Origin of the sequence: Polyangium sp. y55x31, from assembly GCF_029946505.1 — a bacterium.
Taxonomy (GTDB): domain Bacteria; phylum Myxococcota_A; class Polyangia; order Polyangiales; family Polyangiaceae; genus Polyangium.
In genome coordinates this window covers 1-57671 of sequence record NZ_JARZHG010000050.1, presented here as the reverse complement: position 1 = coordinate 57671, position 57671 = coordinate 1, and the positions used below count along the sequence as shown (strand labels likewise).

39 protein-coding genes and 1 pseudogene (1 of these 40 running past the window's edge) are annotated in these 57671 nt (G+C 69.4%); 23 read left to right on the top strand and 17 right to left on the bottom strand.

Annotated features, from left to right (window positions below; all coding sequences use genetic code 11):
* Positions 1-552: the 5' portion of a hypothetical protein gene (locus QHF84_RS45185; protein WP_281319826.1), read on the bottom strand. The gene continues 255 nt to the left of window position 1, outside the view; only the first 552 of its 807 coding nucleotides appear in the window; its start codon is at positions 550-552; its stop codon lies beyond the left edge, outside the window.
* A gap of 115 nt (positions 553-667) precedes the next feature.
* Between QHF84_RS45185 and QHF84_RS45180 the strand changes: the two genes are divergently transcribed.
* Positions 668-2446: a VCBS repeat-containing protein gene (locus QHF84_RS45180; protein WP_281319825.1), complete on the top strand. Its 1779-nt coding sequence runs from the start codon at positions 668-670 to the stop codon at positions 2444-2446.
* A gap of 89 nt (positions 2447-2535) precedes the next feature.
* Positions 2536-3405, top strand: coding sequence for an SDR family oxidoreductase (locus QHF84_RS45175; RefSeq protein ID WP_281319824.1), 870 nt, complete (start codon positions 2536-2538; stop codon positions 3403-3405).
* Between the two features lie 10 nt (positions 3406-3415).
* On the opposite strand, the pseudogene QHF84_RS45170 reads toward QHF84_RS45175, so the two are convergent.
* Positions 3416-3721, bottom strand: a pseudogene (locus tag QHF84_RS45170) (ArsC family (seleno)protein); the annotation flags it as partial.
* Positions 3722-3922: 201 nt separating this feature from the next.
* Between QHF84_RS45170 and QHF84_RS45165 the strand changes: the two are divergent.
* The 3 genes from QHF84_RS45165 to QHF84_RS45155 are packed head-to-tail and all read left to right on the top strand — an operon-like array spanning position 3923 to position 7035.
* On the top strand, positions 3923-5227 hold the full coding sequence (locus QHF84_RS45165) for an APC family permease (RefSeq protein WP_281319823.1): 1305 nt from the start codon (positions 3923-3925) through the stop codon (positions 5225-5227).
* Positions 5228-5269: 42 nt separating this feature from the next.
* Entirely contained in the window at positions 5270-6301 is a 1032-nt protein-coding gene (locus QHF84_RS45160) for a C-type lectin domain-containing protein (protein ID WP_281319822.1), read from the top strand.
* A complete protein-coding gene (locus tag QHF84_RS45155) occupies positions 6298-7035 on the top strand; it encodes an alpha/beta hydrolase (RefSeq protein WP_281319821.1) in 738 nt (245 codons plus the stop codon). The genes QHF84_RS45160 and QHF84_RS45155 overlap by 4 nt, the downstream gene beginning before the upstream one ends.
* Here the strand turns inward: QHF84_RS45155 and QHF84_RS45150 are convergent.
* Entirely contained in the window at positions 7032-8345 is a 1314-nt protein-coding gene (locus QHF84_RS45150; protein WP_281319820.1) for a glycosyltransferase family 4 protein, read from the bottom strand. The two genes, QHF84_RS45155 and QHF84_RS45150, sit on opposite strands and share 4 nt — an antisense overlap.
* 136 nt (positions 8346-8481) lie before the next feature.
* On the opposite strand from QHF84_RS45150, the gene rseP reads away from it, so the two are divergent.
* Both rseP and QHF84_RS45140 read left to right on the top strand, forming a co-directional pair.
* The gene (gene rseP, locus QHF84_RS45145; RefSeq protein ID WP_281319819.1) at positions 8482-10155 is read left to right on the top strand and encodes an RIP metalloprotease RseP; all 1674 of its coding nucleotides are present in this window, start codon (positions 8482-8484) and stop codon (positions 10153-10155) included.
* A complete protein-coding gene (locus tag QHF84_RS45140; protein ID WP_281319818.1) occupies positions 10148-11497 on the top strand; it encodes a transcription antitermination factor NusB in 1350 nt (449 codons plus the stop codon). The genes rseP and QHF84_RS45140 overlap by 8 nt, the downstream gene beginning before the upstream one ends.
* Before the next feature lie 66 nt (positions 11498-11563).
* On the opposite strand, the gene QHF84_RS45135 is transcribed toward QHF84_RS45140, so the two are convergent.
* The 4 genes from QHF84_RS45135 to QHF84_RS45120 all read right to left on the bottom strand — a co-directional run bounded on the left by QHF84_RS45135 (position 11564) and on the right by QHF84_RS45120 (position 16724).
* Positions 11564-12973 carry an FAD-dependent oxidoreductase gene (locus tag QHF84_RS45135; RefSeq protein WP_281319817.1) on the bottom strand — a complete coding sequence of 470 codons (1410 nt, stop codon included), beginning with the start codon at positions 12971-12973 and terminating at the stop codon, positions 11564-11566.
* 87 nt (positions 12974-13060) lie between these two features.
* The gene (locus QHF84_RS45130) at positions 13061-13615 is read right to left on the bottom strand and encodes an ion channel (RefSeq protein ID WP_281319816.1); all 555 of its coding nucleotides are present in this window, start codon (positions 13613-13615) and stop codon (positions 13061-13063) included.
* A 4-nt stretch (positions 13616-13619) separates the two neighbouring features.
* The gene (locus QHF84_RS45125) at positions 13620-15794 is read right to left on the bottom strand and encodes a flotillin domain-containing protein (RefSeq protein WP_281319815.1); all 2175 of its coding nucleotides are present in this window, start codon (positions 15792-15794) and stop codon (positions 13620-13622) included.
* Between the two features lie 99 nt (positions 15795-15893).
* Positions 15894-16724: an OB-fold-containig protein gene (locus tag QHF84_RS45120; protein WP_281319814.1), complete on the bottom strand. Its 831-nt coding sequence runs from the start codon at positions 16722-16724 to the stop codon at positions 15894-15896.
* A gap of 188 nt (positions 16725-16912) precedes the next feature.
* On the opposite strand from QHF84_RS45120, the gene QHF84_RS45115 reads away from it, so the two are divergent.
* On the top strand, positions 16913-17869 hold the full coding sequence (locus tag QHF84_RS45115; RefSeq protein ID WP_281319813.1) for an amidohydrolase family protein: 957 nt from the start codon (positions 16913-16915) through the stop codon (positions 17867-17869).
* Here the strand turns inward: QHF84_RS45115 and QHF84_RS45110 are convergent.
* The 3 genes from QHF84_RS45110 to QHF84_RS45100 all read right to left on the bottom strand — a co-directional run bounded on the left by QHF84_RS45110 (position 17861) and on the right by QHF84_RS45100 (position 22165).
* On the bottom strand, positions 17861-18628 hold the full coding sequence (locus QHF84_RS45110; RefSeq protein ID WP_281319812.1) for a DUF1295 domain-containing protein: 768 nt from the start codon (positions 18626-18628) through the stop codon (positions 17861-17863). The genes QHF84_RS45115 and QHF84_RS45110 overlap by 9 nt on opposite strands.
* A 3-nt stretch (positions 18629-18631) precedes the next feature.
* Positions 18632-19615 carry an NAD-dependent epimerase/dehydratase family protein gene (locus tag QHF84_RS45105; protein WP_281319811.1) on the bottom strand — a complete coding sequence of 328 codons (984 nt, stop codon included), beginning with the start codon at positions 19613-19615 and terminating at the stop codon, positions 18632-18634.
* Positions 19616-19687: 72 nt separating this feature from the next.
* Entirely contained in the window at positions 19688-22165 is a 2478-nt protein-coding gene (locus QHF84_RS45100; protein ID WP_281319810.1) for a tetratricopeptide repeat protein, read from the bottom strand.
* A gap of 444 nt (positions 22166-22609) precedes the next feature.
* On the opposite strand from QHF84_RS45100, the gene QHF84_RS45095 reads away from it, so the two are divergent.
* Positions 22610-23407 (top strand): enoyl-CoA hydratase-related protein, encoded by a 798-nt coding sequence (locus tag QHF84_RS45095; RefSeq protein WP_281319809.1) that lies wholly within the window; start codon positions 22610-22612, stop codon positions 23405-23407.
* On the opposite strand, the gene QHF84_RS45090 is transcribed toward QHF84_RS45095, so the two are convergent.
* The gene (locus QHF84_RS45090; protein ID WP_348652937.1) at positions 23404-24300 is read right to left on the bottom strand and encodes a 3-hydroxyacyl-CoA dehydrogenase NAD-binding domain-containing protein; all 897 of its coding nucleotides are present in this window, start codon (positions 24298-24300) and stop codon (positions 23404-23406) included. The two genes, QHF84_RS45095 and QHF84_RS45090, sit on opposite strands and share 4 nt — an antisense overlap.
* A gap of 331 nt (positions 24301-24631) precedes the next feature.
* On the opposite strand from QHF84_RS45090, the gene QHF84_RS45085 reads away from it, so the two are divergent.
* Genes QHF84_RS45085 through QHF84_RS45075 form a run of 3 tightly spaced genes read left to right on the top strand, consistent with a single transcriptional unit; the run spans position 24632 to position 37420 of the window.
* On the top strand, positions 24632-35851 hold the full coding sequence (locus tag QHF84_RS45085; RefSeq protein WP_281319807.1) for a tetratricopeptide repeat protein: 11220 nt from the start codon (positions 24632-24634) through the stop codon (positions 35849-35851).
* A gap of 4 nt (positions 35852-35855) precedes the next feature.
* Positions 35856-36491: a DUF374 domain-containing protein gene (locus QHF84_RS45080; protein ID WP_281319806.1), complete on the top strand. Its 636-nt coding sequence runs from the start codon at positions 35856-35858 to the stop codon at positions 36489-36491.
* 20 nt (positions 36492-36511) lie between these two features.
* On the top strand, positions 36512-37420 hold the full coding sequence (locus tag QHF84_RS45075) for an aminotransferase class IV (RefSeq protein ID WP_281319805.1): 909 nt from the start codon (positions 36512-36514) through the stop codon (positions 37418-37420).
* Between the two features lie 18 nt (positions 37421-37438).
* Here the strand turns inward: QHF84_RS45075 and QHF84_RS45070 are convergent, their stop codons facing one another.
* The 4 genes from QHF84_RS45070 to QHF84_RS45055 are packed head-to-tail and all read right to left on the bottom strand — an operon-like array spanning position 37439 to position 40960.
* Positions 37439-39532 (bottom strand): hypothetical protein, encoded by a 2094-nt coding sequence (locus tag QHF84_RS45070; RefSeq protein WP_281319804.1) that lies wholly within the window; start codon positions 39530-39532, stop codon positions 37439-37441.
* A 36-nt stretch (positions 39533-39568) separates the two neighbouring features.
* Positions 39569-39949, bottom strand: a complete 381-nt coding sequence (locus tag QHF84_RS45065) for a RidA family protein (protein ID WP_281319803.1) — start codon at positions 39947-39949, stop codon at positions 39569-39571.
* A 16-nt stretch (positions 39950-39965) separates the two neighbouring features.
* Entirely contained in the window at positions 39966-40637 is a 672-nt protein-coding gene (gene recR / locus QHF84_RS45060) for a recombination mediator RecR (protein WP_281319802.1), read from the bottom strand.
* A complete protein-coding gene (locus tag QHF84_RS45055) occupies positions 40637-40960 on the bottom strand; it encodes a YbaB/EbfC family nucleoid-associated protein (RefSeq protein WP_281319801.1) in 324 nt (107 codons plus the stop codon). Before QHF84_RS45055 ends, recR begins: the two co-directional genes overlap by 1 nt.
* 155 nt (positions 40961-41115) lie before the next feature.
* Between QHF84_RS45055 and dnaX the strand changes: the two genes are divergently transcribed.
* Both dnaX and QHF84_RS45045 read left to right on the top strand, forming a co-directional pair.
* Entirely contained in the window at positions 41116-43188 is a 2073-nt protein-coding gene (gene dnaX, locus QHF84_RS45050; protein WP_281319800.1) for a DNA polymerase III subunit gamma/tau, read from the top strand.
* A gap of 8 nt (positions 43189-43196) precedes the next feature.
* The gene (locus QHF84_RS45045) at positions 43197-44531 is read left to right on the top strand and encodes a sialidase family protein (protein ID WP_281319799.1); all 1335 of its coding nucleotides are present in this window, start codon (positions 43197-43199) and stop codon (positions 44529-44531) included.
* On the opposite strand, the gene bioA is transcribed toward QHF84_RS45045, so the two are convergent.
* Both bioA and QHF84_RS45035 read right to left on the bottom strand, forming a co-directional pair.
* Positions 44528-45865 carry an adenosylmethionine--8-amino-7-oxononanoate transaminase gene (gene bioA, locus QHF84_RS45040; protein ID WP_281319798.1) on the bottom strand — a complete coding sequence of 446 codons (1338 nt, stop codon included), beginning with the start codon at positions 45863-45865 and terminating at the stop codon, positions 44528-44530. The genes QHF84_RS45045 and bioA overlap by 4 nt on opposite strands.
* Positions 45862-47436 (bottom strand): ATP-binding protein, encoded by a 1575-nt coding sequence (locus QHF84_RS45035; protein WP_281319797.1) that lies wholly within the window; start codon positions 47434-47436, stop codon positions 45862-45864. Before QHF84_RS45035 ends, bioA begins: the two co-directional genes overlap by 4 nt.
* Positions 47437-47811: 375 nt before the next feature.
* Here QHF84_RS45035 and QHF84_RS45030 point away from each other — a divergent pair, with 375 nt between their 5' ends.
* From QHF84_RS45030 to QHF84_RS44990, 9 genes are all read left to right on the top strand, one after another.
* Positions 47812-50700, top strand: a complete 2889-nt coding sequence (locus tag QHF84_RS45030) for a vWA domain-containing protein (protein WP_281319796.1) — start codon at positions 47812-47814, stop codon at positions 50698-50700.
* Entirely contained in the window at positions 50682-51866 is a 1185-nt protein-coding gene (locus QHF84_RS45025; RefSeq protein WP_281319795.1) for a pre-peptidase C-terminal domain-containing protein, read from the top strand. The genes QHF84_RS45030 and QHF84_RS45025 overlap by 19 nt, the downstream gene beginning before the upstream one ends.
* Before the next feature lie 36 nt (positions 51867-51902).
* Positions 51903-52292 carry a (2Fe-2S) ferredoxin domain-containing protein gene (locus QHF84_RS45020; RefSeq protein WP_281319794.1) on the top strand — a complete coding sequence of 130 codons (390 nt, stop codon included), beginning with the start codon at positions 51903-51905 and terminating at the stop codon, positions 52290-52292.
* On the top strand, positions 52289-52732 hold the full coding sequence (locus tag QHF84_RS45015) for a hypothetical protein (RefSeq protein ID WP_281319793.1): 444 nt from the start codon (positions 52289-52291) through the stop codon (positions 52730-52732). Before QHF84_RS45020 ends, QHF84_RS45015 begins: the two co-directional genes overlap by 4 nt.
* A gap of 30 nt (positions 52733-52762) precedes the next feature.
* A complete protein-coding gene (locus QHF84_RS45010; protein WP_281319792.1) occupies positions 52763-53323 on the top strand; it encodes an isochorismatase family protein in 561 nt (186 codons plus the stop codon).
* 134 nt (positions 53324-53457) lie between these two features.
* A complete protein-coding gene (locus QHF84_RS45005) occupies positions 53458-54861 on the top strand; it encodes a sigma-54 dependent transcriptional regulator (protein ID WP_281319791.1) in 1404 nt (467 codons plus the stop codon).
* A gap of 181 nt (positions 54862-55042) precedes the next feature.
* Positions 55043-56017 carry a type II secretion system protein GspC gene (gene gspC, locus QHF84_RS45000; protein WP_281319790.1) on the top strand — a complete coding sequence of 325 codons (975 nt, stop codon included), beginning with the start codon at positions 55043-55045 and terminating at the stop codon, positions 56015-56017.
* A gap of 50 nt (positions 56018-56067) precedes the next feature.
* The gene (locus tag QHF84_RS44995) at positions 56068-56370 is read left to right on the top strand and encodes a hypothetical protein (RefSeq protein WP_281319789.1); all 303 of its coding nucleotides are present in this window, start codon (positions 56068-56070) and stop codon (positions 56368-56370) included.
* A gap of 39 nt (positions 56371-56409) precedes the next feature.
* On the top strand, positions 56410-57671 hold a 1262-nt coding region (locus tag QHF84_RS44990; RefSeq protein ID WP_281319788.1), incomplete at its 3' end, for a secretin N-terminal domain-containing protein.

The window sequence follows — 57671 nt, the reverse complement described above, 5'->3', positions numbered from 1 at the left end:
ATAACCCGGTTCGAGCCAGACGGGGCGGCCGTACTCGAAGGTGCCGCCCACGCCGAGGACGAACGACCCCGGCGCCCGGCCCTTCCAGCGGAACGGCGCGACGAGGCCCGCGCCGGAGAGGCCGATCTCCACCTGCGCATTCTCGTCGAATCCGATCGGGCCGCCGTTCAGGTGAATCTCGAAGCCGAGCCGCTCGTGCGGGAAACGCACGACGTCGAGGTCGATGACGCCGACGAGGACCTGGTAACGCGCAAGCGTCCCGAGCCCCAGCATTTTCAGGCCGCGGACGTACATCACTCCCGCGTCGAGCCGCGCCATCTCCACCGTCGAGCGCTCGCGCGGCGCAGATTGGCTCACGGCCGGCGCGGAAGGCGCCGCCGCGGGCTCGGGCGGCGGCGGGAGCTCGGGCAGAGGATCGGCCGGAGGCGCGGACGCGGCTTCGTCGGGCGACGCCGCGCCGAGCACGAGCGGCGCGAGGATGCAGAGAAGAGCGCGGATGGCGCGGCTCTCGTGAGTTCGTGAAGCTCGGTTTTCCGTGGCAGACACGCGCATGGCTCACCGGGGTCGCACGAGGCGACCTTACCACGATCGGACGAAGTTTGATATCCTCGCACCCGCCGCCGCTGGGGGCGGACGCGGCGCCTTTCTTTTGCGCGACGAGGACGACATGACCCACATGCGCTCATTCCATCGCTCGATGTCCCGGCGGGGCAAACCCCTCCTCTTCTTGCTCCTCGCCTCGGGCCTCTCCCTCACGGCGGCCTCCTGCGGGAGCGAGGGCGGTCCCGGGGGCCGGACCGGGGGCTCCACGACCGGCGGGACGCGCAACACGACGTGCGAGAAGGGCGAAAGCAAGGGCGAAGTGATGGCGCCCGAATACAAAATGACGCTCCCCGGCGAGACGAGCTGGTTCGCCTCGCCCATCGTGCGCGACCTCGACGGCGACGGAAAACGCGAGCTCATCGCGGCCTATTACTCGGTCTTCGTCCACGACGCGGAGGGCAACGTGCTCGCGAAGGCCGAGGGCGGCGAGGGGCGCGTGTACGCCCCGCACATCGTGGCCGATCTCGAAGGCGATGGGCTCGTGGACATCGTGTACGGCAGCGATCACGAGGTCTGGGCGTACGAGTGGAAGGACAAGGCGCTCGTGCCGAAGGCCGGTTTCCCCGCGAGCACGACGACGGCAAACAACGCGCCCGAGGTGCGCGGCATGGCCGCCGGTGATCTCGACGGCGACGGGGTGCTCGAGATCGTCGTGACGACGACGCAAACCGCGAGCACCGAGGATGGCGGGGCGCAGGTCTTCGTGTTCCGCGCCGATGGATCGCTGCATCAGCCGGCGGGGCTCGGGTTTCCGGCGTGGCCTCGTTACAATAACCTCACGGGCGCCGGGAACGACGCGGATCGGAATGGGATGGGGCACTCCGGGTATGGCTGTTATGGGCTCAACGTGGCGGTCGGGAACATCGACGACGACCCGGAGCTCGAGGTGCTCGCGACCTACGACAACCACCACATCCAGGCCTTCGACCACGACGGCGTGGCCCTCGACGCCGCGCCGTTCTTCACGAACCGCGCGAACGAATTCGAGGGGCAGCGCCTGACGTGGGGTCAGTTCATTCGCTGGGCCGATCCGAAGATCGAGGCGGACCATTACAACCTGCACACGGGCGAGTGGCCGCACCCCTCGTTCGCCGAGTGGCTCCAGTGGACGGCCTCGCCGCCGAACGTGGTCGACCTCGACGGGGACGGGAAAAACGAGGTGCTGGGACTGCCGAACGTGGAGAAGAACGAGCCGTACGAGACGGTAGGCTATGCGATCATGGTGCTCGAAGGCGCGCACGGCGACGGGAGCCGCTCGGCGATGCGCAAGCCGGGCTGGGAGACCTTGCCGCGCGGGGAAAAACCCATCCAGGTGGAGGGTTATTATCCGCCCGGCGGCATTCCCGCGGCGACGACCGTGAACATCCAGGGCGACGACAAACCCGAGATCGTGGCGCCGTTCAACGACGGGTTCGTGTATGCGTTCGGCGCGGACGCGAAGCAGATCTGGCGATTCAACTACACGCACGGAAAATCGATCATGTTCGCGACCGAGGTGACCGTCGCGGACCTGAACCAGGACGGCTCGCCCGAGCTCCTTTTTGCCACGTACGGCGATCCGAACGTGCTCGACTCGGGGTATCTCGTGATCCTCGGCGCGGACGGGACGTTGCTGCACGACGTGCCGCTCCACAACACGGGCGAGCAAAATGGAAATGGAAACGGCGCGCCCGCGGCGCCCGCCGTCGGCGACCTCGACGGCGACGGGCAGGTCGAGATCTTCGTGCAGACCTTCGAGCACGGGCTCGATGTGTTCACGGTGCCCGGATCGGCCGAGAATTGCCTGCTCTGGTCGACCGCGCGCGGCGGCCCGCTCCGCATGGGTCAGCCAAACGGAGATTGAGGTTCGATTTTTGCTGCCTGACGGGTCGCCCCTTCCCACGGGGCGGAGCCGTGCTTATCTAGCGCTCTTCCCGTTGGGAGGAGAACCCGATGAGCCAGAACGTCTTCGTCACCGGTACGAACAGCGGCTTCGGCCGCCTCATCACGCTCACGCTCGCGAAGAAAGGCCATACGGTCTTCGCGACGATGCGCGACATCGCGGGCCGCAATGCAGCGGCCGCCGAGGAGCTCACGAAGGCCGGCGAGGGCCGCGTGCACGTCCTCGAGATGGCCGCGACCGACGACACGTCGGTGAACAAGGCCGTGGCCGCGGCGCTCGAAAAGGCCGGGCACCTCGACGTCGTGGTGAACAACGCCGGATACGCGGCGCTCGGCCTCGAAGAGACGCTGACGAGCGAGGAGCTCCTCCGGCAATACGACGTGAACGTGGTCGGCCCGCACCGCGTCCTGCGCGCGGCGCTGCCGTCGATGCGCGCGCGCGGCAAGGGCTTCGTCGTGCAGGTCTCGAGCGCCCTCGGGCGCGTGGTCTTCCCGGTGATGGGCGCCTACGGGTCGAGCAAGTTCGCGCTCGAAGCGCTGAGCGAGGCGTATCGTTATGAGCTCAAAGCGACGGGCGTCGAGCTCACGATCGTGCAGCCGGGCGCGTTCCCCACGGAATTCGGTCAGAAGCTCGCCATCGGCGCCGAGCAGGAGCGCGCGAAGGGCTACGGGCCGTTCGCGAACGCGCTGGAGATGATGGGCAAGAGCTTCGAGCAGATGTTCTCGGGCGACAACGTGCCGAGCCCGCAGCTCGTGGCGGACGCGGTCGTCACGCTCGTCGAGTCGCCCGCGGGCAGCCGCCCCGCGCGCGTGGTCGTCGATCCGGTCTCGGGTCAGGCTGCCGAAGGGCTGAACAAGGCACACGCCGAGGTCCAGAAGCACCTGCTCGCCGGCATGGGTATGGGCAACCTGGCGGATTGAGCCTCCTCGCTCACCCCTTCCGGAGCCCGAGGACCTCGGCGTAAACCTCGGGATCGAATCCCACCACGAGCGTTTGTCCTACCCGCATCGTCGGGGCCCGCAAGCCGCCCGTCGGCCCGAGCAGGGCCCCGAGCACCTCTTCATCGGGCGGGCGCGCGCGCATGTCGAGCGTGACGCGCTTCTTCCCTTTCACCGCGACGACCCGCTCGGCCTGCCGGGCGAGCGCGAGCGCGCCCTCCTCGGCGAGCTTGAGCTTGCCCGCGTCGGCCATTTCCCCGATCACCACATTTTCTTGCGCGAGAAACTCCCGCGCTCGGGTGCACGAGGTTCACCCCTTGCGGTGATAATACCAGTCGGCTCGCTCGTTCATGCCGGATTCCTCCTTTGCCCGCACGATGCAGGGTTTTACCGGGAACGTCAAGCCGATCGGCGATCGAAGGTGTTGCTTCGCGCGGCCCGCGCATCCTAGACTGTTGGCCCGCTTCGGTCGTCTCCTCTCTGCCATGGGGTCCGCATCATGAGCGTCTCCGCCCTCGGCGACTCGACCCAGGCCCAGGCGCCCACCCTGCGGCGCAGGCTCACGTTGTTCGACGTCCTCTGCATCGGGGTGAACGCCACGGTGGGATCGGGCGTGTTCGCGCTGCCCGATGACATGCACCGGGTGATGGGCGGGTTTTCCCCGCTCTCCTTCGCGCTCTGCGCGCTGCTCTTGATGCCGGTGGCGCTCTGCTTCGCCGAGCTCTCGGGCAGGCACGTCGACACGGGCGGGACGTATCTCTATGCGCGCAATGCGTTCGGCGAACGGGCCGGCTTCCTCGTCGGCTGGTTTTGCTGGGCGAACACGTTCGTGAGCTGGGCGGCGAACGCGAGCTTATTCGTCGAGCTCGTGGGGATCCGCGCGCCGCTCGTGGGGTCCGCGGTCGCCGCGGCGGTCGTGGTCGCGCTCGGGGTGGTGAATTATTTCGGGGTAAAACCGGGCGCGTGGGTCGTGAACGCGATGACGCTCGGCAAGATCGGCGCAATCCTGTGTTTCCTCGTGGTGGCGATCTCGCTGTTCGATCCGTCGCGGCTCGGGGGCAAACTTCCGCTCGGCGCGCTCGGCGTGGGGCAAGGCGTGTATCTCGCGCTGTTTCCGCTGCAGGGTTTCGAGGTCGCGCCGATCGCGGCGGGCGAGACGCAAAATCCCCAGCGCAACGTGCCGGTCGGGACACTCGGAGCGCTGTCGATCTCGGCGCTGCTCTTCATCATGGTGCAGGCGGTGCTGGTCGGGATGTACCCGAAGATCGGCGAGGAGTCGGGGCAGCCGCTCGTCGATGCGGCGCGGTTCATCGGGCCGACGATCGGCGCGATCGTGGTCGCGGGCAGCCTGCTCTCGGTCGGCGGATTCACGGCGGGCAGCGCGCTCGGGTCGCCGCGGTATGCGCAGGCGATCGCGGCGCACGGGCTCATGCCCACGGCGCTCGCGCGGATCCACGGGCGCTGGGGGACGCCGCACGTGGCGATCTTCTGGACGACGGCCATCACGGCGGCGCTCGCGTTTTTCTTCGATTATCGGCGCCTCGTGGGGATGTCGAACATCACGATCGTGATCCAGTATCTGTTCACGTGCCTCGCGGTGCCGGTGTTGCGGAAAAAAGAGGGCGAATCGAAGGGGTTTCGGGTGCCGGGCGGCAAGATCATTCCGATCGTGGGCGCTGTGGGATCCGTGGCGCTGCTCGCCGGCGCGGAGAAGCCGGAGTTCCTGTTCGCCGGGGTGACACTGCTGCTCGGGATTCTGGTGGCCGTGGGCACGAAGCGATTCGCGCGCGCCGAGGGCGCGTGAATGCCTTGACAGGCAGGCCCGGGGACTGATGCGATCCGGAGCATGCGGAGATCTGGTTCGTGCTGGTCCGTCGTTTTGCTGGCCCTCGCCGCCTGTGGTCCAGGCCCGACGATCGTATCGAATCCCGATGAAGCGCTGACGCCGCGCGGCGCGGCGTCGGCTTCCGCTTCGGCGACGCCCTCGGCGTCCGCGTCCGCATCCGCCCCCGAAAAAACGAGGCTCGAAGTGGCGGATGGTACGCCGCTGCCGCTTCCGCCGTTTTCGTGTGGCAAGGGGAAGGAGATCGTGATCGCGACGGGCACGTATTGCGTGTTTACCGAACCGCGTTCCTGGCCGGAGGCCGAGCGGCATTGCGAGGAGCACGGCAGCCACCTCGCGTCGATCACGTCCGAGGCCGAAGCGCAGGCGATTCGCGCGGCGATCGTGTCGCCCGTGACGGGTGAGAACGTATGGCTCGGGCTCGTGGAGCCGACGGAGGGGCGATGGCTCGGCCCCGACGCGAAGCCCGTGCGATTCTTCGCGTGGAACGGCGGCGAGCCGAACAACGACGGAGGCTCGGAGAACTGCGGCGCGTGGCTCGTCGGGAGCGGGCGGTGGAACGACGTCGATTGCTTCGTGCCGCGCATGGCGCTCTGCGAGAGCCGATCGCCCGCCGGGACGAAAGGCGCGCTCAAGTGCGCGGAGAGCGCGCGGCTCGTCGTCGGCAAACGCGAGTATTGTTTGCAAGATGCCGCGACGTGGCAGAATGCGCAGGCGCGATGCGTGCAATCCGGCGGAGACCTCGCGATGATGGATTCCTCGGAGGAGAACGACGCACTTTTTGCTGCGATCGGCGCGAAGATCGACGTCGGGTCGATGTGGATCGGGCTCTCGGACGCGGCGAAAGAAGCCGATTTCCGGTGGGCCTCGGGCGAGCCGGTCGGCGCGCCCCCATGGCGGAGCGGAGAGCCGAACAACCTCGGCGACGAGGATTGCGCGGAGTGGCTCCCGGCCGACGGGCGCGCGAACGATCTCCCTTGTCAGGAAAAACGCGCGAGCTTGTGCGAGAAACCCAGGGTGGAAGCGGCGCGATGACGGCGACGTTCGTCCTGGTCCACGGGCCCTTCCTCGGCGGATGGGGGTTTCGGCGCGTCGCTTCCACGCTCGAACGCGCAGGGCATACGGTCTTCACGCCGACGCTGACGGGCATCGGCGAGCGCTCGCATCTGCTCGGCCCCGAGGTCGGGCTGTCGACGCACATCGAGGACATCACGAACGTGCTCGTGTACGAGGATCTCCGTGACGTGATCCTCGTGGGGCAGAGCTACGGCGGGATGGTGATCACGGGCGTCGCGGACCGGGTGCCGGAGCGAATTGCGCGGCTCGTGTATGTCAATGGGCACGTGCCGACGAACGGGCGCAATGCGATGGGCGCATTCGGCGGAGGGACGGCCGGCAAGCTCGATGATATGTCGGACAAGGAGGGACCCCGGCTCTTGCCGCCGTTTCCGTTCGAGGCGATGGGCATCTACGACCCCGCGGACCGTGCCTGGGTCGGGCCGAGGCTATCGCCGCATCCGATGAAATGCCTCGAAGAGCCGATCGTGCTCGCGAATGGCGAGCCCCGGATGCCCCGGGCCTACGTGCTCGGTACGGCGCGCGAGGATCTGATCGCGTTCTTCAAGGCGGATCCGATCGCCCACTTCGTGGAAAAAGCGCGCGCGGAGGGCTTCGAGTTTCACGAGATCGCGACGGGGCTTTTCCCCATGATCAGCCACCCGAAGGAGCTGGCCGCGGTGCTCGAAAGGATCGCCTCGTCCGCTCGTTAGGCGGCCGAAGGTGCCCTCGTTTGTCCTTGCGAACCCACGATGTCGCGGAGCAGCTCGGCCAGGCGGCCGGCGATGGCGCGGCGGTGGAAAGGTTCGAGGCCCACGGGCTGCGCGGGAAGGAGCGGCTCGCCGCGCTGGAACGAGCGCGCAATACGTTCGAGCGCCTCGGCAATGGCGGCAGGCTCGCGCGGGTGCACGACGAGGCCGAGGCGATGTCGCTCGACGAGGCGCGAGAGCGCGCCCTCGGGCGCGAGCGCGAGGCAAGGCCGGCCGACCGCCATGATGTCGAAGATCTTCCCAGGGTAAATGGCAGCATTGCCCGGGATGTCGTCGACGATGACGAGCGCGAGGTGGCTCTCCGCGAGGAGCGAGAGCGCCTCGTCGTGCGGGCGAAACCCGAGGTGGCGGACCATCGGGAGCGAATTCTGCTCGAAGACGACGCGCTCGGTATCGACGACGCGGCCGACGAATCGAATGTCGAAGAGGTCCGCGAGCGTCGGCGCGCGCTCCGCGAGGAGGCGCAAGCCCGCGAAGAGGCCACGCGGCGAGGTATGCCAGAAGGTCGTGCCCGCATAGGTCGCGACGAGCTTGCGGCCGGGCGCGTAGGTCCGCGGCGGAGGCGCGTCGAGGATGTGCGCGAAATCGTCGGGATCGTAGCCGTTCGTCAGCGTGACGACGCGGCTCGGGTCGAGGTCGCGATAACGCGCGAGCAGGTTCTGGCGGAAGTCCTCGGTGACCGTGAGGATACGCGCGGCGCGACGGACGAGCGCCGGCTCGATCGTGTCGATCGCACGCGCGAGGAGCGGGCCGCCGTGCATTTCGTAGGTGGCCGCGGTACGCCATTCGTCGCGATAATCGAGGACGAACGGGACGCGCGCGAGCGGGCCGAGCAAAAAGGGCGAAAACGGCGGGCCGCTGACGAGGACGACGTCGACGTTCGCCGAGAGGCGGCGAATCGCGGCGGCGGCCGCGGGGAGCCACAAGATTTGCGGGTCCGGGACGAGCGCGGCGGAGGCGAGGCGCGCGAGGACGCGGCGCGCCCCCGAGAAGCGGCCTTTCGAGGCGGCGCCGCGCCAGACGGCGGCCTTTTTTTCGTAGCTCGGTTCGAGGGTCCGGACGCGGACGACCTTCACTTCGGCCGGGACATCGCGGAGCAAGCTCTCGTCCCGGATGGGGACGGACGGGTTTTCCGCCGTGAGCACGGTGGTCTCGACGCCGCACGAAGGAAGGTACTTGGCGAACTTGGTGACGCGCTGGACGGCGACGCCGCCGACGGGCGGAAAAGCGTACGAGACGATGAGCAGGCGCAAGACGAATCCCCCGGGCCAACGATTGCACGGCGGTGTCGGCCGGGCAAATGGGGGCCCGGTGTGAGCGGAAAGAGCGTCCCGGGCGCGGTTTTGTCCTTGGCGCCCCGGCGGGATCTCGCGTAGAGATACGCCAGCCGTGGATCTGCTCTACTTCGCGCTTCTCTGCTCCGTGCTGATCTTCGTGCACGAGCTCGGCCACTTCGTGTGGGCGAAGATCTTCGGCGTGAAGGTGCTCACGTTCTCGATGGGTTTCGGGCCGAAGGTGCTCCGGTTTCGAGGACGAGAGACGGAGTATTGCGTGGGGCTCTTGCCCCTCGGCGGCTTCGTGAAGATGCTCGAGGAGAACCGGCAGGAGCCGGTGCTGCCCGAGGATCGCAAGCGTACGTTCGAGGCGCAGGCGCTCTGGAAACGGGTGATCATCGTCATCGCGGGCCCGGCGATGAACATCCTGTTCCCGGTCCTCCTGTATTTCTCCGTTTTCGTCGGGGAGACGCGATTCTCGCCGCCCACGGTCGGCTTCGTTTTGCCCGGACACCCCGCGGAGGGAAAACTCGTGCCGGGTGATCGCGTGCTCGAGGTGGACGGCGAGCGAATCTCGACGTTCGCCGAGCTCGCGCGGATCATCGGCGGGAGCCCCGGCAAAGAGCTGCGGCTCAAGGTGTTCCGCAACAACGAGCACGTCGAGGTCGTGGTGGTGCCGGAGGAGAAGGTCGTCCGGAAGCCGCTCGACATCGTGGAGAAGGTCGGCGAAATCGGCATCAAGCCGAGCCGGCCCGCGGCCGTCGTGGGCATCTCGCGGCCGGATTCGCCTGCGTATCGCGCGGGGCTCCGGACGTTCGACCTCGTGACCGAGGTTCGAGGCCGGCCGGTGAAGACGTTCGCCGATCTCGAAGCGGCGCTGTCGGAGAACCACGGCGAGACAGTGCCGGTGACGTATTTGCGGCCCGTGAAGGTGCCGCGCGCATTCGGCGGGCTCGCGGACATGGCCGTGTACGAGTCGGGCGTGGCGGCGCTGACGCCGGAGGCGAACGGGCACGGCGATCTGGAGGAGCGGACGGGGCTCGAATCCGCGGACCTCTACGTATTCGACGTGGCCGAGGGTTCGGCCGAATGGAACGCCGACATGCGGCCGGGGGATCGCATCGTGGAGGTGGACCAGGCAGCGGTGACGGCCTGGGCGACGTTCCTCGAACGGCTGCTCGTGGCGCCGGATCGGCCGCACATGGTGACGTGGCTCCGCGGCGGCGTGAAGAAGAGCGGGACGATTCTCCTGCGGCGCGAGGATTGGATCGACGAATACGGGCAGCACCGGCCGCGGTATTTCGTGCGTGCGTCGAACTGGTCGCCGGTGGTGCCGGAGGCGTACGTGGAGCACGCGTCGCTCTTGCCGTTCGCGCTGCGGAGCGCGCTCGACGAGACGTACGACGTGATCCGGTTCATCGTGGTGGGGATCGTGCGGATCGTCGAGGGCAAGGTGAGCATCTCGACGCTCGGCGGGCCCATTACGGTGTACGACGTGGTCGGCGAGGAGGGCTCGAAGGGCGTCTCCTACTTCGTGTGGGCGATGGCCGTGATTTCCATCAACCTCGGGCTCGTGAACCTGCTGCCGATCCCGGTGCTCGACGGCGGTCATCTCCTGTTTTTCCTGTTCGAGGCGGTATCGCGCCGGCCTCTGCCGCTCCGGGTGCGGGAGATCGCGAGCCTCGTGGGCCTGCTCGTGCTCTTTGCATTGATGGGGGTGGCGTTCAAGAATGACGTGGAGCGGCGGTGGGACGTGATCCAAGGACAGTTGAGGGAGCTCGTTGATTAGCGAGGCGAGGATCATCGCGGCCCGGGTGCTCGCGCGGGTGTGGAGCACGGAGGCGTTCGCGGCGGCGGCGCTCGACGCCGAGCTCGGGCGGCATTCCGGAATGGATCCACGCGACGCGGGGCTCGCGACCGAGCTCGTGTACGGGGTTTTGCGGACGGAAGCGGCGCTCGTCGCGAGGCTTTCGGCATTGACGCCAAAAGGCAAGCTCGACCTGCCGTCGCCGATCGCGCGGGCGCACGTGCTCATGGCGGCATATACGATCTGCTTTCTGGATCGGGTGCCGGCGTTCGCCGCGGTGAACGAGGCGGTGGGGGCGATCCGCTCGGAAGGGGACGTGCGGACGGGGTCGTTCGCGAATGCGATTTTGCGGAAGCTGTCGGCGGAGGTCGAGGCGAAGGGGCGGCCGTCGCTGGTGGAGGCGGCGAGCGCGTCGGCGCCCGGGTGGCTCCGGGGATCGCTGCGGCGATCGCTCGGGCGGAGCGCGGCGGAGGCATATCTCGCCGCGGGGCCGGTACCGCCGCCGCTCGGTTTGTCGCTCGCGCTGTCGGAGGATCGGGCGGCGTGGATCGCGCGATTGCGTGAGGTTTGTCCGGAAGGTACATTCGAGGAGGGGCACGCCTCGCCGCGGGCGATCCTGGTACGCGGCGCCGGGGACGTGCGGCGATTGCCGGGCGCGGGGAAGGCGTGGATCGTGCAGGAGGAAGGGGCGCAGGTGGTGGCGCTCGCGCTCGGGGCGCGGCGGGGCGAGCGGGTGCTCGACGCCTGCGCGGGTCGCGGAAACAAGACGTGGCTGCTCGCGGACGAGGTGGGGCCCGAGGGCGCCGTGGACGCGGCGGATCTGTACGCGGCGAAGCTCGAACGATTGAAGGAAGGTCCTGCGGGGCGAGGTGCGCGGGCGGCGTACGCGGTCGACTGGGCGGCGCGGACGGGGGCGTTCGCAGAGGTGCCCGAGGATTACGATCGGGTGCTGGTGGACGCGCCATGCTCGGGCGTGGGGACGCTGCGGAGGCGGCCGGAGATCACGCTCAGGCGGACGGCGGAGGACGTGAAACGTTTGTCGGAGCTGCAGACTGCGATCGTGCGGAACGCGGCGACGCGGGTGAAGGACGGGGGTCGGCTGGTTTTCGCGGTGTGCAGCGTGCTGCGGGAGGAGGCCGAAGAGGTGGTCGAGCGGCTCGTGGGGGAGCCGTCGGGAGCGGGGGTTCGGCTGGAAAAACTGCCGATCGAGGCAGAGCTTTCGCGGGAGATCTTGGGCGAGGGGGCGACGAGCTTCCGGCTCCTGCCGCACGTGCAGGGGACGGATGGGTATTTCGTGGCGGGGTTTTTGGTGCGGAAGGGCTGATTCAGGGGCAGGCCGCGCATTCGAGGCACATCGCGCTGGCCATGCCGGCGTGGGGACGAGAGCCCCCTACCCGCCCACCTGCTGGACCAGCCCCCCCACCACCTCACGCACCCCCGCCCGCACCGGCCGCGTCGCCCTCTCGATCACCCGTCCCGCCACGTCCGGCGCGAGCAGCGACGATACCGGATCCAGCAAGTGCTGCACCCGGACGAACTTCTGGAACACCAGCTCGTCATCCGGGACGGTATTCATGAGCTCGTCCATGTACTTCCCCACCACCCGGCTCACCGCTCCGGGGCGCTCGCCCTTCGTCGCCGACCAGCGGAAATCTTCGGCGAGCGCCATTCCCCACACCGATCGCAGAACCCGCGCGAGGCGCCGCTGGAATCGGCGCGACAAACCCACGAGGCTCGGCCCGCCGATACGCTCGCGTTGCTCCGTCAGGCAGGCGCCGAGCTCGACCGCGCCGAGCACCGCCATCGACATGCCCTGGCCGTACATCGGGTTGAACGAGGCGACCGCGTCGCCGACCGCCACGAAGCGATCCGGAAAGCGGCTCAGCTCCTCGAAATGGCGGTGCCGGTTCTCCGTCTTCGCCGAGCCATAAATCGGCGAGATCGGCTCGGCTTTCTGCACGAAATCCCAGACCTCCGGGAAACGCAGGGCGCGGATCCAGGCGTGGAATCCCTCCTCGTCGAGCGGCGTGCGTTCGCCCGCGATGCCCATCAGCGTGACGAACCACTTGTCGTCCTCGCACGACATGTACCCTCCGCCCCGCGGCAGGTCCGGCGGGGTCGGGAGGTCCACCACGAGGTTGTACCGCGAGAGGCTCCGGGGACCACGATACCAGCGCGTCGAATACGAGAGCGCCGCGTCGACGATTTCTTCGCGCGGCGTCGGATAGCCGAGCTCCGCGAGCCACTCGTCCACCCGGGCCTCGCGGCCGCACGCCGCGACCACGAAGTCGGCCCGCAAGACGTCCTCTCCACGGCTGTCGCGGTACTTCACGCCCGAGACCCCGTGGCCCTCGCCGACGAGGCCCTTCACCTGGATGCCATTGCGAAATTCGACCTGGCCGTCACGCTCGAGCCGACACCGCATCGTGTACTCCCGGAACGGACGGCTCGCGAAGCTCACCTCGACGCCGCTCGTCGAGGTCGGCAGGCGGAATATCGGAAAATTGACGAGCGATGTGCCGGCATAATCGCCCCACGGCGCCCCGGCCGCGGTGAGCTCCTCACGAAGCCCCGGGAAGAGCCCCTCCAATGCCTGCTCACCGCCCGCGAGCAAGACGTGGACATGTCGAGCCTGGGGGACTCCGGCCCGGTGCTCGGCGCCGCCCTGCGGTTTGTCCCGCTCGAGCACGGTGACACGATCGAAATGCTCGGTGAGCACACGCGCGGTGGAGAGGCCGGCGATCCCACCACCAATGACGACGGCATGGCGGCCGGTTCCGTGCGTTGCAGCAAGACTCATGGCGTCCTCCTCGACGAATCGGACCGGGCCGAGCGACGGCCCGCGGTCCAGGGGCGGCCGATCATGATAGCCGAAACGAAAATCCTGTCAGCCCCGCACGTTCCGGTCGGGCGACGGACGGACGCCCTGGAGTTCGGCGAGGATCGCATCGAGCCGCGCGAGAATGGCCTTTTGCAGGGCGATCGACTCCGCTGTGGCGGCGAAAACGTGCGCGTCGGCCCCATTGGAGGCCGGAGCGCCAAATTTTTGCTGCTCCGTGGCGGGCGGGGCGAACGCGTTCGCCGCGACGCTCGGGCCAAACGTCATGAGGAACGCAGCCAAAGCCTTGCCCGATTCGGTCTCCGCGAACTTGTTGTCGTACCCTACGGAAAGGCAGGTCGAGACGAACACCACGGCGTCCCAGAACGTGCGGCACCGCGGATTCTTGTCCTTCTCGGCGAGCCAAAAAAGGTAGGCGCCGCCAAGCACGGAGACGAGGAGCGTGTCCAGCGGATCCCGCTGGACGAGCTCGCGAAAACCTTGCTTCAAGGTGCCATACCCGAGCGCGCCGCCCTGCGCACCCGGGGTCGCGACGAGGCCACGCGCGATCTGCGCAAGTGCAGAGAGCGCGGCAGCGTCAGGGTCTTGGCGAGGCGTGGTCATCGAATCACTCCGCAGGAAGCGGGGCCGCGGGCGGGATCGTCGGGGGGTCGACCTCGTGGACCTGGATGCCGGCGCCGGAGGGCGCGGCGCGGCCGACGCCGAGGTCGTCGAGCTTCTTCGCGAGCTCCGGGTCCTTGTCGATCACGGCGCGGAGCTCGGCCGGGAGCGTGCCGAGGAAGGCGCGGGCCTTGTCCGCGAGGCCGCGCTCGTCGACCTGCGAAAATGCGAGCATTTCGCGGAGGAGCGGATACGCGGCGCCGGCTTCGAGGATGGTTTTGAGGACGGGCGAGGCGACGTTGCCGAAGGGCGCGCTCGGGGCGCCCTCGCCGTTCGTCGCGGCCGCGCCGCCCGTGCCCTGGAGCTGCAGAACCTTGATCTCGCTGATGGCGCGGGCCGGGGTCATGAGCTCGCGCGTGACGGCGGGCAGGACGTCGAGCGCCTTCAGGGCGACGTCGCGGAGGAGGAACTTCGTGGCGACGGCGTTCTCGGCCTCGACGAGCTTGCGCTTGGCGTCGGCCTCGGCCTCGCCCTTTTTGCGCGTGGCCTCGGCGAGGGCGATCAAGGCCTGCGCTTCCTGCGAGGCGGCCTGGGCCTTGGCTTCGGCCGAGATGCGGACGCGGTCGGCGTCGGCCTCGGCGCCCTTGCGCATGACGTTCGCGTTCGCCTGCGCGTCGAGCTCACGCGCCTGCGCGAGGCCCTGGGCGCGGGCGATTTCGCCTTCGGCGGCGGCGCGTTTGGCCGCGGCTTCACCCTCGGCGTGCGCCTTGAGCGCGGCGGCCTGCGTCTCGGCTTCGAGCTTGAGCTTGAAGGCCTCGCGCTCGGCGGCGATACGCGAGCGTTGCGCGTCCTCCTCGCTCTTGATCACGGCGATCGCCTTTTCGCGGTTCGCCTTCGCGGTCTCCTCGACCGTGATGATCCCCTGCATCGCTTGCTGCTGCTCGGCCTCGGCCTGGGCCTTCAGGGCGGCGGCGCGCGCGGCCTGCTCCTCGCTCTGCGTGACCGCGATTTGCTTCGCGATGCGCGCGGTCTCGACGGCCTGCTGCTTGACGATCTCGGCGCTCTCGACGGCCTTCTGCTTGTCGATCGAGGCCGTCTCGAGGGCCTTTTGCCGATCGACCTCGGCGGCCTGGACGACCTTCTCTTTCTCGATCATCGAGGCCTCGATCTCGCGCTGCTTGGCGATCTCGGCAGCCTGCTGTGCCTTTTCGGCGGCGATCTGCGCCTCGCGCTGGCCCCGCTGGCGCGCGGCCTCGGCGACGGCGATCGCTTGCTCCTGCTGGATACGCGCGGTCTCGGTCGCTTTGCGTTTTTCGAGCGCGGCGAGCTCCTGGGCCTGCTCCTGGACGTAGACGGCCTTCGCGGTCTCGGCCTTCTGCGTGGCGGCGTACTCGGCGACGCGGCGGGCCTGGTCGGCCTCGGCCTGCTTCTGATCCTGCTCGATCGTGAGGGCGCGTTTTTTCGCCTCGGCGTTCGTGAGCTGGATGGCGAGCTCTTTTTCGCGCTGGATCTTGGTGGTCTGCTCGGCGTTCGACTGGACGCTGTCCGTGATGGCGCGCAAGCCCTCGGCGTCGAAGACGTCCTGCGGGTCGAGCTCTTTCACGGGGACCATCGCGAGCGCGGTGATCGAGACGTTCTCCAGCGTGAGGCCGTTCTTCTTGAGCTCGTCGGAGAGCGTGCTCTGGATGTGCTCTGCGAACTGCTTTCGCTGCCCGTGCAGCTCCATGAAGGTCTGGTTTGCCGAGACGGACCGGAGGGCGTCGGTGAGTTTGCCCTCGATGAGATCGCCGATGGCCTGCTCGTCGAAGTTTCGCTCGCCGAACGATCGCGCGGCGGCGAGGACGTCCTCGGCGATGGGCTCGACCTTGATGTAGAGCTCGGTCGTGACGTTGGCCTTGATCTTGTCCTTCGTGACGAGGGCGTTCTTGCCGGAGCGCTCGACGGAGAGCTTGATCGAGTGCAGCGAGACGCGCAGGAGCTGGTGGAGGATCGGATAGACGGTGATACCGCCGCCGATCACGACCTTGTTGCCGCCGGCGCCGGTGCGGACGAGGGCCTCGTCCGCGCCGCAGCGTCGATAAAACTTCGCCAGGGTGACGAAGAAGGCGACCAGGAGGACCAGGAAGCCGACCGTTCCCAAGGCGAATAACTGAAACTCGGGTTTCTGGAAGAGCTGAGGCATGGCTCGGATGCTCCGTATCGAAAAAGCTCCGCCGCGAGGGCGACGGTCGATGAGACCGCCTCGCAGGGGGCCGTGGCAAGGGAGAACGCGCTCGCCCGCTCAGGGCGCGCGGCGAACGTTGGATTCGTTATTCTTTTCCGAGGCCTCCGCTTCGGCCTCTGCTTCGGTCTCGGCCCGCGTATCACCCGCGATGCGGAGCGCGGGCGCGGGCGGCGCGTCGTCGTCGTCGAGCGGCGCGACGAAGATGCGACCGTCCCTGCTGTCGTAATCGACGATGACCACCTCGCGACCGGCGCCGATGACGGGTTCACCCTCACGAATACGGCAGATGACGTGCACGAAATGCCCCGCCCGGTCCTTGGCACGAATTTCGCCGAATTCGCTGGTCACGCGGCTACTGATCACGACACCCGAGCAGCCCACGAGGTTCCTGCGGCTCGTGGCCTCCTCGCCGGCGGGCGCGACGACCTTGCCGAGGAGGCGCGAGGCGGTGCGCGTGACGAGGTAGGCGACGAGGAGCGAAGCGGGCAGGCTGAGCGCGAGGGTCGAGGTCGCGAGGGCGCCAGCGCGGCCGAAATAGAGGGTGTTGAGCGCGAGGCCGGTGATGCCGAACGTGACGGCGAAGGTCTGCCAGAGGACCGAAAACGGGACGCGGCCGGCGCCGAGGTCGACGAGGATCTTGCCGCCGAGGCTCGCGTCGTCGTCGCCGTCGGCGTCGTGATCGTGGTCGTGATCGGCGTCCGCGTCGACGTCATGATCGGCGTCCGCGTCGACGTCGGCGTCGTGATCGGCGTCCGCGTCGTGATCGGAGCCGCCGACGAGCAGGCCGAGGACGCCCGTCATTTGCAGGAGCGCGAAGAGGATCGCGACCGTGAATACGATCGCGTAGGGGAGGTTCGCCCAGACGAAGAGGGATTGGAGGAAGTCCAAGGGGCGCACCGGAGCGGTGCCCGGATCGTGTGGCCGCGCGAGGACGGGGTCAAGACGAAGGGGAGCCGATTCGACCGATTCGCGCGATGGCTCGCCGGAGGTCGAGGTTGTCCACGCTGCATGACGCGCCCTCGGCGGGCAAGGCGAGGTCTGTCGCGCGGCGCCCGTTTGAGGCATGCTGCGTCGCCATGCACGACTGTCCCCTGCCCTGCCTCGCCGATCACGCGCCGCCGCCCCGGGAGGCTTTTGGCGGATGGCTTTCGGCCGATCGGGCGCCGCTGCCCGCCGCGAACGACGAGGAAGGCGAGCGCCTGTCGTCGTCGTTGCCCGAGGTGATCGACGCGCACGTGCACCTGTTCCCGGAGCCGGTGTTCGAGGCGCTGTGGCGCTGGTTCGATCAGTATGGGTGGCCGATCCGGTACAAGCTCAAAGCGCGGGAGGTGGTGCAATTTCTGCTGTCGCGCGGGGTGTCGCGGATCGTGGCATTGCATTATGCGCACAAGCCGGGGATGGCGCGGGCGTTGAACCAATTCGTGGCGGGGCTTTGCCGGGAGGAGCCGCGGGTCGTCGGGCTCGCGACGGTGCTGCCCGGGGAGCCGGGGGCGAAGGAGATATTGGCGGAGGCATTCGCGATGGGGCTCGCGGGGGTGAAGCTACATTGCCACGTGCAATGCTTCTCGCCGGACGAGGAGGCGCTGCACGACGTGTACGAGGCGTGCGTCCGGGCAAACCGTCCGCTCGTGGTGCACGCGGGCAGGGAGCCGAAGAGCCCGGCCTACAAGTGTGATACGTACGAGATCTGCTCGGCCGACCGGGTGGAGCGGGTGCTCGCCGAATATCCAGGCTTATCGCTCTGCGTGCCGCACCTCGGGGCCGATGAATTCGACGCGTATGAGCGGCTGCTCGAACGGTACGATAACCTCTGGCTCGATACGACGATGACGATGGCCGAATACTTCACGGGAGATCCGCCCGTGCGGCTCTTGCATTGCCGGCCGGAGCGGGTGCTTTACGGGTCGGATTTTCCGAACGTGCCGTACGCGTGGGATCGGGAGATCAAGCGGCTCGCGGCGCTGGGATTGCGGGAAGAGCAGCTCGCGGCGCTCGTCGGCGGGAATGCGAAGAAGCTGTACGGTTCAAAATAGTCCCGGCACGAGCGCCTTCCGCTCCGGCGGGTAATCCGGGAATTTTTCGCGATACCAGCGGTGGTGGGAGCGGGCGCGCGGCAAGAGGTTCGCGATCGTCCAGAGCGCGAACGCGAGGCCCGGCAGCGACCAGGTGCAGATCGCAAAGCCGATCCATTCGATGATCTCGCCGAAATAATTGGGGCAGCTCACCCAGCGGTAAAAACCGCCGCGCGGGATCTTGTAGCCGGTTTCGCCAGGCTTGCGCAGGTGGAGGAGGATCCAGTCGGCCTGCTGGTTGATGGCGAATCCCGCGAGGAAGATGGCCGCGCCGAGGAAGAAGCGGAGATCGGAGAGCCAGGCGGCTCCATACCGATCCGCGCCGGCGAAACCGAAGAGCCAGCGGCCATTGAGGTAGCCGTTGATCGAGGTGAACGTGAACGCCGCCGCGGCAATGGCGATCGGCATTCGCTTGGGGCCGCTCTTGATGCGGAACGGGAAGATGAAGGCGCGGTGGACGTAATGGAGCTGCCAGAGGACGAGGAAGACGAGCGAGGCCGGGTCGGTCGGGCAGCCGCCGAGATACCAGCACCCGAAAAAGACGAGGACCGACGGCGACTCCATGAGGAGCCAGCCGAGGCGATTGTCGATCGTGGGGCCCCAGGATTTCGTTTCGTGGCGGCCGTACGGGGCGGTGATGAAAAAGAGTGCCGGGAAGGTCAGGGCCGCGACGACGAGGAATCCCCAGAGGAGGAATCGATAGAACGTGGGCTCGTCCATGAATCAGCGGGGCAGCATGCCGACCTCGCGGAACCACGCATAGGTGGCCTCCAAGGTCTCTTTCGTGGAACGCGGCGTGAATCCGAGCTCGGTCTCGGCCTTTTTGTGGCTCGTGTAGCGATGAATGCGGAGCGCGTGCAAGGAGACGCTGTTGAAGAGCGGATCGACGCGGAGGAGCTTCGCAATGCCCCCCGCAGCCGGCGCGACGGCGCGCGCGAGCCACATGGGCGTGGTGAGGCGCGGCGGGCGGCGGCCCGTGACCTCGCCCGCGACGGCCGCGAGTTCGGCAAAGCTGAGCCAATGGCCCGAGAGGAGGTAGTTTTCCCCACGGCGACCGCGGGTGTCGGCCGCAAGGGCCGCTGCCACGATGTCACGAACGTCGACCCAGGAGAACCCGCCCTCGACGAGCCCAGGCATGCGGCCGCGGGCAAGCGAAAGGAGGACGCGGCCCATACGCGAGGGCATGTAATCGTGCGGGCCGAGGACGGCCGCAGGATGCAAGACGACAGCGTCGAGGCCCTTTTCGACGGCCGAGAGGACGACGCGATGTCCCGCGGCCTTGGAGCGGTCGTACGGAGGCTGGCGTTGGTCCGTGATGAGCGGGCGCTTCTCGTCGAGGACTTCGGACGCAGGTTCGGTGGCGAACGCGTGAATCGAGCTGAAATGCACGAGCCTGCGGACGCCGTGGCGCAGGCAGGCGTTCGTGATGTTGCGGACGCCGTCGACGTTGATGGTCTCGACCTCGGGGTCGACCGATTCGAGCGATATCTTGGCGGCGCAGTGATAGACGAGCTCGGCGCCCTGGACGGCGCGGTCGACGGTGTCGGAGTCGCGGACGTCGCCGGTGATTCGCTCGCAATCGATGCCGTCGAGCGAGCGCGGCGGCGCATGTCGATAAAGTACACGCACGCGATCGCCGCGCTCGACGAGCGCGCGCGTGAGGTTCGCGCCCACGTGCCCCGTGGCCCCGGTAACGACGACGTTCATGGATGATCGGTCCTCCGTGCGCCCGGCACTATACCGGGCGCGGAGGACACGACATCCGTTTTTTGGAGAATCCTAGAGAATCCCAGGGAACTCGGTGTTGACGTCGTCGATGAGGTCCTGGCGGCTGATGCGCAGCCAGGCGTCGCGCGCGGCGTAGAGGTGGTTCTTGAAGATGTCCGGATCCGCGGCGACCTGGGCCAGGCGGTAATGCGTCCAGCCGATCGAGTAATCGTCCTTCAGCGCCGTGAAGAGGCCGAGGGCGTTCTCGTAATGCGACCGGGCCGCGTCGTGCTCGAACTGCGTGAGCGCGATGTCGCCGAGGCTCTGGATGCAGTTCGCCTCGCCCATCCTCTCGCCGACGTCACGGAGAAGCGGGAGCGCCGCGAGGTAGTAGGCCTGCGCGTCCTCGATCTCGGTGCACGCGAGCGCGACGTCGCCGAGCGTCGAGAGGCACGTGCCCTCGCCCAGTTTGTCGCCGAGCTCCTTCAGGATGGGCAGCGCCTTCTGGTAATGCCCCTCGGCGACGGAGTGCTCGCCGAGCGCGAACGCGATGTCGCCGAGGTTCTGCAGGCACTGCGCCATCGAGAGGCGATCGCCGAGCTCCTCGAGGAGCGGGCCGACCTCCTGGTAGAGCGCGCGCGCCTCGTCGTACTGCGTGCCCTGGAAGGCGATGTCGGCGATGCCCTTCATGCAGTGGGCGCTCGCCTCCTTGTCGCCGAGCTCGGTGTAGATCGGCAGCGCCTCCTTGAAGCGAGTGCGCGCCTCCTCGTAGTCGTCGCGCAAAGCCGCGATCTCGGCGAGGTTGCGCAGGCAGTTGGCCTCGCCGAGTTTGTCGCCGATGTGCCGGTAGTACGGCGCCGCGTCGGTGTAACGGAGCTTGGCCTCGTCGTACTCGTGGCGCTCGCTCGCGATGTCGCCGAGGCGCATGAGGCAAGCCGCGATGCTGAGGCCCGCGCGCGCCTGGTGGAAGAGCGGGAGCGCGTCGAGGTAACGCGCGCGCGCCTCGTCGACGTCGCCACGCGCGAGCGCGATGTCGCCGAGCGCCTGCGTGCAGTCGGCCTCGCCGAGCTTGTCGCCGCCCTCGCGCGCCGCGTCGCGCGCGCGCTCGACGACGCGCGGCGTTCCATGACCCGAGGAGCCGATGAAGGTCGCGAGCGCGACGGAGGCGTCGATGCACGCGATGCGATGCGGGCCGTCGAAGCCACGCAGGATCATCGTCTCGATGTTGTCGCTGTCCGCCGCGAGGCGCACCGCGCTCTCGTCGCCGGCAGGCCATCCGACGTTCGGGCCGTTCGAGAGCGCGAGGCCGGTGTAGCGCTGCGTCGCCTTCGCAGACTCCTCGAAGCCAGGGCGCTGCGAGGCGATGGCCTCACGCACGGCGCGACGCACCCGGTAACGCCCCGATGCATCCTGCGCGAGGCCGAGGGCCGCGAGCGCGACACCCGCGTCGGCCGTGCCCGAGGAGGCGAAGGCCGCGAGGTCGTCGGAGCGGACGCCGTTCGGCAGAGCCGCGAGGAGCGGGACGAGGCGGCGCGCTTCGTCCGAGAGGCGGCCGCTCGCAAGCGCGAGCGCGACGGCGATCTCGATGGCGCTCGCCGACTCGGGGCCGTCCTCGCGCATGAGGAGCTCGTTCTGCTTCTGGTGCCAGGCGCGGACCGCGAGGTCGAGCGGACCGTCGCCCGCCGCGCGCGCGAGCAAGGCGAGCGCGAGGGGATTGCCGCTCGCCAAGGGGAGCGCGAAGGAGAGGCCCGGGTCGGAGCGGCGCGCGTCGCCGGCGATCGCGAGGAACGCTTCCCGCGCAGACGCCTCGTCGAGGGGTTTGACGGCGGCGACGTGGAAGCCCTCGGGCCGCGCAGACGAACTCCGCGCCGTGGCGATGACCGCGACGCCGGGGATGGCCGTGAGCCTCTGGAGGAGGTCGCGCACGTTGGCGGGATCCTTCGCGAGGGGCACGTCGAGATCGTCGAGGACGATCAGGGCCGGCGCGCGGCGGAGCGTGTCCGCGATACGGTTGAGGAGCGGCGCCTCGGGCGTGGCGCCGAGCGCGCGGCTGACCTCGACGACGGCCGCTTCGGTGTCGGCCGTCGTGTCGAGGTGCGCGACGTACCTGCGGCCGCCGAAGCGCGCGGCGGAGGCAGGCGCGTGGAGGAGCGCGAGCGCGAGCGTCGTCTTGCCGAGGCCTGCGTCGCCGACGAGGAGCACGGGCCCGGGCGCGTCACGATGGATGTGCGCTGCGAGCTCGGCGAGGAGCGCGTCCCGACCCACGCAGGGTCCTGCGTCGGGCACCGGCGCTCCCGCGACCCGTTTGTCCTCGGCGAGCAGGTGCTCGTTCCGAGCGACGGCGACCGGGCGCGCGCCGGAGATCTTGTCGAACAGAACCTTGAGATCGGCGTTGTCCACGAGGAGCGCGATCTTGGCGGCCCGATCGGCGCCGCGCGCGATGCGCCGGGCGATGGTGCCGAAGTTCTGTGCGACGAACGCTTCGACGTCTGCGTCTTGAGGCAGGACTTCCGCGAGCAGCCGGTTCAGACCGGCCTTGGTAAGGACCATACCCGGCAGTTTCACCCCGACTCGCACGCGGGGACAAGATCGGTTGCGTTCCGGTCGAGCCCCAAAGCACGTTTGGAGGCCGGCGCGCCGAGGGACCACGCATCACGTCCCGATCGGTTTGCTCCTCGCGGTTCCGCCCGTTCGACCCCCTCTCTGCGTCAAGTAGTCCCGGGCACAACGAACTGCGCATGGCGGGGACACCGCCTCGATGACGTGGCCATGCGAACGTGTCCGACCGGCCCGGTCGATCGTCGTTTCCGTGCACGAGTCGCGCACTTGCGCTCGACAAGGAGCGCGCGGGTGTCACACTCCCCCTCGTCGCGCGCGTGCCGGTCCGCCCCCCCCAACCGGTGCGCTGCGCGACTTTTTTTTGCCCTCACGGCACACCGCGTCGACGCCTCGTCCCGGCTTCCCATCGGGGCCGCGCCCTGGTAACGCGGCGCCATGACGGATACCGACCTCGTCCTCGTGGAGCGTACCGGCCCGATCGCGACGCTCACGATCAACCGGCCCAGCAAGCTGAACGCGCTGAACGCGCACCTCGTGGCGGAGCTCGCGCGCGCGTTCGAGGCGCTCGCGACCGCAGGCGAAGGGGAAGACGCGGTGCGCGCGGCGATCCTGACGGGCGCGGGCAACAAGGCGTTCGTGGCAGGCGCGGACATCGGGGAGATGGCGGAGATGACGCCGGTCGGCGCAAAGCGGTTCGCCGACGCGGGGCAGCGGCTGTGTCATCGGATCGAGTCGCTGCCGTTCCCGGTGATCGCCGCGGTGAACGGATTCGCGCTCGGCGGGGGCTGCGAGCTCGCGCTGGCCTGCGACTTCATCTACGCGTCCGACAACGCGAAGCTCGGGCTGCCGGAGGTGACGCTCGGCGTGATGCCGGGGTTCGGCGGGACGCAGCGGCTGCTTCGGCGGGTGGGCGCGGCGCGTGCGCGTGAGCTCGTGTTCACGGGCGACATGGTGAGCGCGGAGCAGGCGCTCGTGATGGGGCTCGTGAACGCGGTGCATCCGGCGGCGGAGCTCTTGCCGAAGGCGCGGGAAACGGCGCAGAAGATCGCGTCGCGCGGGCCGCTCGCGGTCGCGGCGGCCAAGCGCGTGATGCTGCACGGTGAGGGGATCGACCTCGCGTCGGCGTGCGAGCACGAGGCGCAGGCGTTCGCGGGGCTCTTCGGGTCGGAGGATCTGCGCGAGGGGATGAAGGCGTTCCTCGCGAAGACGAAGCCGACGTTCCTCGGGCGTTAGCGGCCCAGGCTGTTCTTCGTCTTCTGGCCCTTCTCGTCGTACACGTAGAAACCGCGGCCGCTCTTCTTGCCGAGCCAGCCGGCCGCGACGAGGTTCCGCAGGAGCGCGGCGGGGCGGTACTTGTCCTCGCCGAGGTCCTTGTGGAGCACCTCCGCGATCGCGAGGACCGTGTCGAGGCCGATGAGGTCCGCAAGCTCGAGCGGGCCCATCGGGTGGTTCAAGCCGAGCTTCGCGCCCGTGTCGATGTCCTCGGGGCTGCCCACGCCTTCCTGCAAGGTGAAGCAAGCCTCGTTGAGGAAGGGGATCAACATGCGGTTGACCAGAAAGCCCGGTCGATCCTCGGAGGTGATCACGGTCTTGCCGAGACGAACCGAGAGCTCGTGGACGAGCGCGTAGGTCTCGGGCGAGGTCTGCACGCCACGCACGATCTCCACGAGCTTCATGAGCGGAACGGGGTTCATGAAGTGCATGCCGATGACACGCTCGGGCCGCGAGGTCGCGGCGGCGAGGCGCGTGATCGAGATCGACGAGGTGTTCGAGGCGAGGATCGCGCCCGGCGCGAGCGCCGCGTCGGCCTTGCGGAAGAGGCCGATCTTGAGGTCGACGTTCTCCGTCGCGGCCTCGACGGCAAGCTCGACGGAAGAGAAGGCGTCCATGCTGCCGGCGGGGACGATGCGATCGAGCAATGCGCGATGATCGTCCGCCGACATCTTCCCTTTTTCTACGAGCTTTCCGAGGATACTGCCGATCAGCGACTTGCCCTTGTCCGCGATCTCCAGGGACGCGTCGCAGAGGACGACCTCGATCCCGGCCGCGGCGGCGACCTGCGCGATGCCGCGGCCCATCTGGCCAGCGCCGATGACACCAATCCGTTTCACGGAGGAAGCGTTCATGGGCCCGCTTGATAGCCCAAGGTGCGGCCGCGTGGAACGGCCGAGGGCACGCGGGGGCAGGACGGGGGCTTTCCCGCGGGTTTGCCGCATCGCGAGCGGACGGCCGGGCCGGGATGGAAACGGCGCCTTGAAACGCCGGTCGAATGCAGCGTAGAGTCGGCTCGCGTCAAATAAATCCGAGGATCCTTCTCTCGACGACGCATGGCGGGAGAAGGACGAGCTGTCTGGTCCAAGGAGCCCAGCGCTGCACGAATGCAGCGTATGGGTGACCGGATGATCGTGTCGTTGAGCTTCGCCGACCGGGGTAACGATGAGCGTTGAGAAAATTCGCGTGGCCCTTGGGGTCCTGCAGTCCGATCCCGAGAACGAGGCGGCCTGGAACGATCTCGCGGAGGCAGTGACGGCCCCCGACACGTCGACGAACGACGTGGAGCGTCTCCTGGGGCTCGCGCGGGCCAAGCAAGAGGAGCGAAAAGAATGGGGCGCGGTCGCCAAGCTCCTCGAGCTGGAGATCTCGTTTGCCTCGGGGACGCCCGTCGAGCCGCCGATGCAGGCGGAGCTCGCGCGCATCTACAACGAGGAGCTCGTCGACGCCGACAAGGCGCGAGCCGCCTACCAGCGCCTGCTCGAACTCAGGCCGGAGGACGAGGCCGCCGCCGAGGCGCTCGAGAGCGACGCGACGAAGCGCGAGCGGTGGAGCGAGATCGTCGACCGCTACGTGGCCGAGTCCGAGAACGCCGACGGCCCCGCGTTCAAGAGTTCGCTGCTCGCGAGCGCGGCGGACATGGCGCTCCGGTACGGGCACGGCGAGGCGCGTGATCGGATCGACGAGCTCATCGGTCTCGCACTCGCGCTCGACCCGAAGAACAGCCGCGCGACGCGGCTGCTCGAGCGCGCGAGCGCAAAGGTCTCCGACTGGGACGGCGTGACGCGGGCGCTCTCGTTCACGCTGCGCGAGGGCGCGACGAAGGAGGACCGCATCGCGGCGGGGCTCCGGCTCGGACGCGTCGCGGCAGAGAAGCTCGGCGACAAGACCCGCGCCCGCGATGCCTACGCGCAGGTGCTCGACATGCAGCCCGGTCAGCCCGACGCGCTCGCGTTCCTCGCCGACCATTTCACCTCGAACGAGCAATGGGACGAGCTCGTCGCGCTCTACGAGGATCAGCTCAAGGGCGGCGGCGTGAAGCCGGGCGAGGAGCTCGGCGTGCTCGTCCAGATCGGCATGGTGCACTGGCGGATGCGCGGGCAGCCGCAGGCGGCGGAGGCGTACTTCGACCGCGTGCGTCGCGCCGATCCGACGCACGCCGGCATGCTCGCGTTTTTCCGGGAACACCTGCTCGCCAAGGGCGACAAGGCGCGGCTCTACGCGATCCTCACCGACGCCCAGCGCGCGCTGCCCGACGGGGCCGACAAACGCGCGATCGCCTCGGAGCTCGCCAAGCTCGCCGAGTCGACCGAGAACGCGCACAAGGCGATCGATCAGTACAAGAACATCCTGCGCACCGACCCGGACAACCGCGACGCGCGCGACGCCCTGAAGCGTCTCTACATGCAGACGGAGGGCTACAACGCCCTCGTCGAGCTCTACCGGCAGGAGCTCGAGCGCACGCCGCAAACGGACGTGCAGGGTCGCATCCAGGTGCTGCGCGACATCGCCTCGGTGTACCGCGACCGCGCGAAGAACGACGCGGCGCTCGTCACGGCGCTCACGCAGATCGTGCAGCTCGACGAACGGGATATCGACGCAGTGCGCGAGCTGACGCGCGTCTACGAGACGCTGGGTCGCTGGCGTGACCTGCTCGCTTACCAGCAGAAGCTCGCCGAGCTCACGACGAGCGACGCGGAGAAGGCAAACCTCTACCGCGCGGTGGCGCGTCGCTGGGTCGATCAATTCTCGAACGTCCAGAACGCGGTGGCGGCCTACGAGTCGCTGCTCGCGGTGGCGCCGGGCGATGAAGAGGCCGAGTCGCGGCTGAAGGAGCTCTACCTGAAGCGGCGCTCGTGGGCGCAGCTCTACGCGCTCTACGAGGCGCAGCTCCCGAGGACGGAGGACGCGGCGCGCATCGAGCTGCTCGGCGAGATGGCGAAGCTCGCGGCCGAGCGCCTCGATCGCGGCGCGGACGCGATCGCGCACTACAAGCAGATCCTGGAGCTCGACGCGTCGGCCCCGGGCGTGCTCGACGCGCTGGAGAAGCAAGCCGAGCGCGACAAGGATTTCGCGACGGTGGCCGAGGTGCTCGAGCGTCGCGTGGACGCGGCGACGGACGACGCCGGAAGGCTCAACGCGCTGCAGAAGCTCGGCGCGGTGTACGCGGAGCGACTCAAGGATCCGGTGGCGGCGGCGCGTACGTGGCGTCGCGTGCTCGTGCTCTCGCCGGGGCACGCGCGCGCGCTCCGCGTGCTGCGCGAGTCGTACGTGGCGTCGGGCGACTGGGACGGGCTCGAAGAGCTCTACGCGTCGCAGAACGACTGGGAGGGTCTCGTCGAGTTCCTCTCGGGCGCGGCGGACAAGGCGACGGAGCCGAACGTCAAGCTCGACATCTCGTTCCGCGCGGCGCGGATCTACGAGGAGCAGCTCGGCGCGCCGGAGCGGGCCGTGCGTTCGTACGAGCGCGTCCTCAGCGTGTCGCCCTCCGACGCGCGCGCGGCGGCCGCGCTCGTGCCGATCTACGAGAAGGAAGAGAAGTGGGCGCGTCTGCCCGCGCTCTACGAGATCCTGCTCGGCGCCACGCAAGACGTGGAGGAGCAGGTCTCGATGCTGCGCAAGCTCGCCGCGGTGACGGGCGGGCCGCTCGCGGACAAGCAGAAGGCGCTCGGCTACGCGCGGCGCGCCTACGAGCTCGACGCGAGCGAGGACGGGCTCTCGCTGCTCGAAGCGTGGTCGCGCGCGGCGAGCTCGTGGGGTCCGTTCGTCGAGGCCGTCGAGGCGCGGCTCAAGCGCGACGCGGATCTCGACGGCGCGACGCGGCGCGCGCTGAAGCTCAGGCTCGCGGAGGTGTACGCGCGCGAGCTCGGCAAGGTGGACGAGGCCGCGGCGACGTACCGCGAGCTCGTCGAGGCGGATCCGACCGACGAGGAGACGATCCGCGAGCTCGACGCGCTCCTCCGCGCGAACGAGAAGAAGGACGACCTGCGCTGGCTCTTCCAGCTCCGCGCCGATCAGGTCGAGGGCGAGGCCCGCGCCGAGATCCTCGAAGAGTGGGCGACGCTCGAAGAGGAGGTCTTCGGCGACAACGCGCAGGCGATCCAGCTCCTGCACAAGGTCGTCGAGGTGACGCCGGCGCGTGGGGAAGCGCTCCGTGCTCTCTCGCGCCTGCTCATCGCGGCAGGCGAGGCAGCCGCGGGCGCCGAGGTCGTGGCGCGTCACCGCGACGTGTCCGAGGGCGATCAGCGCGGTCGGTGCGAGGTCGAGCTCGCGACGCTCTACCTCGAGAAACTCGAGCGGCCCGTGGACGCGTTCGACGCGGCGGTGCGCGCGCTGGAGATCCTCCCGCACGATACGGATGCGGTGGGGATCCTCGCGCGCCTGCTCGACAAACCCGAGACGCGCGCGCAGGCGGCGCAGGTGCTGTCGATCGAGTACGCCGAGACGGGCGACGCGCGCCGCGAGGCGCACGCGATCAAGGTGCTGCTCGAGTCGGAGACCGACACGGCCACGCGGCTCGCGCTCTTCCTCCGGCTCGCGGACGTCAACGAGCAGAAGCTCCGCGCGGTGGGCACGGCGCTCGACGTGGTGCTCGGCGCGCTGAACGAGTTCTCGAGCGAGCTCACGGTCTGGGACCGCGCCTCCGAGCTTGCTGCGCGCGCCGGTCGCCCGACGGACCTCGCGGAAGCGTACCGGACGCACCTCGTCGCGGCGCGCAACGTCGAGGGCGGGAAGAAGCTGCCCGACGACGTGGAGATCGAGCTCTGCGAGCGCGCGGCGATGTTGCACGACGAGCAGCTCGGCGATCCGGAGGGCGCGATGCCCTACCTCGATCGCGTGCTCGCGGTGGACCCGACGAACGAGCGCGCGTTCTCGCGCCTGAAGCAGATCCTGACCAACGCGGAGCGGTGGGGCGAGCTCGAAGCGCTCTACGACAAGGCCGCGCAGGGCACGCCGGATCAATCGACGCGGATCTCGCTGCTCAACGACGTCGCCGTGATCGCCGAGGAGATCATGGGCGATGCGGCGAAGGCGATCCGCTACTACGAGCGCATCCTCACGCTCGACGCGTTCTACGAGCCGGCGCTCGACGCGCTGCAGCGGCTCTACGAGCGCGAGGGTCGGTGGAAGGACCTCGCGGCGTTGCTCGAGCGTCGGCTAGAGACCGCGACCGACGAGGAGTCGGCCGACATCAAGCTGAGCCTCGGGCGGATCTACCTCGACCGTCTGCACGAGCCGGCGCTGTCGCTCGAACACCTCGAGCGCGTGCTGGAGCACCGGCAGGGTGATTCGGAGGCGCGTCAGCTCGTCGAGCGCTTGCTCGAAGTGGGCAGCCTGCGTCTGCGCGCCGCGCGCGTGCTGGAGGTCGTGTACGAGGCGCGCGACGAGGTGCGTCAGCTCGTGCGGGTGCTCGAAATCCGGCGCGAAGGCGCGCAGGAGGAGCACGAGCGTCGCGAGCTTCTGCGCCGCGTGAGCACGCTGCGCGACGAGCGTCTGCGCGACGACGCGGGCGCGTTCGCCACGTTGAGCGAGCTCGTGCCGCTCGAGCCCGACGACGCGATCGTGCGCGAGCGCTTCGTCGACATCGGTCGCAGGCTCGCCGAGCACGAGAAGATGGCGACCGTCCTCACGGCGGCCGCCGACGCGTGCAGCACGCCGCCGACGCAAGGCGAGATCCTCATGGTCGTCGCCGAGATCTACTCGGACATGCTGGGCGACCAGGATCGAGCCGAGAAGGTCTACCAGCGCGTGCTCTCGATCGACGAGACCGATCCGAACCTCGTGATCCCGGCGGCGCAGGCGCTCGCCGGCATCTACACGAGCAAGGGCAAGCACGAGGCGCTCGCCGAGGTGCTCGGCATCGAGGTGCGCCTCGAAGAGGATCTCGAGAAGCGTCGCACCCTCTACCGCCGCATCGGCGAGGTGTACGAGTCGGTCCTCGAAGCGCCCGACAAGGCGATCGGGGCCTGGCGCGCGCGTCTGTCCGACGATCCGGAGGACCTCGAAGCGCTCTCCGCGCTCGAGCGCCTCTACGAACGCACGGGCGAGTGGCGCGAGCTCGTCTCCATCCTGGAGGCGCGGCAGACGCTCTCGAACGACGCGACCGAGCGCAAGCGGACGATGGTGCGCGCGGCCGAGACGCTCGCGAGCAAGCTCGGCGACGTGGCCGGCGCGATCAGCGGCTGGCGCAACGTCTCCGACGAGTTCGGCCCCGAGCCGGCCACGCTCTCGGCGCTCGAAGCGCTCTACGAGAAGGCCGAGCGGTGGTCGGATCTCGCCGACACGCTCGACGTGCACCTGTCGCTCGCGACGGAGCTCGAAGAGCGGCTCGATCTGTTCGCGCGGCTCGGCGACGTGCGGCGCCTGCACCAGAGTGATCTGCCAGGCGCGCTCGACGCGTACCGCCAGGCGCTCGTCCTCGATCCGGCGAACGCGCGCTGCAGGAGCGCGCTCGAAGCCCTGCTCGAGGATCCCGAGGCGCGGCGCGACGCGGCCGAGACGCTGCATCCGCTCTACGAGGCCGACGGCGACAGCGAGAAGCTGCTCCGCGTCCTCGAGATCGAGGTGGAGACGGCGGACAACACGGGCGAGCGTCTCTCGAACCTGCAGAGCGCGCTGCGCACGGCGGAGGGTCCGCTCGGCGACACGGGCCGGGCCTTCGGCTATGCGGTGCGCGGCGTGCGCGAGGCCGCGGGTGAGCCCGAGGTCGCGCAGTGGATCGAGACCGTCGAGCGCCTCGCGAAGGCGACGGGCCGGTGGGCGGAGCTGTCGGAGCTCTACCGCTCGGTCGTGGACTCGATCCTCGACGGCGACGTGCAGCAGGACGTGCGGCTGCGCGTCGGCGAGCTCGCCCGGACGAAGCTCGACGACAAGGCGCTCGCGGTCGAGTGGTACAAGAACGCGCTCGAAGCGCGCAGCGACGATCGCCGCGCGATGATCGCTCTCGAAGAGCTCTACGGCGAGGCGAACGACGCGCCGAACCTCCTCGAAATCCTCCGCCAGCGCGTGGAGAACGCCGAGGACGACGTCGAGAAGAAGCGCCTCCTCTTCCGCCAGGCGGAGCTGCAGCGCGACGCGCTGAAGGATCCGACGGGCGCGATCGAGACGTACGAAGCGCTGCTCGACGTCGAGCTCAACCCGAAGGCGATCGACGCGCTCGAGACGCTCTACAAGGAGTCGAAGCGCTGGGAGGACCTCATCAAGCTCTACGAGCGTCAGCTCGACGGAGGGGTGGGGGCGCCGGCGGAGCTCCGCGTGAAGATCGCGAAGGTCGCGCACGAGCGGCTCGAGGACGTGTCCCGCGCGTTCGACGAGCTCGCCGAGGCGCTCGTGATCGACGCGGCGCACGTGGGCGCGGTGGGCGAGCTCGAAGCGCTGCTCGAAGCGTCGGAGACCCCGGCGCACCGGGCACGCGCGGGCGAGATGCTGGAGCCGGTCTACCTCCGCCGCGCCGACTGGGCGCGCGTGAAGATGGCCCTCGACGCGCGGCTCGCCGCGAGCGAGGACCCGTCGGAGCGGCGCGAGCTGCTCACGCGCCTGGCGACGCTGCACGAGGAGCAGCTCGAGGACTACAAGGCCGCCCTCGAGACGGTGGCGAAGCTCCTGCACGAGGACCTCGGCGACGAGGGCGTGTGGCACGAGCTCGAGCGCCTCGCGAAGGTGGCGAGCGCGGAGCGGAGGCTCGCCGAGATCTACTCGGCCGAGCTCACCGAGATCACGGTCGACGACGCGCAGAGCGCCAAGCTCTGCCGCCGGACGGGCGAGATCTACGCGGACCTGAACGACGTCGCGAGCGCGCTCAAGTGGTACCGGCGCGCGCACGAGTTCGAGCCGGAGTCGCGCGAGCTGTTCTCGGCGATCGACGGCCTGCTCGTGAAGGAGCGCCGCCACGAGGAGCGCGTCGAGCTCTACCGCTCGTCGCTCGACTACCGCTACGACAAGGATCGGCTCGACGCGCTGCACACGATCGCGCGCCTCGAACGGATCGAGCTCAAGCAGCCCGAGAAGTCGATCGAGACGTACCGTGCGGCCCTCGACGTCGACGACGCCGACGCGCGCGCGCTCGACGCGCTGACCGAGCTCTACGCGGAGCTCGGGCGTGATCAGGACCTCGCCGATCTCTACCTGCGGCGCGCCGAGGCCGCGGCGAACGGCGAGGCCGGCGCTCCGTACCGCCTCGCGCTCGCGCGATTGCTCCGCGACAAGATCAAGGACACGTCGGCCGCGATCGATCAGCTCGAAGCGATCGTCTCCGACGTGCCTTGGCACCAGGAGGCGATCAAGGAGCTCGAAGCCCTCACGCGCGACGACGAGCACAAGGCGCGCGTGGTGGAGATCCTCCGCCCGCTTTACGAGCGCAGCGACGACTGGCGCTTGCTCGTGAAGCTGAACGAGGAGCGCTACCACCTGGCGGGCGAGGTGCACGAGAAGGTCGCCGTGCTGCGCGAGACCGCGCAGCTCTGGGAGACGCGCGGCAACGACAAGAGCCTCGCCTTCCGCTCGATGCGCGCGGCCTTCGCCCTCGACCCCGAGGACGGAGAGACGCGGGCAGAGCTCGAGCGCCTCGCGACCATGCTCGGCGCCTGGGAGCGGCTCTGCGAGAGCTACGAGCAGGGCATCGAGAAGACGAGCGACGACGTGGTGAAGCGCGAGCTCCTGCTCGCGGTGGCCAAGGTCTACGACGAGAAGGTCGACGATCCGCGGCGCGCCCTCGGCGCCTACCGGAGGCTCAGCGAGCTCGATCCGAGCGAGCGTGATCCGCTCGAGGCGATCGACATGCTGTCGATGCTGCTCTCCGACTGGCAGACCTTGATCGCAGTCCTCGAAAAGAAGAGCGAGCTCGCTTCCGACGACGAGAACGCCGCCATCTGGCGCCGCATCGCCGAGACGAAGTTGCAGATGCTCGACGACGAGGAGGGCGCCATCAAGGCGTACGAGCGCGCCCTCGAGCTCGATCCGGAGAGCACGGTCACGGTCGACGCGCTCATCCCGCTGTACGAGCCGCGTGATGCGGCCCAGCGCCTCGTCGAGCTCTACGCGCGCCGCGTGGAGCTCGCGGGCTCGGGCGAGGCCGACCTCCGGTACGACCTCAACGTGCGCGCGGCCGAGCGTTACGAGAAGTCGCTCGACAACCGCCGGGAGGCGATCAACTCGCTCAACTCGGCGCTCGACGCGCGGCCCTCGGACGCGGCGGTCCTCGCCTCGCTCGAACGGCTCTACCGCGCCGAGAAGATGTGGGACGAGCTGCTCGACAACCTGAAGCTCCAGGCGAGCACGGCGGACACGCGTGAAGCGCGCGTCAAGCTGCGGACCGCGATCGGCGACCTCTACGCCGCCGAGCTCGCGAGCCCGCAGGACGCGCTCGAACACTACCGCCTGGTGCTCAACGACGACGCCACGAACGATCACGCGATCAAGGCGATCCGCGCGATCGGCGAGGGTCGCGAGGAGCTTCGCCTCGACGCGGCCGACGCCCTCGAGCCCGTCCTCCGCGCGGCCTCGCGCTGGGAGGAGCTCGTCGGCGTCCTCGAGATGCGCCTCAAGGCGCAGACCGAGGGCAGCGACCGCGCCCGCACGCTCCGCGCGATCGCGATCGTCGAGGACGAGAAGCTCGGCAAGCCCCTGGCCGCCGAGAGCGCGCTGCTCCGCGCGCTCGAAGACACGCCGGACGATCCCGAGCTCCACGCCGAGATCGAGCGGCTCGCCGAGCGCTCCGAGGGCTTCGGCCGGTACTGCGACGCCCTCTCGCAGCGCGCGGCGGCGACGTTCGACGCCGTCATCGCGAAGGACCTGTGGCTGCGCGTCGGTCGTATCGCCGAGGAGAAGCTCAAGGACGATCGGCGCAGCGTCGAGGCGTACGCGAAGGCGGTCGAGCAAGCCGGCGACGAGCCCGCGCTGCTCGAAGCCCTCGATCGTCTCTACTCGCGCCTCGGGGACAACAAGGCGCTCGCCGACGTCCTCGAACGCCGCGTCGCCGCGATCTCCGACGAGCGCGAGCAGGCGAACTTCCACCACCGGCTCGCCACGATCCAGATCGAGGCGTTCGGCGAGAAGTCGCAGGGCCTCGCGACGCTCAAGCAAGCCCTCGAGCGCGCGCCCGATCACAAGCCTTCGCGCGAGGCGCTGGAGAAGCTCACCGACGAGCGGTCGCTCTTCGAGGAAGCCGCCGAGGCCCTCGAGAACGTCTACAAGTCGCAGGGCGATCACGCGGCGCTCGCGAAGCTCTACGAGAAGCGCATCGGGTTCGTCGCGACGCCCACCGAGCGCGTGCGGCTCCGTCTCGATCTCGCCAAGGTCCTCGAAGATCGCTCCGGCGATGCGAAGGCGGCCCAGGGCGCGCTCGAGGCCGCGCTCAAGGACGACCCGGCCGACGTCGACGTGCTCGCCGAGCTCGAACGCCTCGCCCCGATCACGGGCGGGTGGGCGAGCGCCGCGGACGCGCTGGAGAAGGCCGTGTCCGAGAAGAGCGACCTCTCGACGGACGCGGCGCGCGACCTGTGGATGCGCATCGCCGAGTGGCGCAAGGACAAGCTCGCCGATAGCGCCGCTGCCGAACGCGCGCTCGAACAGGCGCTCAAGCACGACCCGACGAGCGAGACGATCCTGCGCAACATCGAGGGCCTGCAGCGCGCGGCGGGTCGCGAGCGTGACCTCGTGGGCACGTTGCGCCGCCTCGCCGGGCTCGACGGCCTCGGCCACCTCGCCTCCGACCTGCGCCGCGAGGCGAAGGGCCTGGCCGAGGGCGTGCTCGCGGACGACGCGCTCACCGAGGCGATCCTCCGCGACATGATCAAGGCCGACGACAGCGACGCGTGGGCGCTCGCGGAGCTCACGAAGGTGCGCGACAAGGCCGGCGACTCGAAGGAGGTCTTCGATCTCCTCGTGCGTCAGGCCGAGCTCGCGGCCGAGGGCGACAAGATCCGGGATCTCAAGCACCGCGCGGCCTCGGTCGCTCGGGAGAAACTCTCGGACGACAAGAAGGCCCTCGACCTCTACAGCCAGATCTTCGAGGACGAGCCGAACGACGCGAAGGCCTCCGACGCGCTGCGCGAGCTCTATGCGAAGGCGGGCAAGAACAAGGAGCTCCTGAACGTCCTCTCGCGCCTCGTGGACCTCGCGGAGACGCCTTCCGCGCGCGCCACGTTGCGCCTCGAGAGCGCGCGGATCTGCATCGAGAAGCTCGACGCGACGAGCGAGGCGATGGAGCACCTGCGCGCGATCCTCGACGAGGAGCGCACGCACGAGCAGGCCACGCTCCTCCTCTCGCAGCTCCTCGAAAAGACGGGCCGCGACGACGAGCTGGCCGAGCTGCTCAACACGCAGATCGACCTCGCGAAGGAGCGTGGCGATCTCTCCGCGGAGCTCGTCTACAGCGTGCGCCTCGGTGAGGTCTTCGAGAACCGCCTGAACAACGTCCCGAAGGCGATCGATACGTACAAGGCGGTGCTCGAGCGCGACGGCAGCCACAAGGGCGCGTTGCTCTCGCTCGCGCGGCTCTACGAGAAGAAGGGCGACAAGGCCGAGGCGGCCAAGGCGCTCGAGACGGTGCTCTCTTCCGCCAGCGGCGAAGAGGCCGTCAAGACGTCGCTCCGCCTCGCGGATCTGTACACGGCGCTCAAGGACGAGGCGGCGGTCCGTCGTGTCCTCGAAGCCGGCCTCAAGGCCGACGAGCGCGCCGCGGACATCCGCAAGAAGCTGCACGCGCTCTACGAGAAGCAGCAGGCGTGGGCCGAGCTCGCCGATCTCGTGAAGGGCGACGCCGAGGCCGCGACCGAGTCGGGCCAGAAGGTGCAGCTCTTCCGGAAGGCCGCGGACATCCACCTCGGCAAGCGCAACGATCCGGGCGCCGCGGCGGACCTGCTCGTGAAGGCCTCGGAGCTCGCGCCCGGCGATCGGGAGCTGCTCCTCGCGCTCTGCGACGCCTACAGCGCCTCGGGCCGCGGCAAGCAGGCCGCGGAGGTGCTGCAGAAGATCGTGGAGTCGTACGGCGGCCGTCGCTCGAAGGAGCTCGCGACGATCCACCACCGGCTCGCCAAGGCGTACCTCGCCGAAGGCGACAAGGACAAGGCGCTCGCGGACCTCGACATCGCGTTCAAGATCGATCCGGGTTCGATCGCGATCCTGCGCGACCTCGGCGTGCTCTCGATGGAGCTCGGCGAGGCCACGGAGGAGAAGGCTGCACGCGACGCGCACTTCGAGCGCGCGCAGAAGACCTTCCGCGCGTTGCTCCTGCAGAAGCTCGACGAGAATTCGCCGATCTCGAAGGCCGCGGCCTTCTACTACATCGGCCGGATCCTCCACGCGCAGGGCGACGACAAGAAGGCGATCCAGCAGCTCGATCGCGCGATCGACGCCGACAAGAACTTCGCGCCCGCGAAGGAGCTGCTCGCCAAGCTGAAGAAGTAACGCCGTGAAACGGCGACGAGCCCTCGGCAAAGCTCTGGGGCTCGTCGCCCGCGTCCTCCTCCGCTCTGTCCGCTTCTCCCTCGTCACCCACCCCGATCTCGACGGAACCGACGGCACCCCCTGGGTGCTCGCCTTCTGGCACGGTCAGCAATTCGCGCTGCACCGCTGGCCCAAGCGTCGCCGCACGGCCGTGCTCGTCAGCCTCTCCGACGACGGCGAGATCCAGACCGGCGCGCTCGGATCGCTCGGACTCGTCATCGAGCGTGGTTCGTCCTCGCGCGGCGGCGCCATGGGCCTCAAAGGCATCGTTCGTCGCATGCGCCAGGGCCATGACGCGGCCTTCGCCGTGGACGGCCCGCGTGGACCACGCGGCGTCGTGCGTGGTGACGGAGAGCGCGTCGGCGCGATCCTCGCGGCGCAGCTCGGCGGCGGCCTCGTCGTGCCTCTCGCGTCGGCTTGCTCCTCTGCGTGGGTCCTCGCGCGGACGTGGGACAAGTTCGAGATCCCCCGCCCCTTCTCGCGTGTCGCCGTCGCGCTCGGCGCGCCGCTCGATCCACGCGGACTCGACGGCGCGACCCTCGCGCGCGCGATCGACGACGCTCGCGTGACGGCCCTGCGCGCGCTCGGCGACGATCCGTGACACGCTCTCGGTCGACGACCATGAGCCGCATCGCCTGCATCGACGGAAGGTTTTACGCGCCCGAGGACGCAAAGGTTTCGGTCTACGACCGCGGCTTCCTCTACGGCGACAGCGTCTTCGAGACCATCCGCACCTACGGCGGCCGCCCGTTCGCCCTCGACGAGCACGTCGAGCGCCTCGAACGATCGGCCGCGCAGGTCGCGATCCCCATGCCGATCGATCGCGCCGCGTTCGCCGCCGAGATCGAACGAGCCCTCGCGGAGGCGGCGAACCCCGAGAGTTACGTGCGCGCCACGCTCACGCGTGGCACCGGCCCGCTCGGCCTCGATCCGCGCCTCGCGACGCATCCGCTGCGCGTGATCCTCGTCGAGCCCCTCAAGCTCCTCCCGGCGGCGATGTACCGCGACGGCGTCGCCGTCATCACGCATCGCACCGAGCGTGCCTGCGATGCCGCGCATGGCGCCAAGGTCGGAAACTACCTCGCCAGCGTGCTCGCGATCCGCAAGGCGTGTGACGTCGGCGCGCACGAGGCGCTCATCATCAACACCGCGGGGCAGATCGTCGAAGGTACGACCTCAAACGTTTTCGTGGTGCGGGGACGAACGCTGATCACGCCGCCCGAGGAGGCGGGGATCCTCGCGGGCATCACGCGCGCGCACATCCTCGCGATCGCCGGTGAAGCGGGGCTCTCCGTCGAGCTACGCCCGCTCGTGCCCGACGACGTGCGCTCGGCGGACGAGGTGTTCCTCTCGTCGAGCTTGCGCGAGCTCCTGCCTGTCGTCGCGGTCGACGGCGCGCCGATCGGAAGCGGAACACCGGGCCCGAACACGCGGGCGCTGCACCTCGCGTTTCGACGACATGTGGGGATGGGCGACGCAAAAGCGCCGTGGTCTATTCCCCCCTCTCCACGGCGTGGAGAGGGGGGTTAGGGGGGTGAGGTCTGGCGATCAGGTCGAAGCTTCCGCCGACCCCTCCGCGGGAGCCTGCGGAGCAGCCTGCGGCACCTGCGGCCCGAGCGGCGCCACCGGAATGCGCAGCGACCCGCCACCCTGATGCGCGAGCACGCTGATCCCCTTCTGGAAGAAGCCCAGCAGGAAGGGAATCTCGTTCGGCGGCGACGTGATGAGCCCCGCCTCCTTCACCGCGCGCGCCACTGCGAGCACGTCCGCCGCGCGATCGCTGCCCTTCCGCGTGCGCACCGAGATCGCCGCGTCTCGCATCCGCGTCGCGATGATCGCGCGCGCCTCCGGCGAGAAGAAGCGATCCGTCGCGCTCGCGATCTCCTCGCGCAGCGCCTCGTTCACGGCCTGCGGATCGCGCACGCCCTCCGGCCCGAGCCGCTGACCGAGCCGCTGGAGCAGCTCCTCCAGGCTCCCGCGATCGGGGAGCCACGACCGGAACTCCGGCTCCTCGTGCAGCGTCGCCGACCCGGGCGCGCGCGCCCAGGCGATCTCGCTCGTGACCTCGGCTTCGAGATCGGCCACCGGATGCGGCGGCTCGGCCTCGGGGCACGGCTCGACGAGCTCGCGGCAGCCCTCGAACCCGAGCGGCACGATCTGCCCCGACGTGGCGTTTTGCTTCCGCGCCGCGGCGATCCGATGACGCGCCCACTCCACGGACACGGGCGCCGGCGACACGCCGAGCCCTTCGAGCGCGCGGTTCCGGCCTTCCTTGAGCTGCGAGCCGCTCATCCACGCGCTGCCCGCGTTCAGGATGCCGATCGGGTCCCGCACGATCACCTCGGCCAGGTGGTAGCGACCGCTCGCGTCACGGCTCGTGATCGAGATGGCCGACGTCCCGCTGCCGTCGGGCGGCAGGAACGTCGCTTCGAGCACCACCTCGGCCTTCGCGTCGACGCGCGCCACCCGCGGCCGCGTCGGGATCGCCGTCCCGCGCGACTTCAGGATGTTGATCGCGCGACGCGCGGCCTTGCGCGCGGCGCCCGGCGCGTCGTCCGCGTCGGCCACGGCCGCGATCGCCTCCACGTTCGAGCCGGCGAGCCACGCGTCCACGAGGGCCGCGCTGCGATCGCCTGCCTTGCGCGCGGCCTCCACGGCCGTGTCCCAGCCGGCCGACAGATCGGCCGCCTCGAACGCCGGGGCCGCTGCGGCCGCCGGGGCCTCTGCGGCGCCTTCTGCCTTCGCGGGTTGCGCCGGGGCCTTGCCCTTCGCCTGCGCGGCCTTCGCCTTCGCGGCGAGGGCTTCCTTCGCCGTCAGCGCCGGCTTCGGCGCGGAAACCTTCGGGCCGCCGCTCGCCTTCGGGGGCGGCGCGATGATCGTCACGATGTTCGGCTTCGGCGCGGCCGGCTTCGGGGCGGGCGCGGGCGCGGCCGGCTTCGCGGGCGGCGCGGCCGGCTTCACGGCGGCGGCCGGCTTCGCCTGGGCCTCACCCGCGGCGGCGGACGCGGCGGCGCTCGGCGCGGCGGCTTGCGGACGATCACGACGCGGGCCTGCGCCCTCGGGACGCGGACCACGCTCCGGCCTCGGACCACGCTCCGGCCGCGGACCCCGATCCGGACGCGGACCACGATCCGGCCTCGGACCCCGGTCCGGGCGCGGGCCTCGATCGAGACGCGGCGGCCTCTCGCCGCCTTCGGCGCGGGCTTCCCCGGGCGGGGCGCCGGGACGGGCGGGGCGGGCCGGGCCCATGGGCGAGCGTGCGGCGTTCGGGCCGGGCCGCGGGCGCATCCCTTCTTCCTGACGCGGAATGAAGTCGCCGCCGTTGTCCCTTCGGGGGCCGCGGGGCGGCGGCCTACCGCCGCTCGGCCTCGCGGAGCCGGCGGGCGGACGGGGCCCGCGCATGTCGATCCGGCGCACGCCTTCGGGCCTGCCGCCGGGGCCGCTCGCGGCGGGCTTCGGCGCGGGAGCGGCGGCGCCTTCGCCGGCGGCCGGCTCCTTCTTCGCCTCCCCGGCCTCTTGCGTGGGCTTTGCCTCCGCAGTCGGGCTGTCGGTGCCGGGCTCGCCCTCGCGCCGCGTGCTCGCCGAGCGGACGATCCTGCGCGTCTTCTTCTCGGGGTTGTCGCTATCGTCCTTGGTGGTCATTTCGAGGCTCCCCTGGGGATTGACTTTGCCCAGGTGTCAAACATGGGCAATCGCATCGATTTCGACGGCGGCGCCCTTCGGCAGCGCCGACACTTGGATGGTCACGCGTGCGGGCGGCTCGGCGCCCACGACTTCTCCGTAAATCCGGTTGACGACCGCGAAATCGCCGAGATCGACGAGCCAGATCGTCGTCCGCACGACGTCGGGCCACGACGCGCCGGCGGCGCGGAGCACCTCGCCGAGGTTCGCGAGCGCTTGCTTCGTCTGCGCCTCGATCCCGCCTGCGACGAGCTCACCCGTCTTCGGGTCGATGGGGATCTGGCCGCTGCAAAAGACGAGGTTCCCGGCGCGCGTGGCCTGCGAGTACGGGCCGATCGCGGCGGGTGCATCCTTCGTGGAAATGATGGTTTTCGGCATCTGTCGTACCCTCCGTTCAGCCGAAGCTCTTCCGGCCCTCGATGGCGCGGCCGAGCGTGACTTGATCGGCGAACTCGAGGTCGCCCCCGTGGGGCACGCCGCTCGCGATGCGGGTCACGCGCGCGCCGAGCGAGGCCATCTCGCGCGCCACGAGCAGCGCCGTCGCCTCGCCGTCCACCGACGGCGGCGTCGCCACGAGCACCTCGCTCACGGGCGCCTCGGGATCCTTCACGATGCGCCGCAGCCGCTCGAGCGGCAGATCCTCGGCCGAGATCCCGTCGAGCGGCGAGAGCAGCCGCCCGAGCACGAAATACTTCCCGCGCATCACGCCGCTCCGCTCGATGGCGAGCAGGTCTTGCACCCGCGCGACCACGCAGAGCAGCGCCTTGTCACGCCGCTCGTCCCGGCAGATTGCGCAGCGCACGGGCTCGTCCGGCGGAGCTCCCTCGACGACCTCGGCGATGTTCCCGCAGCGCTCGCAGGGCCGCACGTGGTCGCGCAGCGTGGCGAGCTCGGCGCCGAGATCACGCGCGACTTCCTCGTCCGCCGTCGCCAGGAACAGGGCGAAGCGCTGCGCGGTCTTCTCGCCGACGCCGGGCAGCCGCGCGAACAGGTGCGCGACGCGTGTCAGACGTTCGGGCAAAGAAGAGGTGCGCGTGACGTAGGAGGTGGGGCTCCGCGTGGCCACTACGTGTGCATTCCCGGGATCTTCACGCCGCCCGTGACCTTCGCGATCTCGGCTTCGACGTGCTTGTCGGCCTGCTCGAGCGCCGAGTTCGCCGCGGCTGCCACCGCGTCGAGCGCCATCTCCAGGCCCTCGGCCGCGAGGAAGTCCGGATCGATCGCGATCTTCCGGACCTTGCCTTCGCAGGTCACGGTGACCGAGACCTTGTCCGACGCGGCGGTCGCCGAGATCTCGTGGTCCTTGATCTTGGCTTTCGCCTCGTCGATTTTGCGCTGCATCCGGGCCGCTTGGCGGACCAGCTCGTTCATTCCACCGCGAAATTGCATGGGAGGAGCGTGTATGCCGTGAAGTCGGCTGGGCTGCAAGGCCGGACGAACGCCCCGGCGCGCCTCTTCGCTCGCTTGCTGCCCGCCGCGCCGGTCCGGTTGCGGGGACGGGGTAGGGAGACGCGGCCGCGCCTTTCTGCTACGTCGAGGCGGCGATGAGCTACGTCGTCCTCGCGCGCAAGTACCGACCGCAGTCGTTCGAGGATCTCGTCGGTCAGGGGCACGTCTCGACCACGCTCGAGAACGCGATCGCCAAGAACCGCGTCGCGCACGCCTTCTTGTTCACGGGCGTCCGTGGCGTCGGCAAGACGACGAGCGCGCGCATCCTCGCGAAATCGCTCAACTGCGTGAAGGGTCCGACGTCGAAGCCCTGCCAGGAGTGCGCTCCTTGCAAGGAGATCACCGTCGGCAGCGACGTCGACGTTCAGGAGATCGACGGCGCGAGCTACACCGGCGTCGACGACGTCCGCAAGCTCCAGGAGAGCCTGCCGTACCGGCCTTCGCGCGACCGGTTCAAGATCTTCATCGTGGACGAGGTCCACATGCTCTCGAACAACGCGTGGAACGCGTTCCTCAAGACGCTCGAGGAGCCGCCGCCCCACGTGAAGTTCATCTTCGCGACGACCGAGGTCCACAAGATCCCGGTCACGATCCTGAGCCGCTGCCAGCGCTACGACTTCAAGCTCATCAGCGCGCTCTCGATCACGGCGCGCCTGCGCTTCGTCCTCGACCGCGAGGGCGTCGGTTACGAGGACGCGGCGCTCTCCATCATCGCGCGCGAGGCCGCGGGCAGCATGCGCGACGCGATGAGCTTGCTCGATCAGGTCCTCGCGTGGGTCGGCGTCGACGGCGACAAGCTCACGGCCGAGGGCGTGGCGCGGGTCCTCGGCGTCGCGGATCGCTCGGTCCTCCACGGGCTCGCGGCCGCGCTCGTCGACGGCGACGCCGAGGCGTGCCTGCGCACGGTCTCCGACCTCGCGCATCAGGGCTACGATCTGCCGCACGTCGCGCGGGATTTCCTCGCGCATTTGCGGGACCTCGTGGTCGCCAAGGTCTCCGCGGATCCGACGGGCCTGCTCGACCTCGCCGACAGCGAGCTCGCCGACGTGAAGTCCCTCGCGGCGCGCGCGGACGCCGACGACCTCGCGCGTTTGCATCAAGGATTTTCGCGTTCGTACGACGACGTCACGCGGAGCGGTCAACCACGCGCGGCGCTGGAGATGACGCTCGTACGCCTCGCGCGCCGGCCGCCCTTGATGCCGGTGGACGAGCTCTTGCGACGGATCGGGGAGATGGAACGTCGCCTACTCGGCAGCGGCGGGGGCGGCGCGCCCTCGGGAAGCGCCGGCCACGGCAGGCCCATGCAAGGCGGGGGAACGCCGCCGGGCCAGCGTCGAGGCGCCTCCGCCGACCCATCACCCGGTCCATCAGCCGCGAACGGTCCACCTGCCTTTTCTGCTCCGCAGAACGGCGCCGCGAACGGTCCACCTACCTTTTCTGCTCCGCAGAACGGCGCCGCGAGCGGTCCACCTACCTTTTCTGCGCCGCAGAACGGCGCCGTGAGCGGTCGCCCTTCCTTTTCTGCTCCGCAGAACGGTGCCGCGAGCGGCCCACCTGCCTTCTCTGCTCCGCAGAACGGCGCCGTGAGCGGTCGCCCTTCCTTCTCTGCTCCGCAGAATGGCGCCGCGAGCGGTCGCCCTTCCTTCTCTGCTCCGCAGAACGGCGCCGTGAACCGTCCTTCGACCGTTCCGCCTCCCGCCGAGGGCGCGTCCCGAGCACCTTCCGCCCCGAACCCCGCCGATCTCGCCGCCTTTCGCGCCGTGATCGAGCTCGTCCGCGCCAAGCGCGCGCCCCTCGCCTCCGTGCTCGAGCACGCGGCGCTGCTCCGCATCGGCCCCGACGGCATCGTGCTCGGCTTCGAGGCCGACTCCTTCCTCGGCAGGCAAGCGCAGGAGCCCATCGCCAAGGAGGCCATCCGCGCCGCCCTCGCCGCGCATTACGGCGGCAACCCCGACGTCACCTTCGAAACGCTCCGTCCCCAGAGCGGCGCGGTCACGGTCGCGCAGATCGACGGCGCCGGCCTCCGCGCCCGCCTCGACAACGCGCGCCGCGCCATCGCCGATCACCCCCTCGTCACGGCCGCGATCGAGCTGCTCGGGGCGGAGCTACGGGACGTTCGCCTCGGACACGAAGACGCCGCGGCCGCCGAGCGCATGTCGACGCGCTAGGATCGGCCATGCGCTTGCTCCCCTTCGCCGCGGCGATCGCGGCCTTCTCGCTCCTCGCGCCCGCCGAATCCCACGCGAACGGACGCTTCCCCATCGCCGACCAGCTCGTCGTCGACCCCAAGGATCCTTCGCACATCGTCCTGCGCACCACGTACGGCATCCTCGAGAGCTCGGACGCGGGCGGCGCGTGGTCGTGGAGCTGCGAAGGCGCGGTCGGCTACGGCGGCACCCAGGATCCGGCCATCGGCGTGCTCGGCGACGGAACCATCCTCGCCGGCGTCTTCGAAGGCCTCAGCATCAGCCACGATCGCGGCTGTTCCTGGGGTTTCGTCCAGGATCCCTTGACAGACGAGTACGTCATCGACGTCTCCGTCCACCGCGACGACCCTTCGCGCGGCGTCGCCATCACCTCCACCGGCAAGGGCACCGACGGCTTCCACGTGATCCTCGCCGAGACCGCCGACAACGGCGCCACCTGGACGCAGGCCGGCACGCCGCTCCTGAGCGATTTCATCGCCCTCACGGTCGACGTCGCGCCCTCGAACACGCAACGCGTCTTTGCGAGCGGCATCGTCGGCAAGTCTTTTGCGCCCGCGATCGAGCGCTCCGACGATCGCGGCGTCACCTGGACGCGCACCTACCTCGACGCGGCGTACGCGAAATTCGTCCCGTTCCTCGCCGCGATCGCCCCGGACAACCCCGACCGCGTCTACCTGCGCCTGAGCGGCGATCCGGTCGACAAGCTCCTCGTCAGCGACGACGCCGGCGCCACGTTCACCGAGGTCTTCACGGCCGCCGACGACCTGCTCGGCTTCGCTCTCTCGCCCGACGGCACGCGTGTCGCGATCGGCGGCCCCAAGGACGGCGTCCAGATCGCGAACACCGCGGACCTCGCGTTCCAGAAGGTCAGCAGCATCTACACGCGTTGCCTCACGTGGACGACCGCGGGCATCTACGCGTGCGGCAACCAGTTCGTCGACGGCTTCACGGTCGGCCTCTCGAAGGACGAGGGCAAGACGTTCGAAAACATCTACAACCTGGCCGAGATCTGCCCGCTCGAATGCGGCGAGGGCGCCACGACGCCGGAGGCGTGCATCATGAGCTGGCCTGGCGTCGCGGCGACGCTCGGGATCGAGCCGACCGCGTGTGGCGGCATCGGCGCAGGAAGCGGATCGGGCAGCGGCACCGGCGGAGGCTCGCCGCACGAGCTCGAAGCGGCGGGCGGCTGTGATTGCGGCCTGGGAAGCGCGTCGAGTGCGTCCGGCGCGGCCGTCCTGGCGGGGCTCGGCGCGCTCGCGATTCGCTTGCGAAGGCGCAGGGATCGCTCGGGGAAGACGCGCTAACGCAGCACCGCCCGCACGCTCTCCTCGACGATCCCCAGGAGCGTCTCGAGCTCGTCGTCCGTGATCGTGAGCGGCGGCGCCACGTACACCACGTCGCCGAGCGGCCGCAGATACGCCCCGCGCCGCCTCGCCTCTGCGTACACCCGCCATCCGAGCTCGCCGAGATAACTCGCGCCCTTCGACAGATCGAGCGCGCCGATCATCCCGAGCGAGCGCGCCCGCGACACACCCGGGATCGCGCCCATCGCCGTGAACGCCTTCGTGATCCGCGCGCCCTTCGCGCGGGCCTTCGCGAGGATCTCCTCCTCCCGGAAGATCGCGAGCACCTCGCGCGCGATGGCCGCGCCGAGCGGGTTTCCGCAGAACGAGTGCCCGTAATAAAAGGCTCGCTCCGGCGCGCCGAGGAACGCGTCGAAGACACGTTGTGTCGCGAGCGTCGCCGCCATCGGGAACATGCCGCCGGAAAAGCCCTTCGCGAGGCACATCAGGTCCGGCGTGATCCCCGCGTGATCACACGCCCACATCGGCCCCGTGCGCCCGTAGCCCGTGAACACCTCGTCGATCACGAGCAGCACGTCGTACCGATCGCAGAGCGCGCGCGCATGCCGCAGGTACGCCGCGTCGTACATCCGCATCCCCGTCGCGCCTTGCACGAGCGGCTCCAGCACCACCGCCGCGATCGTGTCGCTGCCCTCCGCGAGCAGCTTCTCGAGCGCCTCGAACGCCCGCGCATACCCTGCATCCGAAGGCGTATCGCCCTCGGGCGGCGGCACGTGGATGCACTCCATCAGCACGCCTGCGAACGGCTTGCGGAACACCTCCACGCCCCCGAGGCTCGTCGCGCCGATCGTCTCGCCGTGGAACGCGCCGTCGAGCGCGACGAACCGCCGCCGCTCGGGCCTTCCTTCGTTGTGCCACATCTGCAGCGCGAGCTTCAGCGCGACCTCCACCGCCGTCGAGCCGTCGTCGCTGTAGAACACCTTTCCGAGGCCCCGCGGCGCGATCGATACGAGCTCCTCGCCGAGCACCGCCGCGCCCTCGTGCGTCACGCCCGCGAGCGACACGTGGCAGAGCTTCTCGGCCTGACGCGCGAGCGCCGCCACGAGCCGCGGGTGGTTGTGCCCCAGCGTCGCGACCCACCAGCTCGAATTCGCGTCGAGGTAGCTCCGCCCATCCACGTCGAAGAACCGCGCGCCCGCGGCCCGTTCGACCACGAGCGGATCCACCTCGTCGATGTACCGCTGCATCGGCGTGTACGGGTGCCATACGTACCGCTTGTCCGCGCGCACGATCTCCGCGCGCCGCTGGGCCCTTTGATCTACGCCTCTCGTCACGTCTTCCTCCCGGCGAACGCGCGTCGGACTTCTACTGGCATCGGCGGCAGCGAGCTCGTCCGGTTGATCTCCGGCGGCACCGACCTCCGCCCCGGCGCAGGCTCGCCCTGCTGCGGCAAGAAGATCCGCACCTCCGTCCCCGCGCCCACGTCGCTCTGGATCGACAGCCGCCCGCCGTGCGCGTCCACGATCCGCGCCACGATCGCGAGGCCGAGGCCCGTCCCCGCCGCGCGCGTCGTGAAGAACGGATCGAGCGCGCGATCGCGCACCGACGTGTCCATCCCCTCGCCCGTGTCCGCGATGCGCACCTCGACCCCGCTCGCGCCGCTCTCCGCGTGCGCCACGAGCGTCACCGTCAAGGATCCGCCGCCCGGCATCGCTTGCAGCGCGTTCGTCACGATGTTCTCGAACACCTGCCTTAGCAGCATCGGATCGGCCTGGATCCGCTCGAGCGGCTCAGGCTCCACGAGCGTCACCTTCACGCTCGTCTGGTTCTGCGACAGCGCGAGCGCGCGCTCCACGATCTCGCGCGCCGACACGGGCTGACGCTCGCACCGCACGGGCCGCGCGTACCGGAGCAGATCCCCCACGAGCCGGTTCAGCCGCGACGCCTCCTCGTCGAGGATCCCGAGCAGCGTCTGCCGATCGTCCTCGCCGAGCCCTTCACGACGGAGCGTCGCCACCGCGGTCGTGATGATCGCCAAGGGGTTGCGCACCTCGTGCGCGATCACCGCCGACAGCTCTCCCACCGCCGCGAGCTGCTCCTTGCGCACGATCTCCGCCTGCGCCGCGCGAAGATCCTCGTAGGCCCGCGCGATCTCCGCCGACCTCTGCTTCAGCTCCGACGCGCGCTCCTCCAGCCTTTGCCGCAGCGCCACGTAACGCGACAGCAGCGACATCACGACGCCCATCACGAACGCCGCGTATCCGTACGGGCTCGTGAGCGGCTTGCCTTGCCCGAGCACCCCGTGAAACCCGTCGTAGCCCGTGCTCACGACGAGCGCGATCGCGCCCCACAGCGACGGGAGCAGATCCGACCGCCCGCGCAGCGCGCCTCGCACGAACACCGTCATCCCGAAGACCGCCGTCGCGAACGAGCCGACCGACAGCACCGCCGCGAGCGGATGCGCGGGCGTCGTGACCTCCACGACCGAGAGCCCGAGCAGCGACACCGGCGCTTCGGCCACGGTGTCGAACTGCCGCACGTGCTCGATCACGCTCGCGACCCCGAGAAGCGCCGCCGCGCCGTAGATCGCGAAGAGCACCCGCGGGGCGAGGCGCATCTGCGAGAGATGCGCGACCACGTGCGCGAGCAGCGCCGCCGCGAGCACGCGCCCCACGTCCGAGGCGAGCAGCGAACCGCGCACGAGGGCTGCGTCCCGCATCACGTGCAGCGCTGCCACGCCCGCCGTGTGCACCGACAGCGCGAGGCAGAGGAACCCGAACAGGACGAAGTCGACCTCGCGCCCGCGCAGGCGCTCTTTCCGCCGCGCGACGAAGCAGAACGTGGCGATCGCGACGTACGCGACCACCCACGCGCTCAAGAATCCGGCGATGGAGTGGGCGTGCACGGTCCTTGGAGCTTTCCCCGATCCGGCGAGCCAGGGCCATCGGGAGTCGGCCGCATCGTCGGGCCGGGAAGGGCCTTCGCCCGGGCCGAGCATGCGCGTGGACCCGGGCCCCGACAAGCCCGTTTTTCGAGGCGCTCCCTCCCGCCCCCGGGCGGCGTGCGCTGGTTGTGAAACCGTTGCGGCCTACGCAACTTTTTCCCCGGTAGACGGCGTTACCAGGGTCCTCGACTGCGAAGCCACCCACGCGCATTCCGCCTCAGCGCCCGTGCCTTCGCATGGACACGGCCCGACCGTTCGGGGCACGTTGCTTGCTTCTTTCGCCCCGGATCCTGCAGTCTTCGCTTGTTGCGAAGGATCCACCGGAGGTTTCGACCCATGGCGCGTGCGTCGGGCAGATCGACAGGGATGCTCGAAAAGAACGGCTCGTCCGGCGCGGGATCCCGCGCGGCTCTCCGCTCGACCTTTGCCCTCGTGATGCTCGTCCTCGCGCCTCTCGGCGTGGTCTTCGCCGCGTGCTCGGCCGATGGGCCGCTCGGGGCGCGGCCCGGTGAGGGCGGCAGCGGCGGCAGCGGCGGGACCGGCGCCGGCCCGAGCGTGGGCCCCTGCGTGGATGGCCAGGCGCGCGATTGCCACGTCACGATCGGCGAGCAAAACGGGATCCTCACCTGCCTCGACGGCACGCAGCAGTGCGTCGAAGGCGAGTGGGCCCCCTGCGCCGAGGGCACCATCTCCTCCCGCGCCGCGCCGCCGAAGTCGAAGATCCGCGAGACCTCGGCGCGCCCCGACGACGATCAGGGCGGCGGCATCATCATCCTGAACCACGTCTCGAGCGCGTGCGCCAACAACCCCTGCGATCCCTCGTGCCAGGTCTTCGACGAGGAGCCCGACGCCGGCCTCAAGCTCGACGCCGGGGGCAGCGTCTTCAACTGGCAGACCGGCGACCTCGACGATTTCCCGAACGGCCTCGTGAACAAGGGCCTGAAGGAGCCGTGCGCCCAGGCGGCCGACTGCCAGTTCAACATGCAGTGCGAGAGCCCGACCTCGAACACGTGCTCGCACCACAAGTGCTCCGTCGGCGAAGGGCTCTATCCCGAGTGTGATCCGTGCGTGAAGACGATCTGCACCGCGGATCCGACCTGCTGCCTCGTCCCGTACAGCGGCACCTGCGCGCACGACCCGTGCGTCACCGGCGTCGGCTTGAAGAAGACCTGCAGCACCTGCGTGAACACCGTCTGCACGGCGAACCCGACCTGCTGCACCGGCACGTGGACGCAGGCTTGCGTGGACGCCTTCGCCGCTGCGTGCCCGAAGAGCTGCGCCGGGGTGCAGGGGAGCTGGACGCCGAGCTGCGTCGACAAGGTCTACAGCCTCTGCGGCGCCGAGTGCAAAACCGACCCGCCCTGCGCGCACGACAAGTGCTACTCGGGCTCCGCGCTGAGCGCCGCTTGTGACCCGTGCGTCGCCACGATCTGCCAGGCGAGCCCCTCGTGCTGCACGACGAAGTGGGACAACCTCTGCGTCGACAAGGTCAAGACGCTCTGCAACGAGAGCTGCCCCGCCAAGGGCGTGTGCACGCCGTGGCTGCCCGGCGAAACCGACCCGAAATGCCCCGGGATCGACCTCTCCGTCGGCGTCCCGTGCAACGGCGTCGTACCCGTCTGCAACCACGGACAAACCCAGGCGCCCACGGGCATCCGCCTCGTCCACTTCCCGGCGAACTCGCAGCAGTACCCGAAGTGCACGCCCGATCAGACGCACCCCGGCATGATGGAGTGCCTCACGCAGGCGCCCATCCCGCCCGGCAAGTGCATCAACGTCGACGCGAACGCCTGCGGCATCGGCAACGGCAACCGCGAGATCATGATCAACCCGCCGAAGAAGACGGCGGCGAACCCCTACGTCACCGAGTGCTTCTGCGAGAACAACTGGTCGCTCTCGAGCGGCGGCAACGCTTGCGAGGCGCCCGATTGCTCCTCCGTCACGAGCCGGACCATCCGCCCCGTGAACATGTTCGTCCAGTTCGACCGCTCCGGCTCGATGACCACGAACGATCGCTGGGGCAAGACCACCGGCGCGCTGAAGGCCTTCTTCTCGGACCCCGCCTCGGCCGGCATAGGCGTCGCGCTCCGCTTCTGGGAGCACTACAAGCCCGTCACCGGCTGCGACGACACGAACTGCAGCATCGACGCGTGCTCGGTCCCGCTCGTCGCGCTCGGCAAGCTCACGACCGCGTCTGCGCCGACGGACACGCAGGAGCAGAAGCTCATCAACGAGATCAACAACACCCTGCCCGCCGCCGACACGCCGCTCCTGCCCGCGCTCGCCGGCGCTGAAAAGTGGGCCAAGGCCTACCAGCTCGCGAACCCGAACCAGCAGACCGTCGTCGTGCTCGTCACCGACGGCTACCCGAACTCCTGCGGCACCGACTCGAACACGATCGCGGGCTACGCCGAGGACGCGTACCTCAACGCCGGCGTGCTCACGTACGCGATCGGCATCCAGGACGCGAACGTCGCCTTGATGAACCTCATCGCGCAGAAGGGCGGCACGGCCAACGCGTTCTTCGTCACCGATCAGGGCGACGCGCAGCAGCAGATGCTCTCCGCGCTGCTCGAGATCAAAGGCGACGTCGTCGCGTGCGAGTTCGACCTGCCGAACGCGGGCCTCTTCGATCCCTCGAACGCGACGGTCACGTTCATGCCCACGTCCGGCAACGCCGTCTCGTTCGCCAAGGTCGCGAGCCAGGCCGCGTGCGGCAACGGCTGGTACTACGACAACGCCCAGAACCCGAAGAAGATCTTCCTCTGCCCGACCACGTGCCAGACCGTGCTGAACTCGGCCGGCGCGACGATCGACGTCGAGCTCGGCTGCCCCGGCGCGTACACCGCGCAGACGTTCACGCACGTGTATCAGGCCACGTGCCCCACGGGCACCAAGGTGCAGTGGGGCTACTTCGCCTACGACAGCGTCACGCCCGGCGATTCGAACCTCGCCTTCGCCGCGCGCACCGCGGACACCGCGGCCGCGCTCTCGGGCGCGTTCACCACGCTCGCGACGGCCAAGACCTCGCCCGTCGACACGCAGCTCTGCACCATGGCCGGCCCCTCGCCGTGCCCGATCGACATGTACACGAAGCTCGGTTTGCCCGGCGCGCGGCAGTCGTTCCTCGAGTTCTCCGTCACCTTCAACCCGACCACCAACAAGGGCGCCGCGCCGACCCTCAACGGCTGGGAGATCACCTACTCGTGCGTCGACAGCGAATGACCTCGCGCATCTGGCCCCTCGCCGCGCTCTTCGGCCTCGCGCTCGTCGCGTGCGGCGAAGACGAGCTCCCGCCGCGACAAACCACCACCTCGTCGAGCTCCGGCAGCGGAGGACAAGGCGGCGCAGGCGGACAAGGCGGCGCGGGCGGCGTCGGCGGCGTGGGTGGACAAGGCGGCGCGGGCGGCATCGGCGGGCAAGGCGGCACGGGCGGTAGCCCGCCCGATCCCGTCTGCGGCGACGGCAACCTGAACCCCGAGATCGGCGAGGAATGCGACGACGGAAACCCCGGCGGCGCCGACCTCTGCGACGCGAACTGCAAGCTCGTCACGAGCGAGGCCGAGCCGAACAACACGCCCGCGCAAGCGAACGCGTGGAGCTCGCCGTGGGGCGCGCAAATCGCGCCGGCCGGCGACGTCGACGTCTTCTCGTTTGATGTGCCCGCGTCCGCGAGCCTCGTCGTCGAGACCCGCGACCCGGGCGACGGCGCCTGCGCCGCGTCGAAGCTCGACACCGTCGTCGAGATCCTCGGCTCGAACGGCGCCACCGTGCTCGCGAGCGACGACGACGCGGGCGAGGGCTACTGCTCGCGCGCCACGCTCGCGCTCGTCCAGCCGGGCCTCTACTACGCGCGCGTCACCGCCGCGCCCGACACTCCGAACCCCACGTTCCACTACCGCCTCGTGATCGACGCGATCACCAACACCTGCGGCGACGGCGTGCGTACGCCCGGCGAGCAATGCGACGACGGCGGCACCACCGCGGGCGACGGATGCAGCCCGACCTGTCAGCTCGAGATCCACGAGACCGAGCCGAACGACACGATCGCCCAGGCGAACACCTTCACGAGCGGCTGGCAGGCGATCCTCTCGCCCGTCATGGATGCCGACTACGTCTCCGTCCAGGTCGCGACGGACGGCTCCGTGATCACCGCGCAGACCGGCGACGCCGGCCTCGGCGGCTGCGTGATGAGCACGCTCGACACGATCGTCACGATCCTCGATTCCACCGGCAAGGAGCTCGTCACGAATGACGACGCCTTCGGCTACTGCTCGCTCGCCAAGGCGGAGAACGTCGCGGCCGGCACGTACTACGTGCGCGTCACGGCGGGCGGCCGCGCCTCGGATCCGAGCTACTACGGCCTCTCCGTCTCCGTCACGACCCCCTGACTTGACCGCCGCGAGCCCCGGCGTAAGGCTCGCGTCGTGCCTCAACGCAAGCGTTACCTCTTCGTCTGCGTGAACCGCCGCCCCGACGGCACGCCCAAGGGCTCGTGCGCGCAGCGCGGCGCCGTCGAGATCCACGCCGCTCTCAAGGACGCGCTCAAGGATCGGGGCCTCGCGAAGACCGAGGTGCGCGCCTGCACGTCGAGCTGCCTCGACGTCTGCTGGGCCGGCCCGGCCATTGCCGTCGAGCCCGACGGCTACTTCTACGGCCGCGTCACGATGGAGGACGTCCCCGCGATCGTCGAATCGCTCGCGAACGGCACCCGCGTCGAGCGCCTCCTTTTGCCCTCCAACGATTTCGACGAGAAGACCGCCGGACCTCCGCTGCCTGCTCCAAAAGCCAAGCCTGCGGAGGGCGGCGAGCCGTGAGCGGCTTCGAGTTTCGCGAGACGATGGCGGGCAGCTACCACCGCGTGGACGAGCCCCACCAAGAGCGACCTCTCGCGTTCACGATCCGCGCCAAGAGCGCCCCGCTCCTCCGCTTCCTCCGCCGCCCCGAGGTCGAGATCGAGGGCGCGATCGACGCCCCGGGCCTCGCGGATCATCGCTACCTCCGCGGCACCCTCGGCATGGACCTCCTCCGCACGGGCACGCTCCCCTACGCGTTCCGCTTCCGGGGCGACGACGACAAACCGTACGTCTTCGAAGGCCAGAAAGACGTCTCCGTGCGGGAGCTACTCGAATCGATGACCGTGCTCCCCGGCGCCATCAAAAACGAGGATGGCGCCGTCGTCGCTCGCGCGCTCTTGCGCTTCGACGCTCGCAGCGACCTCGTCAAATTCTTGAGGAGCTTCCGGCTCTCTCGCTGACCGCTCTCGTCACCCGTTGGAGGACAAACGATGCGACGGCTCGATCCCAAGACGAGCGTGGTGCTCGTCGTCGACGTGCAGGACAAACTCGCCGCGGCCATGCCCGAGGACCGCATGAAGGACCTCGTCCGCGCTGCCACGGTGCTCCTCGAGGCCGCCGACCTCCTCGGCGCGCGCGTGATCGCCACCGAGCAGTACCCCGCGGGCCTCGGCCGCACGATCGCGCCGATCGGCGACAAGCTCCGCGCCCTCCGCGCGCCCGTCGTCGAGAAGATCGACTTCTCCGCTTGTGACGAACGTGGCTTCGAGCGCGCGTGGGCCTCGATCGGCACGCCGCGCAACGCGATCGTCCTCGGCATGGAGACGCATGTCTGCGTCATGCAGACCGTGCGCGAGCTCGCCACACGTGGAACCAACGTGCACGTCATCGCCGACGGCGTCGCCTCGCGCCGCGACGATCACCGCGCCATCGGCCTCGAACTCTGCCGCGCCGCCGGCGCCACGATCACCACGATGGAGACCGTCGTCTTCGACTGGCTCGGACGCGCCGGGACGGAGTCCTTCAAGAAGCTCTCGAAGTTGATCCGCTGACACCCTGGCAACCGGACATCCTGGCAACGGCGCATCCCGTCGATTTTCGTGATCTCAGCCACCTCGCCCTTGCCAAGTTGACGAACCGTCAGACAACGTGGACACCGTGCCTGCCGGTGTGACATGTTGTCGACATGGTTGACGAGCTGTCAGGATCTTCGACGCCCGCGCCTCCCGAGGCGAAGGCCGGGGCCGACGCGCCCACCGTGCTCGTGGTGGACGACGAGCCCAGTAACCTTGCTTCCATCGAGAAGATTTTCCAGCGCGACGGCATGCGCGTCCTCACGGCGTCCTCGGCCCGCGCCGCGCTCGACCTTCTCCGCGGACACCGCGTCGAGGTCGTCCTCACCGACCTCATGATGCCCGGCACCAGCGGCATCGAGCTCCTCCGCGCGATCAAGCAGCTCGCCCCCGACACCGAGGTCGTCCTCATGACGGCGTACGGCACCGTCGAGACGGCCGTCCAGGCCATGCGCGAGGGCGCCTACGACTTCGTCGAAAAGCCCCTCAAGCGGATGACGATCATCAAGAGCGTCCGCAAAGCCGCGGAGCGCCGCTCCCTCGTCGCCGAAAACCGCTCCCTCCGCCAGGAGCTCAAGCTCCTCACGAAGCGCGAGATCATCGGATCGAGCCCGGCGCTCCGCCGCGTCCTCGACGTCGCCACGCAGGCCGCGCCCTCGTCCGCCACCGTGCTCGTCCTCGGCGAAAGTGGCACGGGCAAGGAGCTCGTCGCTCGTTACATCCACGATCACAGCGCGCGCCGCCACGGGCCTTTCGTCGCGGTCAACTGCTCCGCCATCCCGGAGACCATCCTCGAAGCCGAGCTCTTCGGCCACGAGCGCGGCGCATTCACCGGCGCTTTCGCGCGCCGCGAGGGTCGATTCGCCAAAGCGGCGGGCGGCACCCTCTTCCTCGACGAGATCGGCGAGCTCACGCCTTCCGTTCAGGTCAAGCTCCTGCGCGTCCTGCAGGAAAACGAATACGAGCCCATCGGCGGCGATACCGTCCGCGCCGACGTTCGAATCGTCGCCGCCACCAACAAGGACCTCCGCGCCGAGATCGCGGCCGGCCGCTTCCGCGAGGACCTTTTTTATCGCCTGAACGTCATCGCCATCACCGTGCCTCCGCTCCGGGCGCGCCGCGAGGACATCCCGCTGCTCGTCGACCATTTTCTCGGTGTTTACTGCGCGAAGAACAATCGCGGCCGCCTCGAAGCCCCGCGTGAGGTCATCGCGCGCCTGCTCGACTACTCGTTCCCGGGCAACGTCCGCGAGCTGGAAAACGTGATCGAGCGCGCCGCCGTCCTCTGCCGCGGCGAGAAATTGTCCGTCGAGGACCTCCCCGAGTCGATCCGCGAGAGCCTCGCCGCGGCCCCCGAGACGATCACGTTCTCGGTCGGAACGCCGCTCGACGAGGTCGAACGCCGGCTCATCCGGGAGACCCTCCGTTACGCCCATGGCGACAAATCCGTCGCCGCCCAGCTCCTCGGGATCTCCACCCGCACGATCTATCGCAAGCTCGGAGAGATCGAGGGTTGATCACCGGGAAGACCGGGGCGACCCCGTCGCTTGAAAATCCGATTGTCACTTTGGCAATCCTCGCCGCCCCCACCCTCCCCCCTTCGCCACCTTGTCGATCGTGGCCTTCCCGCGCGAAAAAAGGCCCGGGAAGCGCTAAGGTCGGGGCTGGCACGTCTCTCGCTAGTACGGAGCTGGGCTCATGGGACTCGATGCGATCCTGAAGCGCTACTTTCCCGCGGTCATCTGCCTCTTGATCGCCTCCGCCGCCTATTTCCAGGCGTCCGGAATGGGCGAGCTCGTCGCCGGCAGCGTCCTGCTCGATCCGTCGTCGATGCCACCGCCGCCGCCGCCGCCCAAGGGTGGCGCGTCGCACACGAGCTCCGGACAGGAACGCACGGTCAACGCTGGGCCGATCCTGAGCCGCAACCCGTTCGACTCCGTCACGGGCCCTCTCGACGGCAAGCCCCTCGATCTGCCGAGCCCCGCCGAGTCGCCGGCGCCCGATAACAGCGATCCTTACAACGATCCCGTCTGCGACGTCGGCAAGGTCCTTTTGATCACGCAATCGGAAGATCCCGATTGGTCGTTCGCGGCCATTGCGGGCTCGGACGGCAAAGCGCAGCTCCGGCGGCGCGGCGACGACGTCTCGGGCCACCAGATCTACTGGATCGGCTGGGATCGCGTGTGGCTCATGAGCGGCAGCTCGCGCTGCCAGATGCAGGTGCACGGCGAGCCGCCGAAGAAGCTCGCGTCCGCCTCGCCTGCGCCTTCGAGCACGCCGGACGCGCCGAAGCCGAAAGGCAAAGGGAAAGCCGTTCCGAAGGAGATCGCGGACAAGATTCACAAGATCAGCGAAAACCAATTCGACGTCGAGCGTTCGGTCGTCGATCAGATCCTGGAGAATCAGGCGGAGCTCATGCGGTCGGCGCGCATCGTACCCGAAAAGGAGGGCGACAAGGTCGTCGGGATCCGGCTCTTCGGCGTGCGCCCGGAATCGCTGCTCGGTACACTCGGCCTCGAGAATGGCGACCGCCTCCAGTCCATCAATGGCTTCGAGATGAGCGACCCGCAGAAAGCGCTCGAGGCATACGCGCGGCTCCGCACCGCGGACAAGCTCCAGGTGAGCGTCAATCGGCGAGGCAAGCCGATGAACATCGATTTCAACATCAAGTGACCGGGACGAACGGTTCCGCGACGAACGGCATCGAGACGGGAGACCGAGGGATGGCCAAGCTCAAGCTGCCTGCATTCAACGAGGGAAGCCTCCTCCAGCGAACGCTGCTCTACGTGGGCACGTTCGTCGTGGGCTCGATCGGCTTCGTCGCCCTCGCGAGCCTGCTCGTCGTCACGATCGCGAAATCCGTCTTGCCCGCCCGGGGCGAATCCAGCGAGGCGAGTGAGTCTAGCTCGGACAAACCGGCCGAGGTCGCCGCGGCGACGCCGGGCAAACCGACGACCAAGCTCCCGCGCCCGAAGCGTGGTAAAGCGGCCGCCCCGGCCGAGCCGCCCGCCGAGGCCACGCCCTGAAGTCTTCCGTAGCGAATGACCGAATCGAATTCGAGGATCATGAACACGCCTTACAGAAACTCCCGCCTGGGAAGGTTTGGCTTCGGTTTCGCCGCGCTGCTCTGCGCCTCCGCACCCGCGATCGCGTCCGCGCAGAATGGTCCGCCGCGCGGCGCGCCCGTCCTCAAGACGCCCGGCGCGCGCCCGCAGGCCGCCCCCCAGACCGGCGCGCCCCCGGCGGCGGCCGGCGGCGCCGGGGCCAACCCGAATGCGGGCAATCCTCCCGGCTTCCCGCCCGGCCCGCCGCCGCGCGCTGCGACGCCGTTTGGCCCCGCGCCCGTCGTCGGCGAGGATCCCATGGCCGGCGTCAAGCAGGGCCCGAAGGAAATCGATTTCAAGCCGCGTAATGGCAACTTCATGGTCTCCTTCAATCTGGAGGAGGCCGACCTCAACGAGCTCGTCAAGGCCATCAGCAACATCACCGGCCGGCGCTTCATCTATGGCGGCAAGCTCCGCCAGATCAAGGCCACGGTGTATTCGCCGGACAAGGTCACGGTGCAGGAGGCGTACAGCGCGTTCCTCTCGATCCTCGAGACGAACGGCCTCACCGTCATTCCGCACGGCCGTTTCCTCAAGATCGTGGAGACCCCCGGCGTCGTCTCGCAGACGACCCCCATTTACGGCGCCGGCACCGCGGTCCCCGCCGAGGATCGCTTCATCACCCGCATGTATCGCGTCGCCAGCGTCGATCCGAACGAGGCCGCGAACGTCCTCGGGAAGTTCAAATCGAAGGAGGGCGACATCACGGTCCACCCGTCCGGCAACCTCATCATCATGACGGACACGGGCTCGAACGTGCAGCGCATGATCCGCATCCTCGAGGACATCGACGTCGGCGGCGCGGGGGATCAGATCTGGTTCGAGCCGATCCATTATGCCGGGGCGAACGACGTCGCCATGAAATTGAACGAGATCCTCGATCTCAAGCCGGGCGCCGGAGGCAAGGGCGGCGCGCGGGGCGGCGCGGGCGGCGGCGGCGCGGGCGGCGGCGCGCGCATCATCGCCGACGACCGCACGAATTCGCTCGTCATCACGGCGAACCAGCCCGATTACATGCGCCTGCTCGAGCTCATCAAGCGCATGGACGTCCCGCAATCCGGCGAGGGGCAAATGCACGTATTGCCCCTCCAGCACGCTGGTTGCAAGGACCTCTCGGGCACGCTGAATCAGCTCCTCGGCGGCGCGGGCGGCGCGGGCGGCGGCGCCGCGGCCGGCGGTCGCCGCAACGCGCAGGCGGCCCCGCCCGTCCCCGGCTCGACCGA

Excerpts from the sequence above, each read along its gene's own strand:
- QHF84_RS45180 (WP_281319825.1), top strand. The coding sequence starts at position 668 with ATGACCCACATGCGCTCATTCCATCGCTCGATGTCCCGGCGGGGCAAA.
- QHF84_RS45070 (WP_281319804.1), bottom strand. The coding sequence starts at position 39,532 with ATGACCACCAAGGACGATAGCGACAACCCCGAGAAGAAGACGCGCAGG.
- QHF84_RS45095 (WP_281319809.1), top strand. The coding sequence starts at position 22,610 with ATGACGGATACCGACCTCGTCCTCGTGGAGCGTACCGGCCCGATCGCG.
- QHF84_RS45065 (WP_281319803.1), bottom strand. The coding sequence starts at position 39,949 with ATGCCGAAAACCATCATTTCCACGAAGGATGCACCCGCCGCGATCGGC.
- QHF84_RS45175 (WP_281319824.1), top strand. The coding sequence starts at position 2,536 with ATGAGCCAGAACGTCTTCGTCACCGGTACGAACAGCGGCTTCGGCCGC.
- QHF84_RS44995 (WP_281319789.1), top strand. The coding sequence starts at position 56,068 with ATGGCCAAGCTCAAGCTGCCTGCATTCAACGAGGGAAGCCTCCTCCAG.
- QHF84_RS45155 (WP_281319821.1), top strand. The coding sequence starts at position 6,298 with ATGACGGCGACGTTCGTCCTGGTCCACGGGCCCTTCCTCGGCGGATGG.
- QHF84_RS45090 (WP_348652937.1), bottom strand. The coding sequence starts at position 24,300 with ATGAACGCTTCCTCCGTGAAACGGATTGGTGTCATCGGCGCTGGCCAG.
- QHF84_RS45030 (WP_281319796.1), top strand. The coding sequence starts at position 47,812 with ATGGCGCGTGCGTCGGGCAGATCGACAGGGATGCTCGAAAAGAACGGC.
- QHF84_RS45055 (WP_281319801.1), bottom strand. The coding sequence starts at position 40,960 with ATGCAATTTCGCGGTGGAATGAACGAGCTGGTCCGCCAAGCGGCCCGG.
- QHF84_RS45125 (WP_281319815.1), bottom strand. The coding sequence starts at position 15,794 with ATGCCTCAGCTCTTCCAGAAACCCGAGTTTCAGTTATTCGCCTTGGGA.
- QHF84_RS45165 (WP_281319823.1), top strand. The coding sequence starts at position 3,923 with ATGAGCGTCTCCGCCCTCGGCGACTCGACCCAGGCCCAGGCGCCCACC.
- QHF84_RS45160 (WP_281319822.1), top strand. The coding sequence starts at position 5,270 with ATGCGGAGATCTGGTTCGTGCTGGTCCGTCGTTTTGCTGGCCCTCGCC.
- QHF84_RS45110 (WP_281319812.1), bottom strand. The coding sequence starts at position 18,628 with ATGGACGAGCCCACGTTCTATCGATTCCTCCTCTGGGGATTCCTCGTC.
- QHF84_RS45130 (WP_281319816.1), bottom strand. The coding sequence starts at position 13,615 with ATGACCACGCCTCGCCAAGACCCTGACGCTGCCGCGCTCTCTGCACTT.
- QHF84_RS45115 (WP_281319813.1), top strand. The coding sequence starts at position 16,913 with ATGCACGACTGTCCCCTGCCCTGCCTCGCCGATCACGCGCCGCCGCCC.
- QHF84_RS45100 (WP_281319810.1), bottom strand. The coding sequence starts at position 22,165 with ATGGTCCTTACCAAGGCCGGTCTGAACCGGCTGCTCGCGGAAGTCCTG.
- QHF84_RS45135 (WP_281319817.1), bottom strand. The coding sequence starts at position 12,973 with ATGAGTCTTGCTGCAACGCACGGAACCGGCCGCCATGCCGTCGTCATT.
- QHF84_RS45010 (WP_281319792.1), top strand. The coding sequence starts at position 52,763 with ATGCGACGGCTCGATCCCAAGACGAGCGTGGTGCTCGTCGTCGACGTG.
- QHF84_RS45005 (WP_281319791.1), top strand. The coding sequence starts at position 53,458 with ATGGTTGACGAGCTGTCAGGATCTTCGACGCCCGCGCCTCCCGAGGCG.
- QHF84_RS45105 (WP_281319811.1), bottom strand. The coding sequence starts at position 19,615 with ATGAACGTCGTCGTTACCGGGGCCACGGGGCACGTGGGCGCGAACCTC.
- QHF84_RS45045 (WP_281319799.1), top strand. The coding sequence starts at position 43,197 with ATGCGCTTGCTCCCCTTCGCCGCGGCGATCGCGGCCTTCTCGCTCCTC.
- dnaX (WP_281319800.1), top strand. The coding sequence starts at position 41,116 with ATGAGCTACGTCGTCCTCGCGCGCAAGTACCGACCGCAGTCGTTCGAG.
- gspC (WP_281319790.1), top strand. The coding sequence starts at position 55,043 with ATGGGACTCGATGCGATCCTGAAGCGCTACTTTCCCGCGGTCATCTGC.
- QHF84_RS45075 (WP_281319805.1), top strand. The coding sequence starts at position 36,512 with ATGAGCCGCATCGCCTGCATCGACGGAAGGTTTTACGCGCCCGAGGAC.